Source organism: Streptomyces sp. NPDC002793, assembly GCF_040295485.1.
Lineage (GTDB): Bacteria > Actinomycetota > Actinomycetes > Streptomycetales > Streptomycetaceae > Streptomyces.
In genome coordinates this window covers 57672-115342 of the sequence record NZ_JBEOVL010000003.1, presented here as the reverse complement: position 1 = coordinate 115342, position 57671 = coordinate 57672, and the positions used below count along the sequence as shown (strand labels likewise).

Genomic DNA, 57671 nt, shown 5'->3' with positions numbered 1-57671 from the left:
GATGGACGTCTCCGGGATCGGAGGGGTCTGCCCGCGATCCTCGGCGGCGCGGTTGCGCCACCGCGCGAGACGGAAGACCGACGTCTTGTACACGTCCTTGATCGGCCCGTAGGCGCCGACGGAGTCCCCGTAGAGCGTCGAATAGCCCACCGCCAGCTCGGACTTGTTGCCCGGCGCCAGCACGATCCGGCCCTCCTGGTTGGAGACCGCCATCAGCATCGTGCCGCGCAGCCGGGACTGGAGGTTCTCCTCGGCCAGCCCGGTGAGCCCCAGCGAGCCCATGTACGCGTCGAACATCGGCTCGATCGGTACGGTGCGGAAGTTCAGCCCCGTGCGCCGGGCCAGCTCGGCCGCGTCGTCCCTGGAGTGGTCCGAGGAGTACTTCGACGGCATCGAGATGCCGTACACGTGCTCGGCCCCCAGCGCGTCGCAGGCGATCGCCGCGACGAGCGCCGAGTCGATGCCGCCGGAGAGCCCGATCAGGACACTCCCGAAACCGTTCTTCGCGGCGTACGCGCGCAGGCCCACGACCAGCGCCGAGTACAGCTCCTCGTCGTCGTCGAGCCGCTCCGCGTACCCACCGGCGTACTCCGGCTCGTAGGCGGGGAGCGGCGCCTCGCTCAGGACCACGTGGTCGATCCGCAGACCGTCGTCGACGACCCCGGACGGCGCCTCGGCCGCCCCGGCCGGCAGGTCCAGGTCGAGGATCACGCTGCCCTCGGCGAACTGGGGCGCACGGGCGATGACTTCGCCGTCCCGGTCGACGACGATCGAGTCCCCGTCGAAGACCAGCTCGTCCTGGCCGCCGATCATGGCCAGGTACGCCGTCGTACAGCCGGCCTCCCGGGCGCGCCGACGGACCAGCTCCAGTCGTGTGTCGTCCTTGTCGCGCTCGTACGGGGAGGCGTTGATCGACAGCAGCAGTCCGGCGCCCGCCGCGCGGGCGGCCGGGACGCGGCCGCCGTCCTGCCAGAGGTCCTCGCAGATCGCGAGCGCCACATCGACGCCGTGCACCCGTACGACGGGCATCGTGTCACCCGGCACGAAGTACCGGAACTCGTCGAAGACGCCGTAGTTGGGCAGGTGGTGCTTGGCGAAGGTCAGCGCGACCTGCCCCCGGTGCAGGACGGCTGCGGCGTTGCGCGGGGATCCCGCGGGCTGTCCGTAACGCGGTGCCGGGTGCTCCGAGCGGTCGAGATGGCCCACGACGACGGGCAGTTCCCCGAAGCCCTCGTCGGCGAGGCGGGCGGCTAGGGCGCGGAGCGCGGTCCGCGAGGCCTCCACGAAGGAGGAGCGCAGGGCCAGGTCCTCGACGGGGTACCCGGTCAGCACCATCTCGGGGAACGCCACCAGGTGGGCGCCCTGCTCCGCGGCGTGCCGCGTCCAGTGGACGATCGACTCGGAGTTGCCGGTCAGGTCACCGACGGTCGCGTCGATCTGATTGAGTGCGAGACGTAGTTGAGGCACCCGGCCAGTCTAATCGTCTGACTGACGCGATGTCCCGGAGTCTCCCCGCCCGGAAGCGGCGGACCGCCCCCGGACGGGGACGGAACGGCGGGCACCGGCCGTGGGCTCAGGCGCGTGCGTAGACCTTCTCCGCCCAGCCGGCGACCTGCGCGTCCGAGAGGTGCAGCGCCAGATCGGCCTCGCTGATCATGCCGATCAGCTTCTTGTCCTCGACGACCGGGAGCCTGCGGATGCGGTGGCCCTGCATCTCCTCCAGCACCGCGTCGACGTCCGCCGTCGACTCGATCCAGCGCGGGGTGCCGTCGCAGAGCTCGCCCGCCGTGACCCTCGACGGATCGTGGCCCGCCGCCACGCACTTGATCACGATGTCGCGGTCGGTGATGATCCCGACCATCCGGTCCTGCTCGCCGTCGGCGGAGACGGGGAGCGCCCCCACCTCGTGGTCCCGCATCATCTGAGCGGCGCGGTCGAGCGTTTCATGGGCGGGGATCCAGTGGGCCCCGGTGTGCATGATGTCCTTGGCCGTCGTCATGGGTTGCCTCCTGCGTGCCGATGGGCACTGCTGTACGGCCCCGAGTCCTTCCATCGTCGGGGGCCCGCCCGGCGCACGCGAACGCTGTCACCCGTTCGGGCGTACGCCGGGGCGGCCCGCCCTCAGGGACGGGGCGTGGCTCCCCGCGCCGCGAGCATGTCCGCCATCAGGTCCAGCTCGGCCTGCTGGGCCTCCACCATGCCCTGGGCCAGGCGCTTCTCCACGGGCACGGTGCACCGCTCGACGCATCCACGGGCCATCGCGACGCCGCCCTCGTGGTGGTCGGTCATCAGCCGCAGGAAGAGGATCTCGGCCTGTTCGCCGTCGGCCGCACGGAGTCGCTTCAGCTCGGTCCTGGTCGCCATGCCGGGCATGAAGGCCCCGTCACGGTCGGCGTCCTCCGTCGCGCCGTGCGTGTCGTGGCCGCTGGGGCCGCCGTGACCGCCGTGGCCGTCGTCGTCGTGACCGTCCTGGGAGTCCGACATCCATGCCATCGGCCCCTGCCCTTCGGGCGCCGTCTTCGGCAGCTCCCACAGGTCCAGCCAGCCGAGCAGCATGCCCCGCTGGTTGGCCTGCGTGTTGGCGATGTCGTAGGCGAGCCGCCGTACGCCCTCGTCCTCAGTCACGTCCCGCACGAGGAAGGACATCTCCACGGCCTGCTGGTGGTGGACGGCCATGTCCCGCGCGAAGCCGGCGTCCGCCGACCCGGCGGCAGGCGTACGGGGCCCGGGCGCGGCCCCGTCGTCCCGCGCGGCGGCGACCGTCGCCGCGCCGGCGAAAAGCAGGGCGAGGCCCACGGCGGTACCCGCCACCCACCGGGTGCGACGGGCCGACGCGGGGCTCACCCGTCGATCCCGCCGGTGCAGGGCGCACCCGGTTCGGGAGTCTGCGCGCCCTGGACGTACTTCGCGAAGAACCGTGCCACCCGCGGGTCGTCCGCGCCGTCCACGGTGACCTGCTTGCCCCAGGCGCTCAACATGATCGCCCCGGCCTGTCCCTCGTACGGGGACATCAGCGAGAACGGGGTGCTCCTGACCCGGGACGAGAGCGCGTCGACATCGGCGCCGGACGCCTTGCCGTTGTACGTCACCCAGACCGCGCCGTGCTCCAGGGAGTGCACGGCGTTGACGTCGGGGACGGCCTTTTCGTATACGACGCCGTCGCAGTTCAGCCAGGCCGGATTGTGGTTCCCGCCGACCGGGGGCCGCATCGGGTACGTCACGCCGGTCTCGACGTGCTCGCGGGTCAGCAGCTTCGCGTCCCACGTCTTCTCGCCCGCGATCGGCTCGGCGGCGAGCTTCCCCTCCTCCTGCTCGGTCTGCTTGGAGTCCTGCGCCTCGCTCTCCTGCGTCCGCTCCTTCGCCTCGGACTTCTCCAGGAGCATGTAGGTGCCGAATCCCAGCAGTCCGGCGACCACGACGGCGCTCAGTCCTATGGCGAGGACCTGGTTGCGGCGGCCGCGCGCACGGTCGGTGTCGCGCGTCCGGTCCATCTGGGTCCTGGGGTCGAAGCTCATGACGTCGGGTCCTTCTGCCAAGGGGTCGGGAGGGACGGGAGCGGAGCGGAAAACCGGGGTGCGGAGGGCCGTGGCCGAGCGGCTGCGGCCCTTGCACACCATGGGCGCCGATCGTAGTGGGTGGCCGCGTGCTCTCTCTCACACCGTGTGCGTAATCTGGGTGAAATCCCGGGTCGTGATACTGAGGTGTCCCCCCTACCCCGGGCGGTGGTGCACGGACCGTCTGAACTGCAAGGATGTGGCTATGGACAAGCAGCAGGAATTCGTCCTCAGGACCCTTGAGGAGCGCGACATCCGCTTCGTACGGCTGTGGTTCACCGATGTCCTCGGTTACCTCAAGTCCGTCGCCGTGGCCCCGGCCGAGCTCGAACAGGCCTTCGATGAAGGCATCGGCTTCGACGGCTCCGCGATCGAGGGCTTCGCCCGTGTGTACGAGTCGGACATGATCGCCAAGCCGGACCCCGCCACGTTCCAGATCCTCCCGTGGCGCGCGGAGGCCCCGGGGACGGCACGCATGTTCTGCGACATCCTGATGCCCGACGGCTCGCCGTCCTTCGCGGACCCGCGCTTCGTCCTCAAGCGCATCCTCGCGAAGACCTCCGACCTGGGCTTCACCTTCTACACCCACCCGGAGATCGAGTTCTTCCTGCTGAAGAACAAGCCGGTCGACGGCAGCCGCCCCACCCCGGCCGACAGCTCCGGCTACTTCGACCACACCCCGCAGAACGTCGGCATGGACTTCCGCCGCCAGGCGATCACCATGCTCGAATCGATGGGCATCTCCGTCGAGTTCAGCCACCACGAGGGCGCCCCCGGCCAGCAGGAGATCGACCTCCGCTACGCCGACGCGCTCTCCACGGCCGACAACATCATGACCTTCCGCCTGGTCATGAAGCAGGTCGCGCTGGAGCAGGGCGTGCAGGCCACCTTCATGCCGAAGCCGTTCTCGGAGTACCCGGGCTCGGGCATGCACACCCACCTCTCCCTCTTCGAGGGCGACCGCAACGCCTTCTACGAGTCGGGCGCCGAGTACCAGCTCTCCAAGGTGGGCCGCTCCTTCATCGCGGGCCTGCTCAAGCACGCCGCGGAGATCTCCGCCGTCACCAACCAGTGGGTCAACTCCTACAAGCGCATCTGGGGCGGCTCCAGCCGCTCCGCCGGCGCGGGCGGCGAGGCCCCCTCGTACATCTGCTGGGGCCACAACAACCGCTCCGCGCTGATCCGCGTCCCGATGTACAAGCCCGGCAAGACCGGCTCGGCCCGCGTCGAGGTCCGTTCCATCGACTCCGGCGCCAACCCCTACCTGACGTACGCGGTGCTGCTCGCCGCCGGCCTCAAGGGCATCGAGGAGGGCTACGAGCTCCCGGCCGGCGCCGACGACGACGTCTGGGCCCTCTCCGACTCGGAACGCCGCGCGATGGGCATCGAGCCGCTGCCGCAGAACCTGGGCGAGGCGATCTCGCTGATGGAGAAGAGCGAGCTGGTCGCCGAGACGCTGGGCGAGCACGTCTTCGACTTCTTCCTCCGCAACAAGAAGCAGGAGTGGGAGGAGTACCGCAGCGAGGTCACGGCCTTCGAGCTGAAGAACCTGCTGCCGGTGCTGTAGGCGCAGGTCGGTGGCTCACGCGGCCCCGAGTGGGCGGGGCGCCCGGTCCTGCGGAGGCGCCCCGCCCGTAGTCATGATCAGGTGTGGGCCGTCTCCGGGCCGTCAGGTCGGCGGCGGCGGCCCAGGTCGGCCTCGGGCGAGGTGACCAGCCGCAGCCGCGAGGTCTGCACGCTCCGTGTGACTTCCTCGGCAAGGCGCCCCGACTGCGCACCCAACCGCTTCAGGACACACCTCCGAAGTCCCGGAGGGAACACGTGCCCCCAGGGCTGCCCTCCCGTACCTCGTCCATTCACCGGTACCGCCCTATGTTCGGGAGATCGACCGGAAGGACGGGAAGGGCGTGCGCGAGCAACGGAGAGCCTCGAGGGCGCAGACGACGCGGACGGCGCCGCAGGCCGCCGCCAGGCGTGGGGCACCCCTCACCGGCGTGGCTGCGCTGCAGCAGCGCGCGGGGAACGCGGCGGCGACTCGCTGGGTACAGCGCCAGAGGGGGGCCCTGAACGAGCACTACGCCGCAAGGCCCACGGAGCACCCCGAGTGGGGGCCGTACCAGAAACTGACAAAGGCCGCGGGCATACCCCAAGGCGATGCGGAGGACGCCTGGCAACTCCTGCTCGGCGGGATCGACTCACAGGGCGCGCTGAACGATGAGGCCACGGCGAGAACGAGTGACCGCCAGGAGCAGCGCGAGATCCGTGCGACGAACACCTGGTACCAGGAGTTCGTCAAGCTCGTGACCAAGCATCTGGAGATCAGGACGCCGACCATGGCCCTGTGGGCCGGCGGCATCGAGGTCAACGACTACGCGCACGAGAAGGGCCACACACCGCTGGCGCAGACCCGGATCGGGAGTGTGCTCAACGTCCTGGAACTGCATCCGGACTGGAAGCTGACAGGGCCCATGTGGAGCATTCTGTCCAAGGCCTTCGTGTCCCTCGCCACCGGCCCCGTGCACATCTTCGTGCGGGCCTACGCTCCCGACTCCATCCTCATCAGGCTGGAAGTCCCGGAGCTCCAACTGGTCCAGCGGCTGAACCCGGACGTGCAACTGATCTGGCACCCCGTGTACACCGGTCCGGACGGGCGGACGATGGAGATCTCCGAAGACTGCGAACTCGTCGACAACGCGGAGTACGACGGGCGCGACAAGTGTGTGAGCACCCTCATCCGCTACCTCAGGTTCTTCCACGACAAGAGCAACGCCAAAGCCGCCCCCGCCCACAAAAGCATGGAGCAGCTGCTCGTCGCGAACGGCCACAAGGACGGCGTCTGAAACGGCAGCCCGCCGCGACGTCCTCGCCGGGCCGACGGGAGTCGCACCGCCGGCCCGAAGCCGTGCCGGGGTGGGGCAGGGGCTGGTGTGCGGAGCCGACGGAACCGGGTAACGTCGTCGTCATTCCAGGCGACGATTCACGAGTGAGAGCGTGATGGGCCGCTGTCGACGTCCTTCGATGTCGCCGCCCGTCCCCCGCCGGTGAATCCGTAGACCACTTCGCATCATTACCGGGAGAACCCGTGACCGTGAGCAAGAACATCAACAACCCCGTCGGCATGGGCGGCGGCCAGCGCAAGAGGCTGTCCCGCGCCGAACGGCAGAACAACGGCCCGCACCGCAACCTCGACCGTGAGAGCGCGGCCGGCCGGAAGGCGGAGCTGGTGCGCAAGATGCGCGAGAAGGCGGGCGCGGCCGAGGGCACCGGACAGACGGGCGACGACACCGCACAGAGCTGAGCACCGCCGCCGCGGGGCGGCACCGTACCGGGCAGGGCCCGGACCGTGACACGCGGTGCCGCCCGTAGCCGTCCTCAGTCGCGGCCGGCCGTCCGGGCGTCGTTCCTGGGCGCCCCGGGCACCGGCGCCTTCGCGGGGCGCACCTCCGGTGGGGTGGCGCGGCGGGGGCCGACGGCCGGGGTGAGGAAGACGGCGACGACGACGAAGGCCAGCACGAGGATCATGGCGGAGCGCAGCCCGTAGTGGTCGCCGAGGAAGCCGAGGCCAGGGGGGCCGACGAGGAAGGCGACGTAGCCGATCATCGCCACCAGGCTGACGCGAGCTGCCGAGTCGGGGCCGGAGTCGCCCGCCGCGGACAGGGCGACGGGGAAGCCGAGCGAGGCCCCCAGGCCCCAGAAGAGCACCGCGGCACCGGCGACCACGGGGGAGTCGGAGAAGATGACCAGGGTCAGGCCGACGGCCGCGGACAGCGCGCTGGCCCGGACGACCGGGGCGCGGCCGAAGCGGTCGATGAAGAAGCCGCCGCCGAAGCGGCCGATCGTCATCGCGGCGGCGAAGCCCGCGTAGACGGCCGAGCCCAGGGCCGCGTCCACGCCGTGGCCGTCGACCATGAGCAGCGGCAGCCAGTCGTTGGCGGCGCCCTCCGCCAGCGCCATGGCGAGGATGACGCCGCCGATCAGCAGCAGCCGCTTGTCCTTCCACACCGCTGCCCGGGCCGGAGCCGGGCCGCCGTCGGCCGACCTGGCGCCCCGGGTCCTGCCGACCCCGGCGGGGATGGCGCGGACGGCGTACACGAACATGGCGGCCGTGACGACGGCCACGGCGCCCAGGTGCCACTGCACCGGGAACTCGACGGCGGTGCACAGGATGCCGATCACCGCGCCCACGACCGTGCCGAGGCTGAAGAAGCCGTGCAGGGTGGGCATGACCGTCCGGCCGATGATCTGCTCGACCTCGGCGCCGTCGATGTTGACCGCGACCTCACCGCCGCCCATGCCGGTGCCGAAGAGGAACAGCCCGGCCGTGACGACGGGTGCCGAGGAGAGCAGGGTCCCGCAGCCGATGACCACGATGCTGACGACGACCAGCGTCGTCCCCACGCCCATGACCGGCCGGGTGCCGAACCGTGCCACCAGTGCCCCGGAGCCGAGGATCCCGAGCATGGAGCCGACGGAAAGGCCGAAGAGGACGAGCCCCATCTCGGCCGTGGAAGCGCCAAGTTGGTCCCTGATGTCGGGGGTCCGCGTCACCCAGGAGGAGACCGCCAAGCCGGGTATGAGGAAGAAGAGGAACAACGCCGTCCGGCGGCGACGGGTGGCCAGGTCCATCAGATACGTCTTTCACGAGAACGGTGCGCGAGCGCGAGTATGTACGAACGTACACTTCCGGGTGGGGCAGAGGAAGAGCCCCTTGGGCCGACGCTCAGTCGAAGCTCCGCGCCATCTCGTCGAGAACCTCGCCGATCACCTCGCCGGGACTCCGGGCCAGGTCCTCCTCGATCCACATGCGCATCGCGATCCGCAGGGCGGAGAGGAACGCGGCCGCCAGGACCGGCGGGCGGACCGGGCCGTTCCTGGGGCCGGGGTGCACGGCTATCGCGTCCGCCAGGTCCCGCTCCAGCGCCGCGTGGTCGGCGAGCTGACGGGCCAGGAGCGAGGGGTGGCTCAGCGCCAGCCTCGTGCGGACGGCCCACTCCCGTTCAGGCGGGGCCACCACGCGTTCCGGGAAACCCGCCACAGCGGCCCGCAGCGCCGTCCAGGCAGGCTCCTCGGCCGGCCGCTCCCGGACCGCCCGGACCAGCGAACCGATCAACTGCTCCTCACCGTGGAGGAGGGCGTCCTCCTTGTCGGTGAAGTAGTTGGAGAACGTTCTGCGGGAGATGCCGGCCGCGTCGGCCACCGCCTCCACCGTCACGTGGTCGAAGCCGTGCTCGACGGTCAGCCGCAACGTCGCTTCGTGTACGGCCTGCCGGGTGGCCGCCTTCTTGCGTTCCCGCAGTCCCACAGGGCTTTCCATGGTGGCATTGTCCAACGCGAGGAATAAACTTGCACGTTGGGCAAAATTCCACAAAACGTCGCCGCACGGTGCGCCGGCGTCTCCGGCCCGGTCGGGTAGTGTGACCCGTCCCGAGACCGGGACCGACCCAGGAGGTGAGACCCATTACCGCTTCAGCAGGCTGGGCGCTCACCCCTCGCCGTCGTGTGGCCGGCCAGGCCTGAGCGATCGCGGAGCGCCCATCGGTTCACCCGAAAGGCTCCGCACCGTGCAGGAATTCGCCCCACCGCTCACCTTCTCCGCGCTCGTCACCGCTCTTCGTGCCGCCGGCTGTGTCTTCGCCGAGGACGAGGCGGAACTCCTCCTCTCCTCGGCGTCCGACCCCACCGCGCTCGCCACCATGCTGGAACGCCGGGCAGCCGGCCTCCCGCTTGAACACGTGCTCGGCTGGGCCGAGTTCTGCGGGCTGCGGATCGCGGTCGGCCCCGGTGTGTTCGTGCCCCGGCGGCGTACGGAATTCCTCGTCGCGCAGGCGGCGGCCCTGGTGCCGCGGCAGGCGGCGTCCGCCCCGGCGGTCGTGATCGACCTCTGCTGCGGCTCCGGGGCGCTGGGTGCGGCGCTGGCCTCCTCGCTGGACGGCGTCGAACTCCACGCCGCCGACATCGAACCGGCCGCCGTGCGCTGCGCCCGGCGCAATGTGGGCGGACTCGGAACGGTCTACGAGGGCGACCTCTTCGCGCCCCTGCCCCGCTCCCTGCGCGGGCGGGTCGACGTCCTGCTCGCCAACGTGCCCTACGTACCGACCGAGGACGTCGAACTGCTGCCCGCCGAGGCGCGGGTCCACGAGCCGCGCGTCGCGCTCGACGGAGGAGGCGACGGCCTCGACGTGCTGCGGCGCGTCGTCGCCGAGGCGACCGACTGGCTGGCCCCGGGCGGCAGCCTGCTGATCGAGACGAGCGAACGGCAGGCCGCGCGCGCCGAGGAGACGGTGGGGAGCCGAGGGCTCGTCGCACGCGTCGTCGCCTGCGAGGAGTCGTACGCCACCGTCGTCATCGGGACCAGACCCCGGTAGCCGAGGGGAAGGCTGCCGGGTCACGCTCAGGCGAAGCGCCAGCGCGTCTGCCCGTACGGGTCGCCCTTCGCGAAGCCGAAGGCCGTGCGGGGGGTCACCGCGAAGACCTCGGCGCGGCCGCCCGCGCCGTTGGAGAACATCCCGTCCGTGACGCCGAAGTGCCACTCGGCGCCGTACTTCTCCTCCCAGGCCTCGGCCAGCGCGATCAGCCGCCGTTCGTCCGTCACCCGGGCGGCCCGGCCCTCGACCACCACGTCGAACCCCTCGCGCAGCGTGTTGACCCCCGTGGTCAGGACGACCTCCGGATGGGCGGCCAGATTGCGCGCCTTGCGTTCCGAGGGGCCCGTGCAGAAGTGCAGCGCGCCGTCCGACCAGAGGCCGATCAGCGGGGTGACGTGCGGGCGGCCGTCGGGGCGGACCGTGGACAGCCAGTACAGCTCGGCGCCCTCCAGCAGCGTGACCGCCTCCGCCCACGGGCGTGCGGCGGCTCCCTCGCTGCTGTAGTGCGGGTCCAGCGCGGTCTCGGGAAGGGCGGTGTTCTCGGGTGGCATGGCGGGCCTCCTGGGGCGGTGAAGCGGCGGGTGCGGTCATTTCGTCGATCGTGCCTCTGGAGTGGGGACTCCGCCGCCGCACCGGAATCATCGGTGCGGGGCTAGGCTCGGAGGGCGGATAGGCGCGATCGGGGATCGGCGGGCAGGAGATGCGGGATGACGACGGTGCCGGGACGCAGGAGCAGTACGTTCACACGCTTGCTGCGGCACGGTTTCACCGCCCCGTCCGCCGCCGAACGGCTGCTGGACCTGCCCGAGCTCTCCTCCGTGCGGGCCGATCCGGTCCTCTTCGAGGCCCTCGGGGCGACGGCCGACCCCGACCTGGCCCTGAACAGCCTCGTCCGGCTCGTCGAGGCCGAGGAGGCCGATGAGCGGCAGGTCCTGCTGGACACGCTCATCACGGCCAAGCCGCTGCGGGACCGGCTCCTGGGGGTCCTCGGCGCCTCCGAGGCGCTCGGAGACCACCTGGCCCGGCATCCGCGTGACTGGCAGGCGCTGGTCACGTACGAGGCAACCGATCTGCACCCCGGGGTCGCCGAGTTCGAGCGCATGCTCGGCGACGCCGTCGACCCGGACTCGCTGCGGGTCGCCTACCGCAGGTCACTGCTGTCGATAGCGGCCCGCGACGTCTGCGGGACGACCGACGTCGCCGAGGTGGCCGCCGAGCTCGCCGACCTCGCGACGGCGACGCTGCGGGCCGCGCTGGACATCGCCCGGGTCGCCGCGCCCTCCGACGCGGCACAGTGCCGGCTCGCGGTTGTCGCGATGGGCAAGTGCGGCGGACACGAGCTGAACTACGTGTCCGACGTCGACGTGATCTTCGTCGCCGAGCCCATCGAGGGCGCGGAGGAGAGCGGCGCACTGCAGGCGGCCACCCGGCTCGCCGCCCATCTGATGCGGATCTGCTCCGACACCACCGTCGAGGGCACCATCTGGCCCGTCGACGCCAACCTGCGTCCCGAGGGCCGCAACGGGCCCCTGGTACGGACCCTGTCCTCGCACCTCGCCTACTACCAGCGCTGGGCCAAGACCTGGGAGTTCCAGGCGCTCCTCAAGGCCCGGCCGGTCGCCGGTGACCCCGAGCTGGGCGCCGACTACGTCGCGGCCGTGTCACCGCTCGTCTGGCAGGCCGCCGACCGGGAGAACTTCGTCGGCGACGTACAGAAGATGCGCCGCCGCGTCGTCGACAACATCCCCGTCGACCGGGTCGACCGTGAGATCAAGCTCGGCCCCGGCGGGCTCCGGGACGTCGAATTCGCCGTACAGCTGCTCCAGCTCGTCCATGGCCGCAGTGACAGCACGCTGCACTCGGGTTCCACGCTGGAGGCCCTGCGGGCCCTCGCCGACGGCGGGTACGTCGGGCGGGCGGACGCCGCGCAGCTGGACGAGGCGTACCGCTTCCTGCGGGCCATGGAGCACCGCATCCAGCTCTACCGCCTGCGCCGCACCCACCTGGTCCCGGAGGACGAGGCCGACCTGCGCAGGCTGGGGCGCTCCCTGGGGCTGCGTACGGACCCGGTCGGTGAGCTCAACAGGGCGTGGCGGCGGCACGCGTCCGTCGTGCGGCGGCTGCACGAGAAGCTCTTCTACCGGCCGCTCCTGGACGCGGTCGCCCAGCTCGCGCCCGGCGAGAGCAGGCTCAGTGCCAGGGCCGCCGTCGTCCGGCTGGAGGCCCTCGGTTACGCCGATCCCACGGCGGCGCTGCGGCATCTGGAGGCCCTGTCGTCGGGGGTCTCCCGCAAGGCCGCCATCCAGCGCACGCTGCTGCCGGTGCTGCTCGGCTGGTTCGCCGACTCCGCGGATCCGGACGCGGGGCTGCTCGGTTTCCGCCAGGTGTCCGACGCGCTCGGCAAGACCCCCTGGTATCTGCGGCTCCTGCGCGACGAGGGCGCCGCGGCCGAGAACCTCGCCCGGGTGCTGTCCGCCGGCCGGCTCGCCCCCGACCTGCTGATGCGCGCCCCGGAGGCCGTCGCCATCCTCGGCGACCCGGAAGGGCTGAAGCCACGCGGCCGGGACCACCTGGAGCAGGAGGTGCTGGCCGCCGTCGGCCGCGCCCCGGGGGCCGAGGCGGCCGTCGCGGTGGCGCGCGGGGTACGGCGGCGGGAGCTGTTCCGCACGACGGCGGCCGACCTCATCGGCTCGTACGGCACCGAGGACAACCCGGCGGAGACGGACCCGGGCGCCCTCGTCGACCGGGTCGGCTCCGCCGTCACCGACCTGAACGCCGCCACGCTCTCCGGGGCGCTGCGCGCCGCCGTGCGCGAGCGGTGGGGCGACACCCTGCCGACCCGGTTCGCGGTCATCGGCATGGGCCGCTTCGGCGGCCACGAGCTGGGCTACGGCTCGGACGCCGACGTCCTGTTCGTGCACCGGCCCCGGGAGGGCGTCAGCGACGAGGAGGCCGCCAGGGCCGCGAACACGGTCGTCGCGGAGATGCGCCGGCTGCTGGAGCTGCCGACCGCCGACCCGCCCCTCCTCATCGACGCCGACCTGCGGCCGGAGGGGAAGACCGGGCCCCTGGCCCGCACCCTGAAGTCGTACGAGGCCTACTACCGGCGCTGGGGGCTGGTCTGGGAGAGCCAGGCGCTGCTGCGCGCCGATCCGATGGCGGGGGACGAGGAGCTGGGCCGCGCCTTCGTCGAGCTCGTCGACCCCCTGCGGTACCCGGTGGAAGGGCTGGGGGACGACGCCGTCCGGGAGATCCGGCGGCTCAAGGCACGGATGGAGTCCGAGCGCATGCCGCGCGGGGCCGACCCGACGCTCCACACCAAGCTGGGGCGCGGCGGGCTGAGCGATGTCGAGTGGACCGTGCAGCTGATCCAGATGCAGCACGGCTGGGCCGAACCGGGCCTGCGCACCTCGCGCACCCGGCAGGCGCTGGCGGCGGCGTGCGCGGCGGAGCTGATCCCGGCGGAGGAAGCGCGGACGCTGGACGAGGCGTGGGTGCTGGCCTCGCGGGTGCGTAACGCCGTGATGCTGGTGCGGGGGCGGCCGGGCGACACGTTCCCCTCGAACCCGCGTGAGCTGACGGCCGTGGGGCGCTACCTGGGCTACGAGCCGGGGCACGTCGGGGACATGCTGGAGGACTACCGGCGGATCACCCGGCGGGCCCGGGCGGTGGTGGAGGAGCGGTTCTACGGCTCCGTCGGCTGAGGCGGCCCGTCGGCCGGGGCAGCGCCGCCGGCCGGGGTCCGCGCCCCCGGTGGCCGGTGCGGGGCGCGGGCCGTCCCCGGAGACCGCACCTGTTGCGGCAGACGGTGCGGCAGCGAGCCGTACCAGGCGTAGGAGAGGGCGATGCCGAGCGCCAGGCAGGCCGCTCCGCCCACGGCGTCCAGCCAGAAGTGGTTCGCCGTCGCCACGATGACGACGAGCGTGGCCACCGGGTAGAGCGCGCCCAGGATCTTCGCCCAGGGGGCGGTCGCCAGCGCGCAAATGGTCAGACCGCACCACAGGGACCAGCCGATGTGCATCGACGGCATCGCCGCGTACTGGTTCGACATGTGCTTGAAGTTGCCCGAGGCCATCGAGCCCCACGTCTGGTGCAGCAGGACGGTGTCGATGAAGCCCCCGCCGTTCATCAGCCGGGGCGGCGCCAGCGGGAAGACGTAGTAACCGAGCAGGGCCACCGCCGTGGTGGCGAACAGGATCAGACGGGTGGCGGCGTAGCGGCCCGGATGGCTGCGGAACAGCCAGATCAGCACACCGATGGTCACGACGAAGTGCAGGGTCGCGTAGTAGTAGTTCATCGACACGATCAGCCATGTCACCGAATTGACGGCTTGGTTGACCGCCTCCTCGAAGGCGAGCCCCACGCTGTGTTCGAGGGACCAGATCCGGTTGGCGTTCCGCAGGGCCGCGGCCTTCTGCTCGGGCACGGCGTTGCGCACCAGCGAGTAGAGCCAGTAACTGACCGCGATCAGCAGGATCTCGAACCAGAGGCGCGGGCGGCGCGGCGAGCGCAGCGAGCGGAGTGAGACGTGGGCGCGCATGCGGGTCAGGGTGATCGCTTTCGTGGAACCGGACGCTTCTGTTCCGTCCGCGACGGGTGACGGGGTGGCCGCCGTGCGGTCTTCCTGTGTGGTCACAAGCGATTCACCCATAGGCGCAGAGTCTGCCAGATACGTCCCCTCCGCCCGATGATCCTCCGGTCGGGGGCCGACCGCACATCCAGTACTTTACCGACGGGTGCCGGCCGCCGGAGAGGGGCCCGGGCCGGAGGCCGTCGATCCGCGTACCACCAGTTCGGGCATGAACACGAACTCGCTGTGCGGAGCGGGCGTGCCGCCGATCTCCTCCAGCAGGGTGCGCACGGCGGCCTGGCCCATCGCCGTCACCGGCTGCCTGATCGTCGTCAGCGGAGGATCGGTGAACGCTATGAGGGGCGAGTCGTCGTACCCGACCACCGAGAGGTCGCGCGGCACCTCCTTCGACAGCCTGCGGGCCGCCCGGATCGCGCCGAGCGCCATCATGTCGCTCGCGCACACCACCGCGGTGCAGCCGCGCTCCATCAGCGCCGAGGCAGCCGCCTGGCCGCCCTCCAGCGTGTACAGGGAGTGCTGGATCAGCTCCTCCACCGCGTCGGCGGTGAGATCCAGCTGCTCCCGCATCGTGGCGTGGAAGCCCTCGATCTTGCGGAGCACCGGGACGAAGCGCTTGGGGCCGACCGCGAGTCCGATGCGCTGGTGCCCGAGCGCCACGAGGTGCGTCACCGCGAGCCGCATGGCCGCCCGGTCGTCGGGGGAGATGAACGGCGCCTGCACCTTGGGGGAGAAGCCGTTGACCAGCACGAAGGGGACGCCCTGGGCCCGCAGTTGTTCGTAGCGGCCCATGTCGGCGGAGGTGTCGGCGTGCAGCCCGGAGACGAAGATGATGCCCGAGACCCCACGGTCGACGAGCATTTCGGTGAGCTCGTCCTCGGTGGAGCCGCCAGGGGTCTGGGTCGCCAGCACCGGTGTGTAGCCCTGCCTGGTGAGCGCCTGGCCGATGACCTGCGCGAGCGCGGGGAAGATCGGGTTCTCCAGCTCGGGCGTGATCAGGCCTACCAGCCCGGCACTGCGCCGGCGCAGCCGGACGGGGCGTTCGTATCCGAGGACGTCGAGCGCCGCGAGGACGGATTCACGGGTGGCCGCCGCGACACCGGGCTTGCCGTTCAGTACTCGGCTGACCGTCGCTTCGCTGACCCCCGCCTGAGTTGCGATATCGGCAAGCCGTGCGGTCATGGCACTGGACTGTACCGGGCGCCTGTCGGATTGCCCACCATGCGCGGAATCCAGGCGCTCCACCTCGGCGGACGCCGCCCGACAGCGGTCGCTCGGCAATATCTTGCAAGTCCTTGCGGGCGTTCCATGGCGGTCCCGGTCTGATCGTCATACCGCCCTCAGGGCGCCTCTGGCCAGGCGTGGGCAGGGTGTGAGCGCTTCCGTCAAGAGGCTTGACGGCAACCTTGCGGACACGCCAATGTAACGATCAGCAGAGCTTGCAGAAATCTTCCGCAAACTCTTTCGGTCGTCTTTCATCCTTGTTACGTTCACGTCGACCCGGCGCCGCGACGGAGCGGTACGGCAGTTGAAGGAGTTCAGATGCGACGTGGCATAACGGCCACCGCCCTGGTCGCGACCCTGGCGCTCGCGGCGACCGCTTGCGGAAGCGACGACGGGACCGGCGGCGGCAAGAGCTCGGGTGAGCTCTCCGGCACGGTGACGTGGTGGGACACCTCGAACGTCGGCAGCGAGGACAAGGTCTTCAAGAAGATCGCCGAGGGCTTCGAGAAGAAGCACCCGAAGGTCGACGTCAAGTACGTCAACGTCCCCTTCGGCGAGGCGCAGAACAAGTTCAAGAACGCCGCCCAGGCCGGTTCCGGTGCCCCCGACGTCATCCGCTCCGAGGTGGCCTGGACCCCCGAGTTCGCGGACCTCGGCTACCTCGCCCCGCTGGACGGCACCACGGCGCTGAAGAACCAGGACGACTTCCTCAAGCAGGCGGCCGCGTCCACGAAGTACAAGGGCAAGACGTACGCCGTCCCGCAGGTCATCGACTCGATGGGCATCTTCTACAACAAGAAGATGTTCGCGGACGCCGGCGTCGAGCCGCCCGCGACGATCGCCGACCTGAAGACGGTCGCCGAGAAGATCAAGGACAAGACCGGCAAGACCGGTCTCTACCTGCGCGGCGACGACTCGTACTACTTCCTCTCCTTCCTCTACGGCGAGGGCGGCGACCTGGTCGACGCCGACGCGAAGACCGTCACCGTGGACAACGCCGCAGGCGTCAAGGCGTACGGCGTCGTGAAGGACCTCGTCGACTCCGGGGCGGCCAAGACCGACGCCACGGACGGCTGGGAGAACATGATGCAGTCGTTCAAGAACGGCGACGTCGCCATGATGATCAACGGTCCCTGGGCCGTGGCCGACACCCTCACCGGCAAGGAGTTCACCGACAAGGCGAACCTGGGCATCTCCACGGTGCCGGCCGGCTCCGCCGCTCAGGGCGCCCCGCAGGGCGGCCACAACCTCGGCGTCTACGCGGGCTCCGCGAACCTCGACGCCTCCTACGCCTTCGTCGACTACATGACCTCGGTCGAGTCCCAGGCGCAGACCGCCGGTGAGCTGAACCTGCTGCCGACCCGCACCTCCGCGTACTCCAAGAAGGAGGCGGTGGACAGCGAGATCGTCCAGTTCTTCAAGCCCGTCGTCGAGACCGCGGTCGAGCGTCCCTGGATCCCGGAGACCGGCAGCCTCTTCGCCCCGCTGAACATCGAGTACACCAAGGTCCTCACCGGCCAGACCACGCCGGAGAAGGCCGCCGAGGCGACCGGCGACTCCTACCGCAAGCTCCTCAAGGGCTGGAAGTAGCCCAGGAAGGCAGGCCGACTGATGGCTGTCCACACCAGCCAGTCGGTGGCGAAGGCCGCGGGCGACGACGTCGCCCGCGGCCGGAGCCGCGGCACTGGCAACCCCCCGCCACCGAGCAGACTCCGGCGCGCCCTGTCGGTCCACTGGTACGCCTGGACCATGGTCGCCCCGGTCGTGCTCGTGATCGGCGTGATCATCGGCTACCCGCTGGTCCGCGGTATCTGGCTGTCCCTGACCGACGCCAACGAGCGCAACGTCGCCCGGTCCATCGGCGTCAACGAGATGCCCGCCACCTACGAGTTCGTGGGCCTGGACAACTACGCCGACGCCCTGACCGGCACCCAGTTCCTCGGCACGCTGGGCTGGACGCTGGTGTGGACGGTCTCCTGTGTGACCATCACCTTCTGCCTGGGCATGGCCCTCGCCAACATCCTCAACCGCAGGATCGTCGGCCGCTCCGCCTACCGCATGGCCCTGATCCTGCCCTGGGCCATCCCCGGCTTCGTCTCGGTCTTCGCCTGGCGCTTCCTCTACAACGAGAAGTTCGGCCTGCTCAACAAGATCCTCGGCGGCGCCGGGATCGACGGCGTCCCGTGGCTGAACGACCCCACCTGGGCCAAGTTCTCCGTCATCGCCGTCAACGTCTGGCTCGGCGTGCCGTTCATGATGGTCGCCCTGCTCGGCGGGCTCCAGTCGATCCCCTCGGAGCAGTACGAGGCCGCGGAGATGGACGGCGCCACCGCCTGGCAGCGCTTCCGCCACGTCACGCTCCCCGGACTGCGCCCGGTGTCCACCACGGTGGTCCTGCTCTCCACCATCTGGACCTTCAACATGTTCCCGGTGATCTTCCTGCTGACCCGCGGCGGACCCGGTGAGGCCACCCAGATCCTGGTCACCCAGGCGTACAAATTCTCCTTCGAGATCAGCCCGCGCGACTTCGCGCAGTCCTCCACCTGGGGCGTACTGATCCTCGTACTCCTGATGCTCTTCGCCATGGTGTACCGGCGAGTGCTCCGCACGCAGGGAGACAACTGGTGACCACCGTCACGGCGGCCCCCGCCACCCCCGTCAAGCAGGACACCCGCAAGGTCCGCAAGCGCGGCGACCGTTCGCCGGCCGCCTCCGTGGCCCTGCACCTCACCCTGATCGTCATGTCGGTGATCGCGGTCTTCCCGGTGCTCTGGGTCCTGCTGACCTCGCTGAAGCCCGCGCAGTACGCGTCGACCACCGACTTCTTCAAAGAGACGACGTTCGAGAACTACACCAACCTGATCAAGGACACCGAGTTCCTGAGCTGGTTCGGCAACTCCGTGATCGTCGCGGGACTCTCCACCGTCATCGGCGTCTTCGTCTCCGCCACCACCGGCTACGCCGTCAGCCGCTTCCGTTTCCCCGGCAAGCGCGGGCTGATGTGGACCCTGCTGGTCACCCAGATGTTCCCGGTGGCCGTCCTCATCGTGCCGATCTACAACATCATGTCGACGATGGGCCTGCTCAACCAGCCGGCCGGGCTCGTCATCACCTACCTCACCATCTCGGTGCCCTTCTGCGCCTGGATGATGAAGGGCTTCTTCGACACGATCCCGCGCGAGATCGACGAGTCGGGACAGGTCGACGGACTCACCCCGTTCGGCACGTTCTGGCGGCTCATCCTGCCGCTCGCCAAGCCCGGCCTCGCCGTCACCGCCTTCTACTCCTTCATCACCGCCTGGGGCGAAGTGGCGTACGCCTCCGCGTTCATGGTCGGTGACGAGAACCTCACGCTCGCCGGCGGACTGCAGAAGTTCGTCAACCAGTACGGGGCCCAGTGGGGCCCGATGACCGCGGCGTCCGTGCTCATCGCCATCCCGGCCGCACTGGTCTTCCTCTTCGCGCAGAAGCACCTGGTCACCGGCATGTCCGCCGGAGCCGTCAAGGGCTGACAGTCCCGCACGACCGTACGACCGCACCCGTCACGGCGGCGCCGGATCCCCGACCAGGTCCCGGCGCCGCTCCCCACCCAGACACCCCAGGGACGACATGACCCAGCACCTCGCTGCCCCCTCCACCGGCACGTCCGACGACGCCCCGGGCCACCGCACCGGCTGGTGGCAGGACGCGGTGATCTACCAGGTGTACCCGCGCAGCTTCGCCGACGGAAACGGCGACGGCATGGGAGACCTCGCGGGCGTCACCGCGCGGCTCCCGTACCTCCGGGACCTCGGTGTGGACGCCGTCTGGCTCAGCCCCTTCTACGCCTCGCCGCAGGCCGACGCGGGATACGACGTCGCCGACTACCGGGCGATCGACCCGATGTTCGGCACACTCCTCGACGCCGACGCCCTGATCCGCGAGGCCCACGGCCTGGACCTGCGCATCATCGTCGACCTGGTGCCCAACCACTCCTCCGACCAGCACGAGTGGTTCAAGCGCGCCCTCGCCGAAGGCCCCGGCTCCGCCCTGCGCGACCGCTACCACTTCCGCCCCGGCAAGGGCACCGACGGTGCACTCCCGCCCAACGACTGGGAATCCATCTTCGGCGGCCCCGCCTGGACCCGGACCACGAACCCCGACGGCACCCCGGGCGACTGGTACCTGCACCTCTTCGCGCCGGAACAGCCCGACTTCAACTGGGAGCACCCGGCCGTCGCCGACGAGTTCCGCTCCATCCTGCGCTTCTGGCTCGACATGGGCGCCGACGGCTTCCGCGTCGACGTCGCACACGGCCTCGTGAAGGCGGAGGGCCTCCCGGACCTGGGATCGCACGACCAGCTGAAGCTCCTGGGCAACGATGTCATGCCGTTCTTCGACCAGGACGGTGTGCACGAGATCTACCGCAGCTGGCGCACCGTCCTCGACGAGTACCCCGGCGGCCGCGTCCTCGTGGCCGAGGCGTGGACCCCCACCGTCGAGCGCACCGCCAACTACGTGCGCCCCGACGAGATGCACCAGGCCTTCAACTTCCAGTACCTGTCGACCGCCTGGGACGCCGCCGAGCTGCGCGAGGTCATCGACTCCTCGCTCGACGCGATGCGTCCGGTGGGCGCCCCCACCACCTGGGTGCTCTCCAACCACGACGTCACCCGGCACACCACCCGGTTCGGCAACCCGCCGGGCCTGGGCACCCAGATCCGCACCCCCGGCGACCGTGAGCTCGGCCTGCGCCGGGCCCGCGCCGCGACCCTGCTGATGCTGGCCCTGCCCGGCTCCGCCTACGTCTACCAGGGCGAGGAGCTCGGCCTGCCCGACGTCACCGACCTGCCCGACGAGCTCCGCCAGGACCCGTCCTTCTTCCGCGCCGAGGGCCAGGACGGCTTCCGCGACGGCTGCCGCGTGCCGATCCCGTGGACCCGCGAGGGCACCTCCTACGGCTTCGGCGACGGCGGCAGCTGGCTGCCCCAGCCCGACACCTGGGGCGCGCTCTCCGTCGAGGCCCAGACCGGCACGGAGGGCTCCACCCTGGAGCTGTACCGCGCCGCGATCGCCGCCCGGCGCGAGCACCCCGGACTCGGTGCCGGCACGGACGTCACCTGGCTGGACACCCCCGAAGGCGTACTCGCGCTCGGCCGCCCCGGCTTCGTCTGCACCGTCAACACGACGGGCGCGCCGGTCCGGATCGACACCCCCGGCACCCTGCTGCTCGCCAGCGCCCCGGTGATCGTCGACGGCGACACCGTCGAGCTGCCCGCCGACACCACGGTGTGGTGGACGGTGTGACCGTCCCCGCACCCAGGACCGGACCGGCGCTGCGGCTCTCCGACATCGCCGGTCAGGCCGCGGTCAGCGAGGCCACCGTGAGCCGGGTCCTCAACGGGAAGCCGGGCGTCGCGGACACCACGCGTCAGCGGGTGCTCGCGGCGCTCGACATCCTCGGCTACGAACGCCCCGTACGACTGCGGCAGCGCAGCGCCGGACTGATCGGACTGGTCACCCCCGAGCTCACCAACCCGATCTTCCCGGCGTTCGCCCAGTCCGTGGAGCAGGTCCTCGCGGGACACGGCTACACCCCCGTGCTCTGCACCCAGCTGCCCGGCGGTGCCACGGAGGACGAGCTGGTCGAACAGCTCGTCGAGCGGGGCGTGGGCGGCATCGTGTTCCTGTCCGGCCTGCACGCCGACACCTCGGCCGACCCGGCCCGCTACGCGGCACTCACCGAACGTGGCGTGCCGTTCGTCCTGATCAACGGCTACAACGAGCGCATCAGCGCCCCGTTCGTCTCGCCCGACGACCAGGCCGCCGTCCGGATGGCCGTCAGTCACCTCGCCGAACTCGGCCACCGGCGCATCGGCCTGGCGATCGGGCCGCAGCGCTACGTACCGTCCCGCCGTAAGCGTGACGGCTTCGTCGACGCGGCCGTCACGCTGCTGGACATGGACCGCGAGGAGGCCGAACTCCTGGTCTGCTCCACCCTGTTCAGCGTCGAGGGCGGCCAGGTCGCCGCGGGCGCCCTGCTCGACGCGGGCTGCACCGGCATCGTCTGCGGCAGCGACCTGATGGCGCTCGGTGTGGTCCGGGCCGCCCGGGGGAGGGGCTACGACGTCCCGCGCGACGTCTCCGTCGTCGGCTTCGACGACTCCCAGCTGATCGCCTTCACCGACCCGCCGCTGACGACCGTACGCCAGCCGGTACAGGCGATGGCGGCGGCCGCGGTGGGCGCGCTGCTGGAGGAGATCGGCGGGAGCCCCGTGCAGCGCACGGAGTACGTGTTCCAGCCGGAGCTCGTGGTACGAGGCTCCACGGCGGCCGCACGCACCACCTGAACAGGCGCGAGAGGCGGGGCCGGGTCCGGGGGCGGACGCGGCCCCGCCCCGGTGTTCGCACCGGTCGCCCGGGGACCTCCTGAGGAAATCTTCCGGGAGGAACCCCCGGCGGCCGGTGACCCCGCCGTCCCGGTTCGCCGAGATCAGCTGAGGGACTCCTGCGTCGGAACGACGACTCCGTACAGGTCGGTGATGGTGGCGAGCGCGCTGTGGTGCACCTGGCGGGCGTCCAGCTCCGCGCCGGCGACCGGCAGTGCCCGGGTGGCACACGCGTCGGCCACGACGGTGGGGCGGTTGCCGCGCAGGAAGGCGCCCTGTGCGGTGAACGTCACGCACATGTGCGTCATGAACCCGGCGATGATCAGGTCGCTGTTGCCTGCGGCGTCCACGTGCTGGTCCAGGTCCGTGCCGACGAAGGAGTCCGGCGCCTTCTTCACCACGACGGGCTCTCCGTCGACCGGTGCGACAGCGGGGTGGATCCGGCCGATCTCGGCCCGGATGTCGTACGGGGTGCCTTCGCCGCCGTCGTTGATGACGTGGATGACCTTCGTGCCCTCCTGGCGGGCCCGAGCCAGCAACTGGGCTGCGGCGTCGAGGGCGGCCTGCCAGCCGTCCAGTTCCATCACGCCGGTCGTGTAGGTGTTCTGGTAGTCGACGAGGACCAGGGTCGATCCGGCGAGCTTCGCAGGGGTGTCGTCGAAGCCGTTGAGCTGGCGCAGAGTCGTTCTGGGCACGGGGGAACCGCCTGAGGGTCGTGTGTCATGGGGCACCCCACCGGTGCGGTGAGGCGCGATGGCCTGTGCTCACGACGTTAGGCGCCACCACGAATGTCGGCAATGTCGTCTAGCCTGCAGATACCGACATGGGCAGGACCGGCCGAGGGAGCCGCATGAGCACCGAGAACCGCAGACGGCTGATCGTCGTCGTCCTCTTCGCCGGCGTCGACCTGCTCGATGTCACCGGACCGCCGGAGGTGTTCTCCCTCGCACGCCGCGAATCGGACGGAGCGGCGGGCTACGAGGTCGTCCTCGCCGCCGAGACCATGGACCCGGTCACCACCGGCGCCGGGGTGCGGATCCTTCCGGACGTCACCTTCGACGGACTCTCCACACAGAGCATCGACACCCTGATCGTGCCCGGCGCCGTCGAGGTCGACCGTCAGCGCGGCGTGCAGACGCTCACCGACCCCCGCGTGGTGGCGCGGGTGAAGCAACTCGCCGAGCGGACCCGGAGAGTCACCTCCGTCTGTGTCGGCGCGCACATCCTCGCAGCCGCCGGACTCCTCGACGGCAGACGCGCCACCACGCACTGGTCGACCGCGCGCCAGCTCGCCGACGCCTACCCGGCGATCGAGGTCGACGCCGACCCGATCTTCATCCGCGAAGGCGACGTGTGGACCGGGGCGGGGATCAGCGCCTGCCTGGATCTGTCACTCGCTCTCGTCGCCGACGACCTCGGCGAAGCCGTCGCGTTGCGCGTCGCCCGGCAGCTCGTGATGTACCTGAAACGGCCCGGCGGGCAGAGCCAGTTCAGCGTTCCCCTGGAACAGGTGTCCACGACGCGGCGCATCGAAGACCTCCGCCACCACATCATGCGCAACATCGACGCACCACTGACCGTCGCGGATCTGGCGGCATACGCCCACATCGGTGACCGGCAGCTCACCCGCATCTTCAAGTCCGAACTCGGCATGACCCCGCACACCTACATCGAATCGGCCCGCGTCGAGGTGGCACGCGGCCGGCTCGAAACCACCGACGCGACCCTCGAACGCATCGCATCCCTCTGCGGATTCGGCACGGTCGACACCCTCGTCAGGGCCTTCCGCCGCCGACTCGACACGACCCCGACCGAATACCGGCGCCGGTTCCGTACCGGTCGGGGCTGAGCGCGCGACGCCTCGGCGCAGGGCAGGCTCTCAGGTGGCAGCAGCCGAGAGTGCCGCCGCGGTCTCCCGTGCGGACCTCTCGGACTGCGGGCACACCGGCAGGCTGGGCAATCCGGACGCCGCCCACGCGGGCGAGGGGCGCGAAGCCGGGCCGACGGGGACCGGAACGACAGCGCGCCCCGGCCCGTGCCCCGATCAGGACGCAGGCCGGGCCGGCGGAAGGCGATGACCGGGTTCAGACCCTGGTCATGGTCGACGCGTATCCGCCCCCGCCGGGGTAGACCCAGTCGCCGGTCATCGTCGCGTCGTCGTCGCTGAAGGTGCCCTCGAAGTAGGCCGGGCTCCCCTTCGACCCGGCCCAGATGACGAGCGTGTCACCGGTCAGTTCGTAGACGTAGTCGAAGGTGTTCCCCGTCGAGTCGTAGAACCGTGACACCACGTCCGCGCCGGCCGGCTCGCCGAACGGGCGCAGGTTCCCGATCAGCTCCAGGCCGCTGACCTGTTGTCCGAACTGGGTGAGCTCGACGTGCTGGCTCAGGAAGAACTGGCCGGGCATCCACTCGTAGCGCACGGTTCCCTCGGCTCCGCCGGTCACCGTCCAGGTGCCGACCAGGCGATCCAGGGCCTTCAGTTCGGCGCTCGGCTGGTTGGACTCAGGCATCTCGTACTCCCTCGGTGGGTTCGGGTTCTCGCGGATACCTCGAAGCCGACGGTTCGTTTTCGATACCAGTAGTGTGTGGCGTGCGTCACATCGAGGGGATGTCGAGATCGTGGACCCTGCCACGAGGTAGCCGGCAGAACCCGTCGAGGAGGAAGCCGTGACCGCCACCACCGTCGACACCGCCCGCCGCCCGCGTTCGTGCCGGCGGGCCTCGGCGCTCTCCCTGCGCCGTACGCGCCGGACCTGACCTACCATCGCCGAGCATCGTCGAACAAGGGGACCCCGTGAAGTACCTGCTGCTCGGATACACGCCTGCAGCCGCCTGGGACGCGGCGACCGCCGACGCGCCGACGGAGGAGGCGCTGGCCGCCTTCGCCGCGTACCAGAGGTTCGAGAAGGAACTGTTCGAGACCGGAGAGCTGGTCGGCACCGAAGGCCTGGCCCACCCGGCCCTCAGCACCACGGTGACCCGGGGCCCGGACGGCGTGACGGAGACCGACGGGCCGTTCGCCGAGCTCAAGGAGGTCCTGGCCAGCTTCGCCGTCATCGAGGTGACCGGCCGGGAACGGGCCGTGGAGATCGCCTCGCGGATCGTCGACGTACTGGGTGAGCCGATCGAGATCCGTCCGATCATGGGAGAGGACTTCGCCGCATGACCTACCGTCCGCCACGAGGCCCGGTGCGGGCAGCGTGCCACAGCGTCCCGTGAAGGACGGGCCGGTCGGGACCACGGACATCGAGCATCTGCTCCGCTCCGAAGCGCCGCAGGTGCTCGGCGCGTTGGTGCGGCGCTTCGGGCGCTTCGACATCGCCGAGGACGCGGTGCAGGAGGCGCTGCTGGCAGCGCACCGGGCGTGGTCGGCCGACGGGGTGCCGGAGAATCCCCGCAGCTGGCTGATCCGGATCGGCTACCGGCGGATGGTCGACCAGCTCCGCTCCGAACAGGCGCGGCGCCGACGTGAGCAGGAAGCGGGCATGGCCGAACTGGCCATGGAGGAACCGGCGCGCCGGGCAGGCCCTGCGGAGGAGGCCGATGACGGCCTCACCCTGCTGCTGCTCTGCTGCCACCCCGCGCTGAGCCCCGCCTCGCAGGTGGCGCTCACCCTGCGCGCGGTCGGCGGACTGACGACTGCTCAGATCGCCCACGCCTTCGGGCACACCGAAGCCACCCTGGGGACGCGCATCAGCAGGGCGAAACAGCAGTTGGCCCGCGCCGGTGCCCGTTTCACCGCGCCCACCGCCTCCGACCGGCAAGGCCGTGTGGCCGCGGTCATGCGGGTGCTCTATCTGATCTTCAACGAGGGCTACACGGCCTCCGCCGGTGAAGAGCTCGCCCGCGTCGACCTGACTGACGAGGCGATCAGGCTGACCCGGATGCTCGGCGACGCCGTTCCGGACGACGCCGAGGTGACCGGCCTGTTGGCGCTGATGCTGCTCACCGGGTCGCGGCATGCGGCCCGCAGCGATGACGACGGCGGGTTGGTGCCGCTGGGCGAGCAGGACCGCACGCGCTGGAATCGTGACCTGATCCGTGAGGGCACCCGGCTGATCGACGGCGTGTGGAGTCGGCGCACAACGGGCCCCTACCAACTGCAGGCGGCGATCGCGGCACTGCATGCGGCGGCTGCGACGCCGGAGCGGACGGACTGGCCGCAGATCGCGATGCTGTACCTGTGGCTCGAACGGCTCACCCCTACCGCGCCGGTGCGGTTGAGCCGGGTGGTCGCGGTCGCCCAGGCGTACGGACCGGTCCGCGGGGCGGCCTTGCTCGACGCCCTCAACAGGCGTCACGGACTGGACCGGGACCCTCTCACCCGCCGGCGGGAACGCGCGGTGCGTGCCCACCTGCTGCGGATGACCGGCGACGCCGCCGGGGCGACCGCGCTGTACCGCGAGGCGGCAGAGCTGACCGGCAACCAGGTCGAGCGCCGCTATCTGCTCGACGAAGCGGACCGCTCCACCTGACGAATCCGATGCCGGCCCCCGGCATCGGATCGGCTCGAACACACAGGAGAGGCCCCGAAGTCGGCCCGGGATCGGGCCGGCGGGGAAGCGACGTCGGGGCCTCTCCGTGGCGTGACCGGCCCGGCAGGCCGGGCGCGTGGGGTCCGGTGGACCGGACCCCCGGCCGGCCGGGCCGGAGTCGAGTTGAATTTAACAGCTCCGCAATATTTTGCGTAAGTCCTTGCAGGAATAAATCTGCGGGATTTCGTGGATGTGAGCGGGATGTGATCGCGTCATGTCCAGGGGGTTGACCGGGGCAGGTCAGACTCGTACGGTCTGCTGCACCCCAGGTTTTGCATTCTTGCTGCAAGAACCTTCAGAGCCCTTGACGGCACGGCGCGTTGCCAGGTCAGGTCGCTCCGCCATCCCCGCACTTTCCCCCACCGCAGGAGGAAAAACATGGCACGCAGGCCCCTGTCTGCCGCGCTCGCCCTCGCCACGGGCGCCGCTGTCCTCGCCGTCCCCGCCGGACTCGGCACCGCCGGGACCGCCCAGGCCGCACCCCCGGGTGAGAAGGACGTCACCGCGGTGATGTTCGAGTGGAAGTTCGCCTCGGTCGCCAAGGCCTGTACCGACAGCCTCGGTCCGGCCGGCTACGGCTTCGTCCAGGTCTCACCGCCCCAGGAGCACATCCAGGGCGCCCAGTGGTGGACGTCGTACCAGCCCGTCAGCTACAGGATCGCCGGCCGGCTCGGTGACCGCGCCGCCTTCGCGAACATGGTCGACACCTGCCACGGCGCCGGCGTCAAGGTCATCGCCGACTCGGTCATCAACCACATGTCGGCCGGATCGGGCACCGGCACGGGCGGGTCCTCGTACAGCAAGTACGACTACCCGGGCACCTACTCCGGCAGTGACATGGACGACTGCCGGACGCAGATCGGCAACAACTACGGTGACCGGGGCAACGTCCAGAACTGCGAACTGGTGGGCCTCGCCGACCTGGACACCGGTGAGGACTACGTACGCGGCCGGATAGCGGGCTACCTCAACGACCTGCTCTCCCTGGGCGTCGACGGCTTCCGCATCGACGCCGCCAAGCACATGCCGGCCGGTGACCTCACGAACATCAAGTCCCGGCTGACCGACCCGAACGCCTACTGGAAGCACGAGGCCATCCACGGCGCGGGCGAGGCGGTCTCGCCCACCGAGTACCTCGGCAGCGGTGACGTCCAGGAGTTCCGCTACGGCCGCGGCCTCAAGCAGGTCTTCAACAACGAGAACCTCGCCCACCTGAAGAACTTCGGCGAGGGCTGGGGCTTCATGCAGTCGGGCAAGTCGGCGGTCTTCGTCGACAACCACGACACCGAGCGCGGCGGCGACACCCTGAGCTACAAGGACGGCGCCAACTACACCCTGGCGAGCGTCTTCATGCTCGCCTACCCCTACGGCTCCCCGGACGTGCACTCCGGCTACGAGTTCAGCGACCACGACGCCGGCCCGCCCAACGGCGGTCAGGTCGACGCCTGCTACAGCGACGGCTGGAAGTGCCAGCACGCCTGGCGTGAGATCTCCTCGATGGTCGGCTTCCGCAACGCGGCCCGAGGCCAGGCCGTCTCCGACTGGTGGGACAACGGCGGCGACCAGATCGCCTTCGGCCGGGGCTCCAAGGCGTACGTCGCCATCAACCACGAGAGCTCCTCGCTGAGCCGTACGTTCCAGACCTCGCTGCCCGCCGGTGACTACTGCGACGTGCAGTCGGGCAAGGGCGTCACCGTCAACGGTTCGGGGCAGTTCACCGCCACCCTGGGCGCGAACACCGCCGTCGCGCTGCACGTCGGCGCCCGCACCTGCTCCGGCGGGGGAACCACACCCGACCCGGACCCGGGGACCGGCCGGTCCGGTGCCTCCTTCGGCGTCAACGCCACCACCCAGCTCGGCCAGAACATCTACGTCACCGGCGACCAGGCCGCCCTCGGCAGCTGGAACCCGGGCAGCGCCCTGAAGCTCGACCCGGCGACGTACCCCGTCTGGAAGCTCGATGTGGACATGCCCGCCGGAACCACGTTCGCGTACAAGTACCTCCGCAAGGACGCGAGCGGCAACGTCACCTGGGAGAGCGGCGCCAACCGCACCGCCACCGTGCCGTCCTCCGGCAAGGTCGCGATGACCACCGACGTCTGGCGCGGCTGACCCCACCGACCAGCGGGCCGGGGACGCGAGCGACGCGGCCCCGGCCCGCACCGCTGAACCCCACCCCTGAAAGCCGAGGAGTACCCGCCCGTGTCCCGAACCACCCTCCGGCGGGGAGCCGTCGCCGCACTGTGCGCGGCGCTGCTGCCCGTCGTACCGGCGGCCGCCGCGCCTGCCGCGCCCAGACCCCCAGCCCCGCCCTCGGACGCGGAACTCGCCGAGGAGCCGGCCAGGCACGACCTCACCCGGGAGCAGTTCTACTTCGTGCTGCCCGACCGGTTCGCCAACGGCGACACCTCCAACGACCGCGGCGGGCTGACCGGTTCGCGCCCGGAGACCGGCTACGACCCCACGGACAAGGGCTTCTACCAGGGCGGCGACCTCAAGGGGATCACCCAGCGGCTCGACTACATCAAGGACCTCGGCACCACCGCGATCTGGCTCGCCCCGATCTTCAAGAACCGGCCCGTCCAGGGCACCGGGGACAACGCCTCGGCCGGATACCACGGTTACTGGATCACCGACTTCACCCAGGTCGACCCCCACTTCGGGACCGACGCCGACCTCACGAAGCTGATCGACAAGGCCCACGGCAAGGGCATGAAGGTCTTCTTCGACGTCATCACCAACCACACCGCCGACACCGTCGACTACGCCGAGAAGAAGTACGGCTACAAGCCCAAGGGCGCCTTCCCGTACCTCGACGAGGACGGCCGCCCGTTCGACGACACCCGGGGCGTCGGGGAGGTGGACGCCGACTCCTTCCCGTACACCCCCGCCACCACCGGCAAGAAGGTCCCGGACTGGCTCAACGACCCGACGATGTACCACAACAGGGGTGACTCGACCTACGCCGGCGAGTCCACCGAGTACGGCGACTTCTCCGGCCTCGACGACCTGTGGACCGAGCGCCCCGAAGTCGTCTCCGGCATGGAGAAGATCTACCAGAAGTGGGTCCGCGACTTCGACATCGACGGCTTCCGCATCGACACCGTCAAGCACGTCGACCTCGACTTCTGGACCCGGTGGGCCACCGCCCTCGACGACTACGCGGCGAAGCGCGGCCGTGACGACTTCTTCATGTTCGGCGAGGTCTACTCCGCCGACACCGCGATCACCTCGCCGTACGTCACCCGGGGCCGGCTCGACTCCACGCTCGACTTCCCCTTCCAGGAGGCCGCCCGGCAGTACGCCTCCCAGGGCGCCCCGGCCTCGAAGCTCGCCGCCGTCTACGGCGACGACTACCGCTACACCACCGACAAGGCCAACGCCTACGAGCAGGTGACCTTCCTCGGCAACCACGACATGGGCCGCATCGGGACCTTCCTGAAGCAGGACAACCCGAAGGCCGACGACGCCGAACTCCTGGACCGCGCCCGCCTCGCCAACGAGCTGATGTTCCTCGGCCGCGGCAACCCGGTGGTCTACTACGGCGACGAGCAGGGCTACACCGGCGCGGGCGGCGACAAGGACGCCCGCCAGACGCTGTTCGCGTCGAGGACCGCCGACTACCTCGACGACGACCAGCTGGGCACCGACCGCACGCACGCCTCCGACGCGTACGACACGGAGCACCCGCTCTACCGCTCCATCGCCGCACTGTCGAAGCTCACCCGGGACCACCCGGCCCTGCGCGACGGTGTGCAGACCGAGCGCCACGCCGAAGGCTCCGTCCACGCCTTCTCACGCACGGACACCGAGCGCCCGTACGAATACGTCGTCGCCACCAACAACTCCACCGAGGCGAGGACCGTCGAGGTCGCCACCGAGTCGGCGGGCATGAGGTTCCGCACGCTGTACGGGGGTTCCGGGACCTTCCGCAGTGGCTCGGACAAGGCCGTCGGAGTCACCGTGCCCGCGCTGTCCAGCATCGTGCTCCGCGCCGACAAGCCGCTCGGCACCCCCGCCGCGAAGCCGTCGGTCACCCTGAAGGCCCCGGCCGCCGGAGCCACCGGCACCGTCGAGATCAGCGCCGACGTGGACGGCGGAGACCTGAACCGCGTCGTGTTCGCCGCACAGACCGGCAGCGGTGAGTGGGTCACCCTCGGCTCAGCCGACCACGCCCCGTACAAGGTCACCCAGCACGTGGACGACTCGGTGAAGGCCGGGACCCCGCTGCGCTACAAGGCCGTCGTCGTCGACCGCGCCGGACGCACCGCGAGCGCCCTCGCCTCCACCACCGCCGGCCAGGCCCCGCCCGACCCGAAGCCCGTCGCCGTCGAACGCGACCACGCCGTCGTCCACTACAGGCGCGCGGACGGCGACTACGAGGGCTGGCAGCTCAAGTCCGGTGACAGGACCGCCGACTTCATCGGCCGCGACGCCTACGGCGCCTTCGCCTGGATCGACCTCGACGAGGGCACGTCCGCCGTTCCGTACACCGTCGAGAAGAACGGCACCGCCGACGGCCCCGAACGCACCGTCGACCTCGCGAGGACCGGCCAGGTCTGGGTCGAACAGGGCAAGGACGAGCAGGCCACCGAGGCTCCCGAGGCCCCGGCGCAGGACACCTCGAAGGCCGTTCTGCACTACCACCGGGCCGACGGCGACCACGACGGCTGGGGCCTGCACACCTGGACGGGCGCCGCCGCCCCCACGGACTGGGCGAAGCCGCTGCGACCCGTGCGGACCGACTCCTACGGAGTCACCTTCGAGGTCCCGCTCACCGAGGGCGCCACCTCCCTCAGCTACATCCTCCACAAGGGCGACGAGAAGGACCTCCCCGGCGACCAGTCCCTCGACATCGCCTCGCACGGGCACGAGGTCTGGATGCTCGGCGGGAAGCCCGGCTACCTGCTGCCGCAGGCCGGCGGGGTGCCGGCACCCGACCTCACCAAGGCCGAGGCCCAGTGGATCGACGGGAACACCGTCGTCTGGAAGGTGAAGGCCACCGACGCCACCAGCCAGCAGCTCGTGTACGCGAGGAACGGCGGGATCTCCGTCGTCGACGGGGCGCTCTCCGACGAGGGACAGTGGCTCCGGCTCGGCGCGACGGAGCTCACCGCCGCGCAGAAGGAGAAGTACCCGCACCTCAAGGACTATCCGGCGTTCACCGTCGACACCCGGGACCGGGACAGGGTCCGTGAGTCCCTGCGCGGTCAGCTGCTCGCCACCCAGCGGGCCGCGAACGGCGCCCTGCTCGCCGCCACCGGTGTGCAGACCGCGGGCGTACTGGACGAGCTGTACGGGAAGGCCGCGAGCGGCGCCGCCCTCGGCCCCGTCTTCCGCAAGGGCAGCCCGACTCTCTCCGTCTGGGCGCCCACCGCCCGTACCGTCGCGCTCGAACTCGACGGGAGGACCGTCCCCATGCGACGCGACGACCGCACCGGCGTCTGGTCGGTCACCGGGAAGAAGAGCTGGAACGGCAAGCCCTACCGCTACGTCGTCGACGTCTGGGCGCCCACCGTCCAGAAGATGGTCACCAACAAGGTCACCGACCCCTACTCGACCGCTCTGACCGCCGACTCCGCCCGCAGCCTCGCCGTCGACCTCGACGACCCGAAGCTGGCCCCGCGCGGCTGGTCCGGCCTGAAGAAGCCTGCCGCGACCCCGATGCGCGACGCCCAGATCCAGGAGCTGCACGTCCGCGACTTCTCGATCACGGACAGCACGTCGAAGCACCCCGGCGAATACCTCGCCTTCACCGACACCCGGTCCGACGGGATGAAGCACCTCAAGGAGCTCGCGGACTCCGGCACCAGCCATGTGCACCTGCTGCCCGTCTTCGACATCGGGACGATCCCCGAGAAGAAGTCCGGGCAGCAGCAGCCCGCCTGCGACCTGTCCGCCTCCGCCCCGGACTCCGGGGAACAGCAGGCCTGCGTCACGAAGGCCGCCGCGAAGGACGCCTTCAACTGGGGCTACGACCCGCTGCACCACACCGTCCCCGAGGGCTCGTACGCCTCCGACCCCGACGGCACGAAGCGCACCGTCGAGTTCCGGCAGATGGTGCAGGCACTCAACGGCGCCGGGCTGCGGACCGTCATGGACGTCGTCTACAACCACACCGTCGCCTCCGGCCAGGACGACAAGTCCGTACTCGACCGGATCGTGCCCGGCTACTACCAGCGGCTCCTGGAGGACGGCACCGTCGCCACCTCGACCTGCTGCGCCAACACCGCGCCCGAGAACACCATGATGGGCAAGCTCGTCGTGGACTCGATCGTCACCTGGGCCAAGGAGTACAAGGTCGACGGCTTCCGCTTCGACCTGATGGGGCACCACCCCAAGGCCAACATCCTCGCGGTCCGCGAGGCCCTCGACGAGCTGACGGTCGCCGAGGACGGCGTCGACGGGAAGAAGATCATCCTGTACGGCGAGGGCTGGAACTTCGGTGAGATCGCCGACGACGCCCGCTTCGTCCAGGCCACCCAGAAGAACATGGCCGGCACCGGCATCGCCACCTTCTCCGACCGGGCCCGCGACGCCGTGCGCGGCGGCGGCCCCTTCGACGAGGACCCCGGTGTCCAGGGCTTCGCCTCCGGTCTCCACACCGACCCCAACACCTCCACCGCCAACGGCACCGAGGCCGAACAGAAGGCCCGGCTGCTCCACTACCAGGACCTGATCAAGGTCGGGCTCACCGGCAACCTCGCCGACTACACCTTCACCGACACCCAGGGCCGTACGGTCAAGGGCTCGGCCGTCGACTACAACGGGGCCCCCGCCGGATACGCGGCGGCACCCGGTGACGCCCTCGCCTACGCCGACGCCCACGACAACGAAACCCTCTACGACGCCCTCGCCTTCAAACTCCCGGCGGGCACCTCGGCCGACGACCGGGCCCGCATGCAGGTCGTGGCGATGGCGACCGCCGCCCTCTCGCAGGGACCGGCGCTCTCCCAGGCCGGCACCGACCTGCTGCGCTCCAAGTCGCTGGACCGCAACTCCTACGACAGCGGCGACTGGTTCAACGCGCTCCACTGGGACTGCCGCAAGGGCAACGGCTTCGGACGCGGGCTGCCGCCGGCCGCCGACAACCAGGACAAGTGGTCCTACGGAAAGCCGCTGCTGGGAGCCGCGCGGATCACTCCGGGCTGCGCTCAGATCACGGGCGCGTCCGCCGCGTACCAGGACCTGCTCACCATCCGCACCACCGAGGACGACTTCGGCCTCGCCACCACCGAGCAGGTGCAGGAGACTCTGTCCTTCCCGCTCTCCGGCAAGGAGGAGACCCCCGGTGTGATCACGATGCGGCTGGGAGAGCTGGTCGTCGTCATGAACGCCACTCCTGGTACGCGGAGCCAGGACGTCACCGAGCTGGCCGGGAAGGGGTACACCCTGCACCCCGTCCAGGCGGCGGGCAGGGACGAAACGGTCAAGAAGTCCTCCTACGAGGGGAGGACGGGCAGCTTCACCGTGCCGGGACGCACGGTCGCCGTGTTCTCCGCGCGCTGACGCCCACCGCACCGGCCGGCCCCGGCTCCCGCCCTCGTGGCGGAAGCCGGGGCCGGCCGTTCTCCGTGCTCACTTGTGCGGGCGCCGGGATCACGCGAAGCTCTATTCGTACACGTGCGTGCACGCTGTACACGTACACGGACCCGTACTCGCCATCTGGAGCGCTTGATGCCGCAGATCACCGTCGACTACTCAGCCGAGCTCGACGACAGCTTCGACCGCCGCGGCTTCGCGCTCGCCCTGCACCCGATCGTCGCCGAGACCGTGTCCACCAAGGTGCCGGCCTGCAAGACCAGGTTCCACCGGGCCGAGGACTTCGTCGCCGGTGACGCCGCCGACGGGGACGCCGTCGTGAACGTCTCGATCGCGATGCTCCCCGGCCGTACCCCCGAGATCAAGGCCCGGCTGACCGAAGCCGTACTGGACCTGCTGGCCGGGCACCTGAAGCCCGTCGACGGCCTCACCGTCCACGCCTCGGCCGAGGTCCGTGACCTGGACGCGTCCTACCGCAAGAGCTGAGGGGCCGGCAGTTCAGGGATCACCCGGCAGCCGCTGGGACGGGACGGCCGGTGCGGCGGGAGCCAGGACCATGAGCCTGGCGAGCAGTTCGCCGAGCGGGCCGTCCGCCGGCTCCTGTGCGAAGACCCGCAGCATGATGCCGGCCATCTCCTGGTCGTACGCGGCGCTCACCGACGCCAGGGCCGCGAAGTCGTGCACCAGCTGCAACTCCAGCTCGGCGCGCGGGACGCGCTTCCCGTCGAGCCAGAGCAGGGCCGTCGACTCGGCCAGCGCGACCCAGGACCGCACGACGAGCTCCAGCCGGGCGGGCGGGGTCCGGACACCGAGATGCGCGACGATCTGCTCGTACGCCGACTGCCGCACCCCGTCGACCAGGGCGTCGGCGCTGGACGGACCCCCCGCCGGGCCACCCCGCACCAGCGCGGCGAAGCCCGGACCGTGCTCCTCGACGAAGTCGAAGAACCGGTGCATCACCCGGATCAGCCGGGCCCCCAACGGCCCTTCGTGCGCCTCCAGGAAGCGGCCGGAGAGGTCGTCGGCGGCCCGCTTCAGCGCCGCCTCGTAAAGGCTGCGCTTCCCGGGGAAGTAGTGGTAGACGAGCGGGCGCGAGATGCCGGCCGCCGAGGCGATCTCGTCGACCGACACCTCGTCGGGTGAGCGGGTGCTGAACAACTCCAGCGCGACGCCGATCAATTGGGCCCTGCGCTCGTCGACACCCATCCTGCGTCGCACCCCGGTCGTCATGCGGAACAGCCTAACGGGGCAGGCCACGAGGTATTCTGCCGCCCGTCCGCCTGCCCGTCGCCGCCTCAGCGGAGGGCGCCCGCCCGGCTGCCGTCCGCCAGCCGCCCGTCGAGACGGGGGCGGTCGCCCTTACCGGCCGGCAGCGCCAGCAGCCGCCCGTCGGCCCGCCCCTCCACACCTCCGGTCGCGCGCACGGACGCGAACTGCCGGGAGCCCGCCGCCAGTACGTACCACCGGCCGTCGGGCGACTTCCACAGCACACCTGCCAGCACCCGGGGCGTGCGCGCCCCGCATGCCGGTGAGTCCTCGGCGCGTGCCGCCACCGTCCCCGCGGGCCTGTTCCCCGGCGGCTGCGCGGACGGCGCCTGGAACTGGGCGAGGACCCGGCTCCCGGTGCCCCGCCAGGTCTCCGCCCGGGTGCACAGCCACCGGGCCGCACCGCTCCCGTCGGGCAGCGGCTGTGTCGCATAGGCCCAGGAGTTCACCGACCGCACGCCGGTGGACCGCACAGACGGCAGCAGACACGCCGTCCGCGCCCAGCTCTCCCGTTCGTCCCGGCCCGACACATCGTGCGGAGCGGACGGTGGGCCTGAGGTGAGACGTACGGGAGTGAGCTCACCGAGATCCGTCATCAGGCGTGCCGCCGTGCCGTCCCGCAGCTCCAGGGCCTCCCAGGCACGGCAGTCCGCCCCGGCCCCCGGCCCCGTCAACGGGTCCGTCACGCCGTGGCCGTCACGGGGGAGCGGACGGGCCGCCGCCTGCGGTGCGAGCAGGTCCCGCAGGGCGGCCTCGCGCACCCAGGGCGCGGTCAGATAGCGGATCCGGCCGGCCCGGCGCTCCACGACCAGCGCGCTCGCCGCAGTCTCGTCCGCACCGTCCGCCCGGGCGAAGTCCAGCACGGCACCCCCGGACGGGTCCGGGTGACGCGGTTCGGCGTAGCGCACGACCCGCAGACCGTCGTGGAACAGCACCACGGAGGCCGCGCCGACCTCGCCCGCGTACAGCAGCTGCGGCGGTCCCATCGGCGGACCGTCGGGCGTCCCCGGCGTCGCCGACACGGCCACCGCCTCTCCCGGCCTCGCCCACGCGACGAGGGCGCGGCCCAGCAGGCGGGTGTCACCGCTGCGGTCACCGCGCGTGGGCCACACGCTGAAGTCCCTGCGCGTGGAGCCCCGCCAGCGCTCTTCCGGCACGCGGCCCAACGCGGCCGGATCCAGGGCCTGCTGAGTGGGGTGGTGTCGGGGGCGGAGGGGCGCGGAGGCAGGGGACGGACCGCCCAGTCCGTCGCCCGGCATCAGCAGCAGCGTCCCGCAGACCAGAGACGCGCCGACGCCGGCCAGGAGGGCGCGCCCGCGCCGTCGGCGGCGGACCGGGTCGGTCGGCCTGACCTGCAGGGAGCACGGGTCGAATTCCGGTGAGGCCAGCAGGGAACGCGGCTCGGTGAGCGCATCGGCCTCCAGCAGCGCCGCCCGCGGGTCGGTGACGCCTGCGGCGTCGAGCACCCGGCACACCTCGGCGTCGTCGAGCCCTTCGAGCCCGCGCAGCACGTGCGCGGCCCGGCAGGGCCCCGACACCCCGGCCAGGGCCTGCTCCAGGGCCAGCCCCTTGGCGCCGCAGGAGTGCGGAAAGAGGCGCAGCCCCCACACCTGCGGCACCAGCGGCGGGAACTGCGCCCGCCGTGGCCGCGCGAACCGGAACAGCGGAAGCCCGGCCTCCAGCGCGGAACGCAGCACCCGAAGCCGTACGTACGCGTAGGCCCGCCCCGGATCCGCTCTCTGCTCTCCGGCCAGGGCCCGCTGAACCAGCCCGTGGGCCGACAGCACCCGCCGGTTACGTCCGAGCGAGGGCGCCAGCACGAGGTAGGCGATCCGCACCAGCCGGGCGTAGTGCTCGGCGGGCGCGGCCTCCGCCCGCTTCCTGCCGGCCTGCTCCGCGTACGGGCGGCCGGCGGGCGACGGTACTGCTCGTAGTGGGGGCATGTTCAGCTGAACGAGCGAATGGTGCGATGGTCACTCCGGCGCGCACGCTCCGGCCGGGGTCGCGCGGCCCCGCCACGCGCGCCGGGGGCCGGGAAATGGTTCCGGGCCGAGGTCCGTGCCGGGAGCGGTCAGCCCCGGTCGAGGTAGGCGAGGACCGCGAGTACGCGGCGGTTGTCGTCGTCCGACACGGGCAGGCCGAGCTTGCCGAAGATGTTCGAGGTGTGCTTGGCCACCGCCCGCTCCGTGACCACCATCTGCGCGGCGATCGCCCCGTTGGACCGGCCCTGTGCCATCAGCTCCATGACCTCGCGCTCCCGCGGCGTCAGACGGGCCATCGGCTCGTCCGCCGAGCGCCGCGACAGCAGCTGCGAGATGACCTGCGGATCCATCGCCGTGCCTCCGGCGGCTACCCGGCGTACGGCGTCGACGAACTGGTCGGCGTCGAACACCCGGTCCTTCAGCAGGTAACCGATGCCGCCGTTGCCGTCGGCCAGGAGTTCCCGGGCGTACAGCTGCTCCACGTGCTGCGAGAGGACGAGCACCGGCAGCCCGGGGGTGTTCCTGCGGGCGGTCAGGGCGCACTGCAGGCCCTCGTCCGTGTGGGACGGCGGCAGCCGGACGTCCACGACGGCGACGTCCGGCTTCAACTCCGCCAAGGCACTGGCCAGTTCGGGCCCGGTCTCGACTGCTGCGGCGATCTCGAAGTCGTAGGCTTCGAGCATGCGCACGAGGCCGTCGCGGAGCAGGAAGAGATCTTCGGCTAGGACAACGCGCAAGGGATCTCCATGGTCACCATGGTGGGGCCGCCCGCAGGGCTGCTGACGGCCAGTACGCCGTCGAATGTACCCAGCCGGCGTTCGATTCCGCTCAGTCCCGATCCGGCCCCGACCGCCGCACCGCCCTTGCCGTTGTCCGTGACGGAGATCCGCAGCATGCCCTCCGCGTGGTGCATGTCCACCCAGAGGCGATCGGCTCCCGCGTGCTTCACCGTGTTCGTCAGGGCCTCGCTGACGGCGAAGTACGCCGCCGACTCGACCGGGGCGTCGGCGCGGCCGGCGAGGTCGACGGTCACCTCCGACGCGACCGGCATCCGCAGCGCCAGGGCCTTCACCGCGTCCCCGAGGCCGCGTTCGGCGAGCACCGGCGGGTGGATGCCCCGCACGAGGTCGCGCAGCTCGGTGAGGGCCTCCGCGGAGGACGCACGGGCCGTCGCCAGAAGTTTCTTCGCCTGCGCCGGATCCTTCTCGATCAGCGCCTCGACGGTGCCGAGGTTCATGCCCATCGCGACCAGCCGGGCCTGCGCACCGTCGTGCAGGTCCCGCTCGATGCGCCGCAGTTCGGACGCCGCCGTGTCCACGGCCTCGTGACGGGTCTCGGTGAGCCGGTCGATGCGCTGCGCCAGCTCCTCCTGGGTGGGTGAGAGTGCCGACCGGGCGAGCAGGAAGTGCAGCCGCAGGAGGGGCCGGCCCGCCCACACCCCGGCGGCGAAGACCGCCACGCCGAGCGCCGCGGCGGCCAGAGCCGTCGTCTGGCTGCTGACCGGTACGAATCCGTACCAGTACGTGCTGTCCTCGAACACCCGCCACAGCCCCGCCGCAAGGACGAGACCCTCCACCGGGTAGACCATCAGTGCGAAGGCCAGGACCAGCAGCACGTACCCCGCCGTCATGTCGAGCAGCAGCCACCGCAGGTCCCGCCAGGTCGCCGGGTCCTTCAGCAGCAGGGTGGTGCGCTCCACCTGCCCGGTGAAACCGCTGCGCACGTCCTTGGGGAACGGCCGGTAGCGGGCCGGGATGCGGACGTCCGACCAGCTCGCCGCGAGCAGCCGGCGCCGGTCGGCGTGGCCGCGTACCGCCCGCACGACCCAGGGCGTGGTGACCAGCCCGACGCCCAGCAGGACGAGGACGATCGAGAGGACCGACAGCACGAAGAGGGTGGTCGAGCCCACGATGCTCGCGAAGGAGAGGACGAAGGCCCGCCCACCGGCCAGCAGCGCGCTCCGTATCCGGCTCGTTGCCGCATGCATGATGACGTCTCCCCTCGCCGGGCCCCACATCGGCACCCGCTCGGCACCCAGTCTCGCCTGTGGGCAGGGGCCTCCGTCAGCCGTTCCGCCACCGGACCGGTGGTGTACCTGGCACCACCCCGGAACGGGGGAGACCCCGGGGTACGACTCCCGGGGCCTCCCGTACGCGTGCTGTGATCAGGGCGCGTACTTGTAGCCCACGCGCCGCACGGTCTGGATCGAGCGGCGGTGCTCCGCGCCCAGTTTCCGCCGCAGCCGGGCCACATGGACGTCGACGGTGCGGCCGTCGCCCACGTGCCCGTAACCCCAGACCGTCGTCACCAGCTGATCGCGGGTGTGCACCCGGTGCGGGTGCGCGACGAGGTGTGCCAGCAGTTCGAACTCGAGGTAGGTGAGGTCGAGGACGACACCGTTCACGGCGGCCGTGCGCCGTGAGGAGTCGATCCGCACGGGCCCACCCGCCGGGGCGTCGCCCACCGGCTCCGGCACGAGGTCCTGGTTCCGGTCGGAGGCGGAGGCACCGGCCGGGACGGGCCGCTGGTCGGCGGGCACGAGCACCAGGTAGCCGACCATCGGCGGCCGGCCCGGCAGCACCGGCAGTGTGTGCGGGGGCGCGGGCAGCCAGGTGGCACCCGGCGGGAGGAAGTCGGCCACGCCGGCCAGGTCGACGACCTCGTCACGGTCGACGGCACGCAGCCGGGGGCGGTTCGGGGGGAGGGAAGCAGCGGAGACGGTACGGGTGTTCGCCATGAGGGTCAGCTCTTTCGCGCGAGGAGTCGTCGAGAGTCATCGAGGACGTACGTCGTGCGCGCGGGCCGAAGGCCGGGATGAGGCGGCTTTAGAGGGCCTGCGCGTTCCACGCGCGGCAACACACCCGGTCGAAGTCATGGTGCTGACGAGAGGGCCAGAACGGTTCGAGGTCGCTGCGACCCGACGCGGTGTGCTGGAGGCTGGCCATGTACCCATTGAAGCAGAGATCGGGGTCGTGCAGGAGGGGCCTCTCACCTGTCGGTACGGAGGGCACGTCGAAGGGGCGCCCGCGAGCGGACGCCCCTTCGTACCTGGTGCCGTTGACGGGTCAGACCTGGCCGGCCTTCTCCAGCGCGGTGCAGCAGGTGTCGACGATCAGCCGCGTGACGACGTACGGGTCGACGTTGGCGTTCGGACGGCGGTCCTCGATGTAACCCTTGCGGTCCTGCTCGACCTGCCACGGGATGCGGACCGAGGCACCGCGGTCGGAGACGCCGTAGCTGTACTCGTTCCACGGGGCGGTCTCGTGCAGACCGGTCAGACGGTCGTCGATGCCCGCGCCGTAGTTCTTGACGTGGTCCATCGGCTTCGAGCCCTCACCGAGCGACTCGGCCGCGGTGATGATCGCCTCGTAGCCCTCGCGCATCGCCTTCGTGGAGAAGTTGGTGTGCGCGCCGGCGCCGTTCCAGTCGCCCTTGACCGGCTTCGGGTCCAGGGTCGCGGAGACGTTGAAGTCCTCGGCGGTGCGGTACAGCAGCCAGCGTGCGATCCACAGGTGGTCGGAGACCTCCAGCGGGGAGACCGGTCCGACCTGGAACTCCCACTGGCCGGGCATGACCTCGGCGTTGATGCCGGAGATCGCCAGGCCCGCCTTCAGGCAGTTGTCGAGGTGCTTCTCGACGATGTCGCGGCCGAAGATCTCGTCCGCGCCCACACCGCAGTAGTAGCCTCCCTGCGCGGCGGGGAAGCCGCCCTCGGGGAAGCCGAGCGGACGGTGACCGTCGAAGAAGGTGTACTCCTGCTCGATGCCGAAGATCGGCTCCTGGTCCGCGAACTGCTCGGCGACCGGACGCAGCGTGGCGCGGGTGTTGGACTCGTGCGGAGTCATGTCGATGTGGAAGACCTCGCACAGCACGAGGATGTCGTCACCGCCGCGGATCGGGTCCGGACACGCGAAGACCGGCTTCAGCACCCGGTCGGAGGCGTGACCCTCGGCCTGGTTGGTGCTCGAACCGTCGAATCCCCAGATCGGCAGATCCGCCACGCCCTGCGTGGGGACACCTGTCATGATCTTCGTCTTGGAGCGAAGCTTCGCGGTCGGCTCGGTGCCGTCTATCCAGATGTACTCAGCCTTGAACGTCACGGACGCCATCCTTTGCGGGTGCTGCGGTCTATGGTGCGCAGCTTGGCAAGATGCGATTTCCCGGCCGTTGCCCGAATGTGAACCCCGTGTTACCGGGGTTTCCCGGCGGTGTCGGACAGCCGACCCACGCCGCCGGGAGGCGTCTCGGCCTGCGGCGGACTGGATACGGTCCGCCGCGGGAGGGGCCCGGGCCGTCCGCGACCGGATGTCCGCCGCGCCGGCGCCTCCGGTCCGGGCAGACTGGCCGCATGACCTCACACGCTGCTCCCGCCGCGCCGCTGCGCGTCGGCCTCGTCGGGGCGGGCCCCTGGGCGCGCCTGACACACGCCCCCGCCCTCGCCGCCCACCCCGGTGCCGTACTGAGCGGCGTGTGGGGCCGCCGCCCCGAAGCGGCGGACGAGCTCGCCGCCGCCCACGACGTCCCGGCGCACACGGGCGAGGCCGGTATCGACGCGCTGCTGGCCACGAGCGATGCCGTGGCGTTCGCCGTGCCGCCGGACGTGCAGGCCCCGCTCGCCGCGCGGGCCGCCGACGCCGGGTGCCACCTCCTGCTGGACAAGCCGGTCGCCACCACCGTGGCGGGCGCGCGCGAGGTCGCCGACGCGGCCGAGCGGGCCGGGGTCGCCTCCGTGGTCTTCTGCACGCTGCGGTTCGCCGAGGGCACGTCCGCGTGGATCGCCGAACAGGCCGCGGCGGGCGGGTGGTTCACGGCCCGCGCCCTGTGGATCGGCGCGCTGTTCGCCCCGGGGCGCGCGCAGCGAGTTCGCCTCCTCGCCCTGGCGGCGGGAGAAGGGCGGCCTGTGGGACGTGGGACCGCACGCGCTGTCGGTCCTGATCCCCGTCCTGGGCGACGTCACGGACGTGGTCGCGGCCCGGGGCCCCGGCGATGCCACGCACCTGCTGCTGCGCCACACCTCCGGTGCGTCGAGCACGGTGACGCTCGCGCTGGACGCGCCCAGGGGCGCGACCGGTACCGAGGTCGAATTCCGGGGCGAGCGGGGAGTGTCCACGCTGCCCGGGGGAGGCGGCGACGCCCTCGGCGCGTTCCGGGCGGCCGTGGACGCGCTGGCCGACGCGGCGCGCACGGGGGTCGCGCACCCCTGCGACGTACGGTTCGGGCTGCGGCTCACCGAAATCCTCGCCCGGGCGGAGGCGTCGCCGGGGCGGCCCTGATCAGCCGCCCTGCCGAGGACCTCCACGCCGCGCCGACGCGTCCCGGACCGCCTCGTCCGTCCGGGCCACCACGGCGCTGCCGTCGTCGGCGGTGATGATCGGGCGCTGGATCAGCTTCGGGTGCCCGGCCAGGGCCGTGATCCAGCGCTCGCGCGAACCGGCGTCCTTCGCCCATTCCTCGATCCCGAGCTCCACGGCCTCCGCCTCCTGGGTCCGGGTGATGTCCCACGGCTCCAGCCCGAGTCGTCCGAGCACGGCCCGGATCTCCTCGGGCGACGGCACGTCCTCCAGGTAGCGGCGGACGGTGTAGTCCGCGCCCTCCGCGTCGAGCAGACTCACCGCGCTGCGGCACTTGGAACAGGCGGGATTGATCCAGATCTCCATGGGGCCGACGATACGGGAGTGACCCGCGAAATAGCGTCTGATCAGGGGCGATTGTCAGTGGTGGGCAGTAAAATAGAGGGAGTAAGTGAGGGTTCCACCACCGTGCCAGGAGGTTGCCGATGGCCGTCGCCACAGCCACGACCGAGCCGCTCAACAAGCCCCTGCGGAAGAAGCGTCTGCCCGCGGGCCGACCCCGCGAGTGGTACGTCTCGCACAACCGCCGCCTGAAGGCCATGCGCCTGACGATCGCCCTGCTCGACGCCGGCGTGTACCAGCCGTCGAGTGCCCACAACGCCCGGATCCGGGCCGAGGCGGGCCGCCTCGCCATCCACCGGCCGTCCGACACCACCTGCCGCATGGTCCGGACCCTGATCCGCTACGGCCGCTGACCCGTCCGCCTGTGCCCCCGGGAGACCGGGGGCACAGGTGTGCTTTCAGGCCGCCCGCGTCCGGAAGTGCGACGTGTCACAGACAACGCGACGGCCGCTGTGGGAACTTCAACTCTGTTACTCGTCAGTTGAGTTACCGACGTGCGAGTGGAGAGGGTGGAATGAGCACTCTGCAAGCCATCACGCTCGACCAGGTGGTCGACACGGACCACTACCCCCTGACGGACCCCGAAAGCGCCGAAGCCCGCGCCGTGGTGGCACGGGCGAGACGCGAACTGGCCGAAGCGGGCTGCACCGTACTGCCGGACTTCATCCGGCCCTCCCACCAGGAGGTCCTGCGACAGGAGTGCGCCGCCCTGGCCCCTCAGGCGTACTTCGACGTCGAGACGGTCAACGTCTACAACACCGATGTGGACGCGGAACTGCCCGAACACCATCCCGGCCGGCGCACCTTCGAACGCGGCAACGCGTTCGTCGCCCGCGACCGCATCCCCGGGGACTCCCTCATCAGCGGGCTCTACGCCCACGAGGCCTTCCAGCACCTCGTCGCCGACTGCTTCGGACTGCCAAGGCTGTACGAGCTCGCCGACCCCCTCTCCGGGCTGGTGCTCAACGTCGTACGGCCGGGCATGGAACACCCCTGGCACTTCGACACCAACGAGTACACGGTCAGCATGCTGACCCAGGACGCGCAGGAGGGCGGCGCCTTCGAGTACTGCCCGAACATCAGGTCCGCCACGGACGAGCGCTTCGACGACGTCCGCGACGTCCTGGACGGCCGAGGCGCACGGAAACCGGAACGCCTGCCCCTGCGCCCGGGCGACCTGCAGCTGTTCAAGGGCCGCTACTCCCTGCACCGGGTCAGCCCCGTCCGGGGCGACCGCGCACGCCACAGCGCGATCTTCGCCTACAGCGAGCGCCCCGGCGTCATCGGGAGCGTGGCCCGCACCCGGCAGCTCTTCGGCCGGGTACGGCCCGAACACCTGGCCGTGGAGGGCCGGGCCGCACGGGCCGACCACCTGCTGGACTGAGACGAAGGCGAACGGTTCCAGGCACTGCCACGCGCCCCCACCGAGGAGAAGCCCTTGCGTCTCGACGCGTCCGGAAAAGTATCGCTGGACCACATCTACACCGCGCCCGACCCCCGCACCTACTTCCAGGCACTGCGCCCGCTCGGCTACCGCGTCCCCCAACTCGCCAAGCCCTGGTTCGAGAAGACCGTCAAGGAGTACCGGGAGGCGGAGCGGGTGGCCGAGCCCCGGGTGCTGGACATCGGCTGCTCGTACGGGGTCAACGCCGCCCTGCTCAAGCACGACCTCACGATGGACGAGCTGTACGACCGCTACGACGGCAGCGGCCCCGGCTCCCGCGCCGCCCTGCTGGAACGGGACCGGGACCTCACCCGCTCCCGACGCCCCGCGCACCCCCTGCGCTTCACCGGACTCGACGCCTCCGCCGAGGCCCTGGCCTACGCCCACGAAGCGGGCTTCCTCGACGACACCGTCAACGCCGACCTGGAGGCGGACGACCCCACCCCCGCCCAGCGGGACCGCCTCGCCGGGACGGACCTCGTGATCTCGACGGGCTGCATCGGCTACGTCACCGAGCGCACCCTCACCCGCGTCGTCCGCGCGCAGGACGGCCGCCTCCCCTGGATGGCGCACTTCGTGCTCCGGATGTTCCCCTTCGGCCCCGTCGAGGACGCCCTGGACGGGCTGGGCTACCGGACGGTCCGGATCGACGAGGTGTTCAGACAGCGGCGGTTCGCGGGCCCGGAGGAACGACGGGGCGTGCTCGCCGGCCTGGCCGCCGCCGATGTGGACGCGAGCGGTCTGGAGGAGGACGGCTGGCTCTACGCTCAGCTCTACCTCTCCAGGCCGCGGCACCGGTAGACCGACCCCATCCCCTTTCCCCACTCACCGAGAAGAGAGCCGCATTGAACGTCGTCAGTCAGGAAGCAGCAGCGGGCGCGACCTTCGCCCGCGAAGGCACCCTTCCGCGCGTGCCGCTGCCCACGCTCGAAGCGAGCTGTGAGAGGTTCCTCGCCTGGTGCGCCCCCCTGCTGACCGCCGAGGAGCGGGCCGCGACGGAGGCCGAGGTCACCGCCTTCCTGCGGCCCGGCGGCCCCGGCCGGGCCCTGCACGCGGCACTGGAGGAGTACGACGCGACGGAGGGCGTCCACAGCTGGCTCGACACCTTCTGGCCGTACCGCTACCTCGGCCGCCGGGACCGCATCGCGCTCAACGCCAACTTCTTCTTCCTCTTCCAGGACACCGGCCAGGGGCAGCTCGACCGGGCGGCCGGGCTCGTCGCCGGGGCGCTGCACCACAAGCGGCGGCTCGACGAAGGACGGATCGAGCCGGTGGAGCAGCGCGGGGTGCCCCAGTCGATGGTGCAGAACGCGTACCTCTTCTCCACGACCCGCATCCCCGGGGTGCCGCTGGACAGCGTGCGCGCGCCGTACAGCGAGCAGGAGCCCGGACCGTCGACGGCACGGCACATCATGGTGTTCTTCCGGGGCACGATGTTCCGCCTGGACGTGCTCGGCCCCGACGGCGTCCCGCACGCCCTCGACGAGATCGAGGCCGGGCTGCGCGCCGTCACCGAGGCCGACGTCCACACGGCCGAGGAGGACCGCGTCGGCCACCTCACCACCATGGCGCGCGCGGAATGGGCGGACGTCCGGCAGGCGCTCCTCGACGGCGGCCCGGGCAACGCCCGCACACTGGACGACATCGAGACCGCCCTCTTCTGCGTGTGCCTGGAGGACTTCGCGCCAGGCGACACCCAGACCGCCTGCGACGAACTGCTGTACGGGGACCGGGGCAACCGCTGGTTCGACAAGGCCGTCTCCTTCGTCGTCTACGCGGACGGCCGGGCCGGCATCAACGTCGAGCACTGCGAGCTGGACGGGACGACCATCCTCAGCTTCACCGACGCCCTGCTCGGCACCCCGCCGGACGAGCACTCCCGTCGGTCCGGAGCACGCTCCCAGGGCGAGCCGGTGCCGCAGCCCCTGACCTTCGCACTCGACGAGGCCCTGCGGTCCCGGGTCCGCTCCGCGGCCGCGGAGTTCGCGGCGTACGGGCACGACACGGCCACCCGCACCGTGACGTTCGGTGACTTCGGCAGCGGGGCCGCCAAGGCGCTCGGGGTGTCCCCGGACGCCTTCGTCCAGACCGCCTACCAGCTGGCCCACCAGCGGGCCAAGGGCCACCTGGGAGCGACGTACGAGTCGATCGCCACCCGCCAGTACCGCCACGGCCGCACCGAGGCGATGCGCGTCGTCACCCCCGAGATGCCCGCGTTCGTCGCGGCGATGGACGACCCCACGGCCGACCGCGACACCCGCCGCGCCGCGTTCCGGGCCGCCGCCGGGGCCCATGTGGCACGGGCGAAGGAGTGCCAGGCGGGCGAGGCCCCGGAGCAGCACCTCTGGGAACTGGAACTGATCCAGCGCCGCCGGGGCGACGAGCTCGGCGTGCACGAACAGCCCGCCCTGTACCGCTCCCCGGGCTGGCTCACCATGCGGGACGACTACCTGAGCACGAGCTCGGCACCGTCCGAGAACATCCAGTACTTCGGCTTCGGCTCCACGAGCAGCCGCTGCATCGGCATCGCCTACGTCCTGCTGCCTGACCGCTTCAACCTCTACCTGAGCACCCCACGCACGGTCGCCGACCAGATGCACGCCTTCGCGGACCACCTCCGTGAGGCGGTGGCGGAGCTGCGCGACCTGCTGACGGACTGACCCGGGGCGCCGGGGGAGGGGCGGCCCCGGCGGCAGCCGCGCCGATACAGATCGTCAACTGATCGGTTCTCACGGGGCTGGTCGCCGTGCCGGACCTGCGACAGGGTTCCAGGGAGGCGGAAGTGCGGCATCCCCGCACTCCGCCCCCGCTGCCGCGCCGAGTGTCCAGGCGCACCCCTGAGAGAAGGAAGCACCCCCATGCGCGCCCTTGTGGTCGATCACGGCGAGGCCGGACCCGTCAGGTTCGCCGACGTCGACGAGCCCGTGCCCGCCGGCGACCAGGCGTTGGTCGGCATCCGGCACATCGGGCTCAACTTCGGAGAGCTGAACTACGTGCGGCAGTGGCAGGCCGGCGCCGTGCACGGTCACGACGCGGCGGGCGTCGTGCTGCGCGCCGCGTCCGACGGCTCGGGACCGTCCGAAGGCACGCGCGTCGCACTGGGCATGACTCCCCACGCGTGGGCCGAGCGGGTCGCGGTCGGCTCCGCCTCGCTCGGCACCGTCCCCGACGGTGTGGACCTGGCCGACGGTGCCGCGCTGGGGATCGCCGGAGTCACCGCACTGCGGGTGCTGCGCACGCGTTCCCTGCTGGCGCGTGACGTCCTGGTCACCGGCGCCAGCGGGGGCGTGGGGCACTTCGCCGTCCAGCTGGCGGCGCTGGCCGGCGCCCGGGTGACGGCACTCGTGGGTTCACCGGACCGGGCCGCCGGACTCCGCGAACTCGGGGCCGACACCGTCCTGACCGACCTGGCCGGGACGGAGGACCGGTTCGACCTCGTCCTGGACACGGTCGGCGGGCCGCTGACGGCCCAGGCGTGGAGTGTCCTCGCCGAGGGCGGCACCATCCACCTCGTCGGTTACTCCTCCGGGCAGGACACCACCTTCCCGTCCGGGGCCCTGTTCGGCTTCGGTGAACCCCGCACCGTCACCACCTACGGCGACATGACGGCCACCAGCGGGGATCTGACGGACCTGCTGGGCCTCGTGGCCGCCGGGAGGCTCTCGGCACCGGTCGGACTGCGAGGCGACTGGCAGGACGTGGGCGACGCCGTCCAGGCACTGTTCGCGCGGAAGGTGCACGGAAAGATCGTCCTTGATGTGACCTGACACCTGTCGACGAGAATGGAACGATGGACGTACTCGCCGAGGCCTTGCGCCTCTCGGGGGCGCGAGGGGCGCTCGGGGTCCTGCTGAAGGCCGGAGGAAGCTGGGGCCTGTGGCTGGACTCCTATCCGGGAGCGACACTGCACGTGGTGTCCCGGGGCACGATGTGGCTGCGTGTCCCGGGCGGGCAAGCCCTGGAGGTGCGGGCAGGAGACGCCGTCCTGGTGCCGCCGGGCACCGACCACGGGATAGCCGGCGGGCCCAGCACGACGATGGGTGGCTGTGACCGGACGGCGACGGCCCGGGCCCTCAGCGACGGCAGCCCCCTGCACCTGGGCTCGACGCCGACGCGGACGGAAGTGCTCGTCCTGCACTATGAGCAGGACCCGGAGGTGAGTACACCGGTGTTCACCTCCCTCGCCCGGCCGATGCACGTCACGAGCCGGGAGAACACACAGCTCAGAAGGACCGTCGAGCTTCTCACGGCGGAGCTCGCACAGCCGCAGATCGGCACCACCGCGGCCGTCAACAGCATCGTCGACCTCCTGCTCATCCAGTTCGTACGCGTCTGGCTGGCCCGCCACCCCGAGCCGCAGCCCGGCTCATGGCTCGGCGCGATGCGTGACCCGGTCGTGCGCGACGCCCTGGTATCGGTCCACGCCCGACCGGAACACCCCTGGACCACCGAGTCCCTGGCGGCCGCGACGGCGGTCTCCCGGACGACGCTGTCCAGGCACTTCCGGTCCGCCCTCGGACAGACGCCCGGCGCGTACGTGACGCAGTGGCGCATGGACCTGGCGTCCGTCCGGCTCCGCGACACCGACGAGCCGGTCGAGTCGATCTCCGGCGCGGTCGGCTACGCCTCTCCGCACGCCTTCAGCCGTGCCTTCCGGCGTGCCCGGGGCATGCCCCCGGGCGAGTACCGCTCCCGGCTTCGCGAGTGACCGCGGGCCGGCGGTCACCGGCAGCCCGTGAACGCGAGGCGCCGGCGCCGGACAGGGAGGAACGGCGGCGGGGAGCTTCGGCGTGGCATCCCCGCCGCCGTCACCGGCCCGGTTCGTCGCGGCCGGTCCCGTCGTCACCGCCTCCCGCGGTGACGACGGAGTCGAGAACGGTGCTCAGCCGGGCATGACCCATTTCTGGTTGACGGCGGAGAGGCAGGTCCACAGGTGGAGTCTGGTTCCGTCGGCGGAGGAGACGTCGGCGGCGTCGAGGCATTTGCCGGACTGGGGGTTCCTGAGGGTGCCGTCGGTCTGGGGGACCCATTTCTGGGCGGCGGTGTCGTTGCAGCCGTAGAGCTGGACCTTGGTTCCGTCGGCTGTGCCTCCGCCGCTGATGTCCATGCATTTGCCGAGTGCGCGCAGCGACTGGTCCGGGGCGACGGTCCATGTCTGTGCCGGTGACCGGTTGCACGTCCAGAGCTGGATCTGTGTGCCGTCGGCGTTGGCCCCGTTCGCGACGTCGACGCACTTGCCGCCGATCCCCGTGATGGCACCCTGTGCGGGGCCGGTGGCGCCTCCGAGTTCCTTGACGCGGATGTTACGGAAGGACACCTCGTCGCCGTCGCCGTGGTTCTGCAGGCCGATGTGGCCCTGCTGGAGACTGCGGGCGGGGACCGTGTTGGTGAAGTCGTTGATCTGGACCCCGTTGAGGTACACCCGCAGGCGTTCGCCCTCGACCCGGATCTCGTAGGTGTTCCACTCACCGGGGGGATTCAGGGCCCGGTCGCGGGCAGCGAGGTCGGCGGACCTGTAGCCGTAGACGGATCCCGTGGTGCGGTCCGCCGCGTCCGTGGCGTCGATCTGGATCTCGTAGCCGTTGTCGACGGCCGACCAGGGGTCGTCGGAGGCCGGGAAGCCCACGAAGACACCGGAGTTGTCGTCACCGGTCTGACGCCAGTCCAGCTTCAGCGAGTAGGACGTGTACTCCTCGGCCTGGTACCAGAGCAGACCGAGCCCGCCCTGCGAGGTGAGGGTGGAGTCGGCGTTCGCGAAGGAGCCCGGTCCCGCCTGTTTCCATCCGGTGGTTCCCGAGGTACCGAACAGCGTGGTGTAGCCGGTCTCCGGGCGGCAGTCGGCTTCGGTCATGCCGGCGGACCAGCGGATGCCGCCGAGCAGGTGGCGTCGGAACGCCGGGTCGGCGTAGGACTCCTCGGTGTGGCCGCCACCGGTGTAGAACGCCCGGCCGCCCCGGTAGTCCTTGCACCAGGCGATGGGATGGTCGCCGCCCATGGAGCCGCCGCTGTAGCTGGACTCGTCGAGCGAGGCCAGGACGTGGGCGCTGGTGCGCGGATTGGTCCGGTAGTCGTACCACTCGTCGGTCCGCTGCCAGGTCGGGCCGAGGTGGGCGGTGGCGTCGTGGGCGCGGTCCTCCACCTTCACGGTGGCCGGCTGGATCGCCGGGTGCGACTGGAACAGGGCACCGGCCAGGCCCGCGTACCAGCTCCAGTCGTACTCGGTGTCGGCCGCCGCGTGGATGCCCGTGTAGCCGCCACCCGCTTCGATGTAGCCCTCGAAGGCGGTCTGCTGCGCGGCGTTCAGGACATCGCCGGTGGTGGAGAGGAAGACGACGCTCTCGTAGCCGGCCAGACCGGTCGGGGTGAAGGCGGTGGCGTCCTCCGTGGCGGTGACGGTGAAGTTGTTGGCGGCGCCCAACTCGCGCAGGGCGGCGACGCCTTCATCGATGGACGAGTGGCGGAAACCGGCGGTCTTCGAGAAGACCAGTACGTCGTAGGCGGGGTCGGCGACCGCTGCCGCCGGGCGGGCGGACGGTGCGGGACCGGTCTCGGCGGCTGAGGAGACGGCCGTGGGCAGGGCGGCGGCACCGAGCAGGGCACAGACCGCCCAGACCGCGCGAGGTACGAGTCGTCCGCTCATGGCATGACCCATTTCTGGTTGACGGCGGAGAGGCAGGTCCACAGGTGGAGTCTGGTTCCGTCGGCGGAGGAGACGTCGGCGGCGTCGAGGCATTTGCCGGACTGGGGGTTCCTGAGGGTGCCGTCGGTCTGGGGGACCCATTTCTGCGCGGCGGTGTCGTTGCAGCCGTAGAGCTGGACCTTGGTTCCGTCGGCGGTGCCTCCGCCGCTGATGTCCATGCATTTGCCGAGTGCGCGCAGCGACTGGTCCGGGGCGACGGTCCATGTCTGCGCCGGTGACCGGTTGCACGTCCAGAGCTGGATCTGTGTGCCGTCGGCGTTCGCCCCGTTCGCGACGTCGACGCACTTGCCGCCGATCCCCGTGATCGGGCCGCTGCGTGCGGGCGTTCCCGAGGTGGTGAAGGTGAAGTCGTCGACGTCGAAAAGGGGTCCGCTGCCGCCCTTGAAACCGAGGTACAGGGTGGTGGTCCCGGCGGGGCGGTCGGTGAGGTCCGCCGACACGTTCCGGAAGGTCTCCCAGCCTCCGGTGGCGGGGACGGCCGCGGAACCGAGCAGGGTGCCGGTGGGGGACCCCGCACGTACCTCCAGGGTTCCGCCGCCGCCTCCTGAGGAGACCCTCGCGGTCAGTGAGGTGGCGTTGGCGAGGATGTACGGCGTGAAGGAGATCCAGTCGCCGTTCTCGATGTTCCCGACCGTCTTCCCGCCGTTCGCCGCCGCCTTGTCGATGACGGTCACGCCCGCGGAGTCGCCGTAGTGCTCGGCCTGGCGCTTGCTGCCCTGGCTGATGTTCTGGTCATGGGTCGTCAGGGCGGGTTGACCGTTGGCCCCCTTGTCGGTGTACTCCGCGTCCCAGACGCCGAAGATGTTCGCGTTGGGATCGTGTTCACCGTCGGCGATGGTCCGCACGGTGCCGGAACAGCCCGTCGCGGATGTCTGGGGGTGGCCGTGGCTGTCGTGGCCGATGATGAAGGTGACCTTGACCTTGGAGCAGTCGACCGCGCCGTCCTCGGGGTCGGTGACGGTCACCTTGAAGGGCACGGCGGCCCCCGGGTCGATGATGCTGCCGTCGGCCGGGAGTTCCAGGTCGACCGTCGGCGCGGTGTTGCCGACGGTGACGACGACCGAGGCGGTCGCTGTGTTACCCGTCCCGTCGGACAGGGTCAGTTCCGCGGTGTAGCGGCCGTTGGCGGCGTAGGTGTGCGAGGGGTTCGCCGCCGTCGAGGTGGCCCCGTCGCCGAACTTCCAGGCGTGGCTCAGGGGGTCGCCGTCGGGATCGGAACTCCCGGCCGAGGAGAACCGGACCGTGAGCGGGGCCGCCCCCGACGTCCGGTCCGCCGCCGCCTTGGCAAGGGGCGAGCGTCCTCCGGTGACGTTCTCGATGCGGTACAGCGCACTGTTGGCGTCACCGTTGAAGTAGCCGGTGCCGTAGTCGAGCACATAGAGCGCGCCGTCCGGACCGAAGGCCGAATCCATGACCTGGGTGCCCTGCCAGGGGAAGGCGTTGATCGACTGGACGCCTCCGTCCGAGCCCTGCTCGATGCGCTTGATCCACCTGCGGCCGAACTCGCCGGCGAAGAAGTCGCCGTCGAAGCTCTCGGGGAACTTGACCGCGGAGGTGGACGCCGCGTCGTAACGGTAGACGGGGCCGGCCATGGGTGATTCCGAGCCGTTGCCGAATTCGGGCACCGAGCCGCCGTCGTACGGGATCCAGGCAGGCTGGGCCGGGGGCAGGTCGGTCAGGCCGGTGTTGTTCGGTGAGGTGTTCCTGGGGGCGGAGCAGGAGAAGGCGGCTCCGGGCGTCGAGGTGGCGAAGTCGTGGTCGACGTAGGCGTTGTTCTTGCCGGTGCAGTAGGGCCAGCCGAAGTTGCCGGCCTTGGTGATCCGGTTGAACTCGACCTGCCCCGCGGGTCCCCGGGACGCGTTCGCGGTACCCGCGTCGGGGCCGTAGTCACCGACGTACACGATGCCGGTGGGCTTGTCGACGCTCATCCGGAAGGGGTTGCGGAAGCCCATGGCGTAGATCTCGGGCCTGGTCCTCGCGGTGCCGGGGGCGAAGAGGTTGCCCGACGGGACGGTGTAGCCGCCGTCGGCACCGACCTTGACGCGGAGCACTTTGCCGCGCAGGTCGTTGGTGTTGCCCGACGAACGCTGGGCGTCGTACGCGGGATTGCGGTCGGGCCGCTCGTCGAGGGGGGAGTAGCCGTCGGAGGCGAACGGGTTGCTGTCGTCCCCGGTGGAGAGGTACAGGTTGCCCTGGGCGTCGAAGTCGATGTCGCCGCCCACGTGGCAGCAGAGGCCACGGCTCGCGGGGACGTCGATGACCTTCTTCTCGGTGGCGGTGTCCAGGGTGCCGTCCGTCCTGAGGACGAACCGGGAGAGCCGGTTGACGCCGTCGAACGGTGCGAAGTCGGCCGCCGAACCGTTCGCGGGGGCGTCTCCCGCGGGGGTCGAGAGCTTCGGGGCGTAGTAGAGGTAGACGAAGCGGTTGGTGGTGAAGCCTGGATCCACCGCGACGCCCTGGAGGCCTTCCTCGTCGTGCGAGTAGACGTCCAGTTCTCCGGCGACCTCGGTGGTGCCCGCGGCATCCGTGAGGCGAAGGGTGCCGTCCCGGGACGTATGCAGAACGGACCTGTCGGGCAGCACGGCGAGCGTCATCGGCTCACCGGTCTCGGCCACCCCTTTGGCGAGGGTGACCTGCTGGAATGCGTCGGCGGCCGGTGCCGCTTCCGCCGGTCTCTGGTGAGCGGTGAGGGCGCCCGCGGCGACGAGCAGGGTGCAGACGAGCGCCGAGAGGGGCCGGGTGGGTCTCCTGTGCACGCGAATCCTCCGTGGGGTGACGGGGCCGGGATGTGGAGCACAGGCGCGCGCCGCCGCGCCGGGAGACGGGTGCCCGCGAGGGGGAGGGGAGGACAGCCCGTCCGTGTTGTCCGGTACAGGTCAGGAAGGTAATGGCTTTTGCGGCCGCCAGATAGCCCTTTGACGTACCGGAACACAGCTTTCTCCAGCAGCGGGACAAAGCGGCTGGCCGGAGGAGTCCGGGCCGGCCAGGAAACCCGAACGGCGAGGGCCGCCACCCGTTCACACGGGGTGGCGGCCCTCGCCGGCTCTCGGTCCTCAGTCAGGGAGTGATCCGAGGGGTCACACGCGGTGCACCAGGTCTAGAGGTCGAAGTAGAGCTCGAACTCGTGCGGGTGCGGGCGCAGCTGGATCGGGGCGATCTCGTGGGTGCGCTTGTAGTCGATCCACGTCTCGATCAGGTCCGGCGTGAAGACGCCGCCGGCCTGGAGGTACTCGTGGTCCTGCTCCAGCGCGTCGAGGACGGCCGGGAGCGAGGTCGGGACCTGCTGGACGCTCGCGTGCTCCTCGGGGGCCAGCTCGTAGAGGTCCTTGTCGATCGGCTCCGGCGGCTCGATCTTGTTCTTGACGCCGTCCAGGCCGGCCATCAGCAGGGCCGAGAACGCCAGGTACGGGTTCGAGGACGGGTCGGGGGCGCGGAACTCGACGCGCTTGGCCTTCGGGTTGGAGCCCGTGATCGGGATACGCATCGCGGCCGAGCGGTTGCGCTGCGAGTACACCATGTTGACCGGGGCTTCGAAGCCGGGGACCAGGCGGTGGTAGGAGTTGACCGTCGGGTTGGTGAAGGCCAGCAGCGACGGGGCGTGCTTCAGGATGCCGCCGATGTAGTAGCGCGCCATGTCCGAGAGGCCGGCGTAACCCTGCTCGTCGTAGAAGAGCGGCGTGCCGCCCTGCCACAGCGACTGGTGCACGTGCATGCCCGAGCCGTTGTCACCGAAGATCGGCTTCGGCATGAAGGTCGCGGTCTTGCCGTTGCGCCAGGCGACGTTCTTCACGATGTACTTGAAGAGCATCAGGTCGTCGGCCGCGGCGAGCAGCGTGTTGAACTTGTAGTTGATCTCGGCCTGGCCGGCGGTGCCGACCTCGTGGTGCTGGCGCTCGACCTGGAGGCCGTTCTTGTCCAGCTCCAGGGAGATCTCGGCACGCAGGTCGGCGAAGTGGTCGACCGGCGGGGTGGGGAAGTAGCCGCCCTTGTAGCGGACCTTGTAACCCCGGTTGTTCTCGGTCGCACCGGTGTTCCAGGCGCCGGCCTCGGAGTCGATGTGGTAGAAGCTCTCGTTCGCCGACGTCTGGAAGCGGACGTTGTCGAAGACGTAGAACTCCGCCTCGGGGCCGAAGTACGCGGTGTCGGCGACACCGGTCGACGCCAGGTACGCCTCGGCCTTCTTGGCCACGTTCCGCGGGTCACGGCTGTACTGCTCGCCGGTGATCGGGTCGTGGATGAAGAAGTTGACGTTCACCGTCTTGTCGCGGCGGAACGGGTCGACCCGGGCCGTGGACAGGTCCGCGCGGAGCGCCATGTCGGACTCGTGGATGGCCTGGAAGCCGCGGATCGAGGATCCGTCGAAAGCCAGTTCCTCGGCCGGGTCGAAGGTCGCTGCGGGAATCGTGAAGTGCTGCATCACACCCGGCAGGTCGCAGAACCGGACGTCGATGAACTTGACGTCGTTGTCGGCGATGTACTTCTGGACTTCGTCGGCGTTCTGGAACATCCAACTCCTCCTACTCCCGACCCGGGAAAGGGCGGGGTTGCAGCTCGTCTGTGTGGCCAGTGCGGTGGCACACGCTGGACCCGACCTTAGGCAGACGGGATTTCTCCGGCGTGACCCAATTGTTTCGCTCAAGTTAACCAGCCCGGTTGTGAGCGGCACCTCGGCGACGTGTTCCGGTGCCCCGCGACCGGGTGCGAACCGGGGCGCAGTACCGTGGACGGGTGGACAACAGGCAAGCAATCGGATCGTGGCTCTCGGGGCCGCGCGCGGCGGCCGAGGAGATGGGCGCCGACTTCGGTTACCGGGGCGAGCGCCTCGGTCTGCCCCAGGAAGGCCCGGGGTCCCTGGCTCCGCTCGGCCGGCGCTTCGGGGCCCTCTTCGTCGACTGGGCCCTGTGCATGCTGATCGCATACGGGCTGATCGCTCGCGGTGACCAGCAGGCGACCGGGAACTGGGCGCTCGGCGTCTTCCTCGTCATGAGCCTGCTGACGGTCGGAACCATCGGCTCCACCCCGGGCAAACGGATTCTGGGCCTGCGGGTCATCGGGGAGGGCGGAGAGCGGCTCGGTGTCGTGCGGGTCGTCGTCCGGAGCGTGCTGCTCCTCCTGGTGATCCCCGCCATCGTCTGGGACCGCGACGGCCGCGGACTCCACGACCGGCTGGCCCGCGCGGTCCAGGTCCGCATCTGAGACGTACGAGGAGCGGGACCGAGAAGAGCGGCCCCCCGGACGACGTGCTCATCCGGGGGGCCGCTCTCTTCGCACGTGTTCGGTCAGCGCATCTTTCCGCCGCGCGGCATCCGCATGCCCTTCGGCATCGGCCCCTTCGGCAGCGGCATGTTGCTCATCAGGTCACCCATCGCCCGGAGCCGGTCGTTGGCCGCCGTCACCTGCGGGCCGGTCAGGACCCGGGGGAGCTTCAGCATCGTGGTGCGCACCTTCTTCAGCGGCACCTGACCCTCGCCGTCGCCGACGATGATGTCGTGCACCGGTACGTCGACGACGATGCGGGCCATCCGCTTCTTCTCGGCCGCCAGCAGGCTCTTCACCCGGTTCGGGTTGCCCTCCGCCACCAGGACGATGCCCGCCTTGCCGACCGCCCGGTGGACGACGTCCTGGCTGCGGTTCATCGCCACGGCCGGGGTCGTGGTCCAACCGCGTCCCACCCGGTCGAGCACCGCGGCCGCCGCGCCCGGCTGGCCCTCCATCTGTCCGAAGGCCGCGCGCTCGGCGCGCCGCCCGAAGATGATCGCCATCGCGAGGAAGGCCAGGACGAAGCCCAGAATGCCCGCGTAGATGGGGTGACCGATCAGGAAACCGATGGCGAGGAGGACACCGAAGGTGACGATTCCCACACCCGCGACGACGAGACCCACCTTCGGGTCCGACCGCCTGGTCATCTTGTAGGTCAGGGCGATCTGCTTGAGCCGCCCCGCGTTCTCGGCGCTGTCCGCGCCGTCAGTGTTTGCCTTCCTCGCCATGTACCGAAGTTTACGTGGCGAGGAGGTGACCTAGGAACGGTGGTCGGCCACAGCCTTCAGCACGTGCTCCGCTTCGACCCGGTCCTGTGCCCTGCGGCGGTCCTCCAGGACCGCCGTCCAGGCGTTGCGGCGGGCGGTGCGCTGGCCGCCGCTCATGAGCAGCGACTCGACCGCGCGGAGCGCGGTGGTCACGGTCGGGATGGCGCTGGCTCGTACCGGTGCGGCGTGCATCGTGAGTGTTCCCCCTCGGAGCGGATGCGCGCGCGTCCGGCGCGCACTGGGTAGCGGGAAGCAATGACGGCGGCGGCTGCGGGAGCCACCGCGTATGTACCTAGGGTCACTGCTCGGTGTTACCAGTGCATGACCGGTCGGTCAAACACCAATGAAACTCTGATTCCGGCGCCCCGCACGCCGACGCGGCCC

Annotated in this window: 46 protein-coding genes and 1 pseudogene (1 of these 47 only partly in view); 24 read left to right on the top strand and 23 right to left on the bottom strand. The window is 70.9% G+C overall.

Annotated elements, in window-relative coordinates; all coding sequences use genetic code 11:
• From ABT001_RS03765 to ABT001_RS03750, 4 genes are all read right to left on the bottom strand, one after another.
• Positions 1–1467, bottom strand: partial view of an NAD+ synthase gene (locus ABT001_RS03765; RefSeq protein ID WP_351271841.1) — the 5' portion only. The gene continues 288 nt to the left of window position 1, outside the view; 1467 of the gene's 1755 nt are visible here — the first part of the coding sequence; it begins with the start codon at positions 1465–1467; the stop codon falls past the left edge of the window.
• A 106-nt stretch (positions 1468–1573) separates the two neighbouring features.
• Positions 1574–1999 carry a CBS domain-containing protein gene (locus tag ABT001_RS03760; RefSeq protein WP_351271838.1) on the bottom strand — a complete coding sequence of 142 codons (426 nt, stop codon included), beginning with the start codon at positions 1997–1999 and terminating at the stop codon, positions 1574–1576.
• A gap of 122 nt (positions 2000–2121) precedes the next feature.
• Positions 2122–2844, bottom strand: a complete 723-nt coding sequence (locus ABT001_RS03755; protein ID WP_351271835.1) for a DUF305 domain-containing protein — start codon at positions 2842–2844, stop codon at positions 2122–2124.
• Positions 2841–3515, bottom strand: coding sequence for a thioredoxin-like domain-containing protein (locus tag ABT001_RS03750; protein ID WP_351271832.1), 675 nt, complete (start codon positions 3513–3515; stop codon positions 2841–2843). Before ABT001_RS03750 ends, ABT001_RS03755 begins: the two co-directional genes overlap by 4 nt.
• Positions 3516–3759: 244 nt before the next feature.
• Between ABT001_RS03750 and glnA2 the strand changes: the two genes are divergently transcribed.
• The 3 genes from glnA2 (at position 3760) to ABT001_RS03735 (ending at position 6852) form a co-directional block, all read left to right on the top strand.
• Positions 3760–5121 carry a gamma-glutamylpolyamine synthetase GlnA2 gene (glnA2, locus tag ABT001_RS03745; protein WP_351271829.1) on the top strand — a complete coding sequence of 454 codons (1362 nt, stop codon included), beginning with the start codon at positions 3760–3762 and terminating at the stop codon, positions 5119–5121.
• Between the two features lie 427 nt (positions 5122–5548).
• Entirely contained in the window at positions 5549–6394 is an 846-nt protein-coding gene (locus ABT001_RS03740; RefSeq protein ID WP_351271826.1) for a hypothetical protein, read from the top strand.
• A gap of 242 nt (positions 6395–6636) precedes the next feature.
• Positions 6637–6852, top strand: a complete 216-nt coding sequence (locus ABT001_RS03735; RefSeq protein WP_351271823.1) for a DUF6243 family protein — start codon at positions 6637–6639, stop codon at positions 6850–6852.
• Between the two features lie 74 nt (positions 6853–6926).
• On the opposite strand, the gene ABT001_RS03730 is transcribed toward ABT001_RS03735, so the two are convergent.
• On the bottom strand, positions 6927–8180 hold the full coding sequence (locus tag ABT001_RS03730) for an MFS transporter (protein ID WP_351271820.1): 1254 nt from the start codon (positions 8178–8180) through the stop codon (positions 6927–6929).
• A gap of 94 nt (positions 8181–8274) precedes the next feature.
• On the bottom strand, positions 8275–8868 hold the full coding sequence (locus ABT001_RS03725) for an acyl-CoA-like ligand-binding transcription factor (protein WP_351271817.1): 594 nt from the start codon (positions 8866–8868) through the stop codon (positions 8275–8277).
• A gap of 247 nt (positions 8869–9115) precedes the next feature.
• Between ABT001_RS03725 and ABT001_RS03720 the strand changes: the two genes are divergently transcribed.
• Positions 9116–9919: a putative protein N(5)-glutamine methyltransferase gene (locus ABT001_RS03720; RefSeq protein ID WP_351271814.1), complete on the top strand. Its 804-nt coding sequence runs from the start codon at positions 9116–9118 to the stop codon at positions 9917–9919.
• Between the two features lie 26 nt (positions 9920–9945).
• Here the strand turns inward: ABT001_RS03720 and ABT001_RS03715 are convergent, their stop codons facing one another.
• Positions 9946–10470, bottom strand: coding sequence for a pyridoxamine 5'-phosphate oxidase family protein (locus ABT001_RS03715; protein WP_351271811.1), 525 nt, complete (start codon positions 10468–10470; stop codon positions 9946–9948).
• Positions 10471–10626: 156 nt separating this feature from the next.
• Between ABT001_RS03715 and ABT001_RS03710 the strand changes: the two genes are divergently transcribed.
• Entirely contained in the window at positions 10627–13623 is a 2997-nt protein-coding gene (locus ABT001_RS03710; RefSeq protein WP_351271808.1) for a bifunctional [glutamine synthetase] adenylyltransferase/[glutamine synthetase]-adenylyl-L-tyrosine phosphorylase, read from the top strand.
• Here the strand turns inward: ABT001_RS03710 and ABT001_RS03705 are convergent.
• Positions 13605–14555: a phosphatase PAP2 family protein gene (locus ABT001_RS03705; protein WP_502967414.1), complete on the bottom strand. Its 951-nt coding sequence runs from the start codon at positions 14553–14555 to the stop codon at positions 13605–13607. The two genes, ABT001_RS03710 and ABT001_RS03705, sit on opposite strands and share 19 nt — an antisense overlap.
• Positions 14556–14645: 90 nt before the next feature.
• Positions 14646–15689: a LacI family DNA-binding transcriptional regulator gene (locus ABT001_RS03700; protein ID WP_351271802.1), complete on the bottom strand. Its 1044-nt coding sequence runs from the start codon at positions 15687–15689 to the stop codon at positions 14646–14648.
• Positions 15690–16049: 360 nt separating this feature from the next.
• Between ABT001_RS03700 and ABT001_RS03695 the strand changes: the two genes are divergently transcribed.
• The 5 genes from ABT001_RS03695 to ABT001_RS03675 all read left to right on the top strand — a co-directional run bounded on the left by ABT001_RS03695 (position 16050) and on the right by ABT001_RS03675 (position 22060).
• Entirely contained in the window at positions 16050–17321 is a 1272-nt protein-coding gene (locus tag ABT001_RS03695) for an extracellular solute-binding protein (protein WP_351271799.1), read from the top strand.
• Between the two features lie 21 nt (positions 17322–17342).
• Positions 17343–18359, top strand: a complete 1017-nt coding sequence (locus ABT001_RS03690) for a carbohydrate ABC transporter permease (RefSeq protein WP_351271796.1) — start codon at positions 17343–17345, stop codon at positions 18357–18359.
• Complete coding sequence (locus ABT001_RS03685; protein WP_502967419.1) at positions 18353–19243, top strand: sugar ABC transporter permease; 891 nt, start codon at positions 18353–18355, stop codon at positions 19241–19243. Before ABT001_RS03690 ends, ABT001_RS03685 begins: the two co-directional genes overlap by 7 nt.
• A 97-nt stretch (positions 19244–19340) precedes the next feature.
• On the top strand, positions 19341–21017 hold the full coding sequence (locus ABT001_RS03680; protein ID WP_351271790.1) for a glycoside hydrolase family 13 protein: 1677 nt from the start codon (positions 19341–19343) through the stop codon (positions 21015–21017).
• Positions 21002–22060, top strand: a complete 1059-nt coding sequence (locus ABT001_RS03675; protein WP_351271787.1) for a LacI family DNA-binding transcriptional regulator — start codon at positions 21002–21004, stop codon at positions 22058–22060. Before ABT001_RS03680 ends, ABT001_RS03675 begins: the two co-directional genes overlap by 16 nt.
• 143 nt (positions 22061–22203) lie before the next feature.
• Here ABT001_RS03675 and ABT001_RS03670 read toward each other — a convergent pair whose 3' ends face one another.
• Positions 22204–22794 (bottom strand): isochorismatase family protein, encoded by a 591-nt coding sequence (locus ABT001_RS03670; RefSeq protein ID WP_351271784.1) that lies wholly within the window; start codon positions 22792–22794, stop codon positions 22204–22206.
• A 155-nt stretch (positions 22795–22949) separates the two neighbouring features.
• Here ABT001_RS03670 and ABT001_RS03665 point away from each other — a divergent pair, with 155 nt between their 5' ends.
• Entirely contained in the window at positions 22950–23948 is a 999-nt protein-coding gene (locus tag ABT001_RS03665; RefSeq protein ID WP_351271781.1) for a GlxA family transcriptional regulator, read from the top strand.
• A 235-nt stretch (positions 23949–24183) separates the two neighbouring features.
• Here the strand turns inward: ABT001_RS03665 and ABT001_RS03660 are convergent, their stop codons facing one another.
• Positions 24184–24609 (bottom strand): hypothetical protein, encoded by a 426-nt coding sequence (locus tag ABT001_RS03660; RefSeq protein WP_351271778.1) that lies wholly within the window; start codon positions 24607–24609, stop codon positions 24184–24186.
• 284 nt (positions 24610–24893) lie between these two features.
• Here ABT001_RS03660 and ABT001_RS03655 point away from each other — a divergent pair, with 284 nt between their 5' ends.
• The 5 genes from ABT001_RS03655 to ABT001_RS03635 all read left to right on the top strand — a co-directional run bounded on the left by ABT001_RS03655 (position 24894) and on the right by ABT001_RS03635 (position 34662).
• Complete coding sequence (locus tag ABT001_RS03655; RefSeq protein WP_351271775.1) at positions 24894–25265, top strand: YciI family protein; 372 nt, start codon at positions 24894–24896, stop codon at positions 25263–25265.
• Positions 25266–25299: 34 nt separating this feature from the next.
• Entirely contained in the window at positions 25300–26574 is a 1275-nt protein-coding gene (locus ABT001_RS03650; protein WP_351271773.1) for an RNA polymerase sigma factor, read from the top strand.
• A gap of 438 nt (positions 26575–27012) precedes the next feature.
• Positions 27013–28746: a carbohydrate-binding module family 20 domain-containing protein gene (locus ABT001_RS03645; protein ID WP_351271770.1), complete on the top strand. Its 1734-nt coding sequence runs from the start codon at positions 27013–27015 to the stop codon at positions 28744–28746.
• A gap of 90 nt (positions 28747–28836) precedes the next feature.
• Positions 28837–34143: a pullulanase-type alpha-1,6-glucosidase gene (pulA, locus tag ABT001_RS03640; protein ID WP_351271768.1), complete on the top strand. Its 5307-nt coding sequence runs from the start codon at positions 28837–28839 to the stop codon at positions 34141–34143.
• Positions 34144–34311: 168 nt separating this feature from the next.
• On the top strand, positions 34312–34662 hold the full coding sequence (locus ABT001_RS03635) for a 5-carboxymethyl-2-hydroxymuconate Delta-isomerase (RefSeq protein ID WP_351271765.1): 351 nt from the start codon (positions 34312–34314) through the stop codon (positions 34660–34662).
• 12 nt (positions 34663–34674) lie between these two features.
• Here the strand turns inward: ABT001_RS03635 and ABT001_RS03630 are convergent, their stop codons facing one another.
• The 6 genes from ABT001_RS03630 to glnII form a co-directional block, all read right to left on the bottom strand.
• Positions 34675–35406: a TetR/AcrR family transcriptional regulator gene (locus tag ABT001_RS03630; RefSeq protein ID WP_351271762.1), complete on the bottom strand. Its 732-nt coding sequence runs from the start codon at positions 35404–35406 to the stop codon at positions 34675–34677.
• 65 nt (positions 35407–35471) lie between these two features.
• The gene (locus tag ABT001_RS03625; protein WP_351271759.1) at positions 35472–37385 is read right to left on the bottom strand and encodes a hypothetical protein; all 1914 of its coding nucleotides are present in this window, start codon (positions 37383–37385) and stop codon (positions 35472–35474) included.
• A gap of 128 nt (positions 37386–37513) precedes the next feature.
• Entirely contained in the window at positions 37514–38161 is a 648-nt protein-coding gene (locus tag ABT001_RS03620; RefSeq protein ID WP_351271756.1) for a LuxR C-terminal-related transcriptional regulator, read from the bottom strand.
• Positions 38146–39411 carry a sensor histidine kinase gene (locus tag ABT001_RS03615; protein ID WP_351271753.1) on the bottom strand — a complete coding sequence of 422 codons (1266 nt, stop codon included), beginning with the start codon at positions 39409–39411 and terminating at the stop codon, positions 38146–38148. Before ABT001_RS03615 ends, ABT001_RS03620 begins: the two co-directional genes overlap by 16 nt.
• 177 nt (positions 39412–39588) lie before the next feature.
• Complete coding sequence (locus ABT001_RS03610) at positions 39589–40161, bottom strand: winged helix-turn-helix domain-containing protein (protein ID WP_351271751.1); 573 nt, start codon at positions 40159–40161, stop codon at positions 39589–39591.
• Between the two features lie 328 nt (positions 40162–40489).
• Positions 40490–41524, bottom strand: coding sequence for a glutamine synthetase (gene glnII / locus ABT001_RS03605; RefSeq protein ID WP_351271748.1), 1035 nt, complete (start codon positions 41522–41524; stop codon positions 40490–40492).
• Positions 41525–41772: 248 nt separating this feature from the next.
• On the opposite strand from glnII, the pseudogene ABT001_RS03600 reads away from it, so the two are divergent.
• Positions 41773–42697 (top strand): annotated as a pseudogene (locus ABT001_RS03600) (Gfo/Idh/MocA family protein).
• Here the strand turns inward: ABT001_RS03600 and ABT001_RS03595 are convergent.
• Entirely contained in the window at positions 42698–43081 is a 384-nt protein-coding gene (locus ABT001_RS03595) for an arsenate reductase family protein (RefSeq protein WP_351271745.1), read from the bottom strand. It abuts the pseudogene before it with no gap.
• 119 nt (positions 43082–43200) lie between these two features.
• Between ABT001_RS03595 and ABT001_RS03590 the strand changes: the two genes are divergently transcribed.
• From ABT001_RS03590 to ABT001_RS03565, 6 genes are all read left to right on the top strand, one after another.
• Complete coding sequence (locus ABT001_RS03590; protein ID WP_351271742.1) at positions 43201–43470, top strand: hypothetical protein; 270 nt, start codon at positions 43201–43203, stop codon at positions 43468–43470.
• A 161-nt stretch (positions 43471–43631) separates the two neighbouring features.
• Positions 43632–44501: a HalD/BesD family halogenase gene (locus ABT001_RS03585; protein ID WP_351271740.1), complete on the top strand. Its 870-nt coding sequence runs from the start codon at positions 43632–43634 to the stop codon at positions 44499–44501.
• A 54-nt stretch (positions 44502–44555) separates the two neighbouring features.
• The gene (locus tag ABT001_RS03580) at positions 44556–45362 is read left to right on the top strand and encodes a class I SAM-dependent methyltransferase (protein WP_351271737.1); all 807 of its coding nucleotides are present in this window, start codon (positions 44556–44558) and stop codon (positions 45360–45362) included.
• A gap of 44 nt (positions 45363–45406) precedes the next feature.
• Positions 45407–47221 (top strand): choline/carnitine O-acyltransferase, encoded by a 1815-nt coding sequence (locus tag ABT001_RS03575; protein WP_351271735.1) that lies wholly within the window; start codon positions 45407–45409, stop codon positions 47219–47221.
• 198 nt (positions 47222–47419) lie between these two features.
• The gene (locus tag ABT001_RS03570) at positions 47420–48328 is read left to right on the top strand and encodes a zinc-binding dehydrogenase (protein WP_351271733.1); all 909 of its coding nucleotides are present in this window, start codon (positions 47420–47422) and stop codon (positions 48326–48328) included.
• 23 nt (positions 48329–48351) lie between these two features.
• Complete coding sequence (locus tag ABT001_RS03565) at positions 48352–49269, top strand: AraC family transcriptional regulator (protein ID WP_351271730.1); 918 nt, start codon at positions 48352–48354, stop codon at positions 49267–49269.
• 174 nt (positions 49270–49443) lie between these two features.
• Here ABT001_RS03565 and ABT001_RS03560 read toward each other — a convergent pair whose 3' ends face one another.
• The 3 genes from ABT001_RS03560 to glnA form a co-directional block, all read right to left on the bottom strand.
• Positions 49444–51201 (bottom strand): ThuA domain-containing protein, encoded by a 1758-nt coding sequence (locus ABT001_RS03560; protein ID WP_351271727.1) that lies wholly within the window; start codon positions 51199–51201, stop codon positions 49444–49446.
• Positions 51198–54017: a PQQ-dependent sugar dehydrogenase gene (locus tag ABT001_RS03555; protein WP_351271724.1), complete on the bottom strand. Its 2820-nt coding sequence runs from the start codon at positions 54015–54017 to the stop codon at positions 51198–51200. Before ABT001_RS03555 ends, ABT001_RS03560 begins: the two co-directional genes overlap by 4 nt.
• A gap of 341 nt (positions 54018–54358) precedes the next feature.
• Entirely contained in the window at positions 54359–55768 is a 1410-nt protein-coding gene (gene glnA, locus ABT001_RS03550; RefSeq protein ID WP_351271721.1) for a type I glutamate--ammonia ligase, read from the bottom strand.
• Positions 55769–55989: 221 nt separating this feature from the next.
• Between glnA and ABT001_RS03545 the strand changes: the two genes are divergently transcribed.
• Positions 55990–56457 carry an RDD family protein gene (locus tag ABT001_RS03545; protein ID WP_351271718.1) on the top strand — a complete coding sequence of 156 codons (468 nt, stop codon included), beginning with the start codon at positions 55990–55992 and terminating at the stop codon, positions 56455–56457.
• 83 nt (positions 56458–56540) lie between these two features.
• Here the strand turns inward: ABT001_RS03545 and ABT001_RS03540 are convergent, their stop codons facing one another.
• Together ABT001_RS03540 and ABT001_RS03535 are read right to left on the bottom strand one after the other, a co-directional pair.
• The gene (locus tag ABT001_RS03540) at positions 56541–57248 is read right to left on the bottom strand and encodes a DUF4191 domain-containing protein (protein ID WP_351271716.1); all 708 of its coding nucleotides are present in this window, start codon (positions 57246–57248) and stop codon (positions 56541–56543) included.
• A gap of 30 nt (positions 57249–57278) precedes the next feature.
• The gene (locus tag ABT001_RS03535; protein WP_351271713.1) at positions 57279–57479 is read right to left on the bottom strand and encodes an SCO2195 family GlnR-regulated protein; all 201 of its coding nucleotides are present in this window, start codon (positions 57477–57479) and stop codon (positions 57279–57281) included.
• Positions 57480–57671: the final 192 nt, after the last annotated feature.

Excerpts from the sequence above, each read along its gene's own strand:
- ABT001_RS03760 (WP_351271838.1), bottom strand. The coding sequence starts at position 1,999 with ATGACGACGGCCAAGGACATCATGCACACCGGGGCCCACTGGATCCCC.
- ABT001_RS03750 (WP_351271832.1), bottom strand. The coding sequence starts at position 3,515 with ATGAGCTTCGACCCCAGGACCCAGATGGACCGGACGCGCGACACCGAC.
- glnA2 (WP_351271829.1), top strand. The coding sequence starts at position 3,760 with ATGGACAAGCAGCAGGAATTCGTCCTCAGGACCCTTGAGGAGCGCGAC.
- ABT001_RS03730 (WP_351271820.1), bottom strand. The coding sequence starts at position 8,180 with ATGGACCTGGCCACCCGTCGCCGCCGGACGGCGTTGTTCCTCTTCTTC.
- ABT001_RS03725 (WP_351271817.1), bottom strand. The coding sequence starts at position 8,868 with ATGGAAAGCCCTGTGGGACTGCGGGAACGCAAGAAGGCGGCCACCCGG.
- ABT001_RS03715 (WP_351271811.1), bottom strand. The coding sequence starts at position 10,470 with ATGCCACCCGAGAACACCGCCCTTCCCGAGACCGCGCTGGACCCGCAC.
- ABT001_RS03710 (WP_351271808.1), top strand. The coding sequence starts at position 10,627 with ATGACGACGGTGCCGGGACGCAGGAGCAGTACGTTCACACGCTTGCTG.
- ABT001_RS03700 (WP_351271802.1), bottom strand. The coding sequence starts at position 15,689 with ATGACCGCACGGCTTGCCGATATCGCAACTCAGGCGGGGGTCAGCGAA.
- ABT001_RS03695 (WP_351271799.1), top strand. The coding sequence starts at position 16,050 with ATGCGACGTGGCATAACGGCCACCGCCCTGGTCGCGACCCTGGCGCTC.
- ABT001_RS03690 (WP_351271796.1), top strand. The coding sequence starts at position 17,343 with ATGGCTGTCCACACCAGCCAGTCGGTGGCGAAGGCCGCGGGCGACGAC.
- ABT001_RS03680 (WP_351271790.1), top strand. The coding sequence starts at position 19,341 with ATGACCCAGCACCTCGCTGCCCCCTCCACCGGCACGTCCGACGACGCC.
- ABT001_RS03665 (WP_351271781.1), top strand. The coding sequence starts at position 22,950 with ATGAGCACCGAGAACCGCAGACGGCTGATCGTCGTCGTCCTCTTCGCC.
- ABT001_RS03660 (WP_351271778.1), bottom strand. The coding sequence starts at position 24,609 with ATGCCTGAGTCCAACCAGCCGAGCGCCGAACTGAAGGCCCTGGATCGC.
- ABT001_RS03645 (WP_351271770.1), top strand. The coding sequence starts at position 27,013 with ATGGCACGCAGGCCCCTGTCTGCCGCGCTCGCCCTCGCCACGGGCGCC.
- ABT001_RS03635 (WP_351271765.1), top strand. The coding sequence starts at position 34,312 with ATGCCGCAGATCACCGTCGACTACTCAGCCGAGCTCGACGACAGCTTC.
- ABT001_RS03630 (WP_351271762.1), bottom strand. The coding sequence starts at position 35,406 with ATGACGACCGGGGTGCGACGCAGGATGGGTGTCGACGAGCGCAGGGCC.
- ABT001_RS03625 (WP_351271759.1), bottom strand. The coding sequence starts at position 37,385 with ATGCCCCCACTACGAGCAGTACCGTCGCCCGCCGGCCGCCCGTACGCG.
- ABT001_RS03615 (WP_351271753.1), bottom strand. The coding sequence starts at position 39,411 with ATGCATGCGGCAACGAGCCGGATACGGAGCGCGCTGCTGGCCGGTGGG.
- ABT001_RS03610 (WP_351271751.1), bottom strand. The coding sequence starts at position 40,161 with ATGGCGAACACCCGTACCGTCTCCGCTGCTTCCCTCCCCCCGAACCGC.
- ABT001_RS03595 (WP_351271745.1), bottom strand. The coding sequence starts at position 43,081 with ATGGAGATCTGGATCAATCCCGCCTGTTCCAAGTGCCGCAGCGCGGTG.
- ABT001_RS03590 (WP_351271742.1), top strand. The coding sequence starts at position 43,201 with ATGGCCGTCGCCACAGCCACGACCGAGCCGCTCAACAAGCCCCTGCGG.
- ABT001_RS03585 (WP_351271740.1), top strand. The coding sequence starts at position 43,632 with ATGAGCACTCTGCAAGCCATCACGCTCGACCAGGTGGTCGACACGGAC.
- ABT001_RS03570 (WP_351271733.1), top strand. The coding sequence starts at position 47,420 with ATGCGCGCCCTTGTGGTCGATCACGGCGAGGCCGGACCCGTCAGGTTC.
- ABT001_RS03565 (WP_351271730.1), top strand. The coding sequence starts at position 48,352 with ATGGACGTACTCGCCGAGGCCTTGCGCCTCTCGGGGGCGCGAGGGGCG.
- ABT001_RS03560 (WP_351271727.1), bottom strand. The coding sequence starts at position 51,201 with ATGAGCGGACGACTCGTACCTCGCGCGGTCTGGGCGGTCTGTGCCCTG.
- glnA (WP_351271721.1), bottom strand. The coding sequence starts at position 55,768 with ATGTTCCAGAACGCCGACGAAGTCCAGAAGTACATCGCCGACAACGAC.
- ABT001_RS03540 (WP_351271716.1), bottom strand. The coding sequence starts at position 57,248 with ATGGCGAGGAAGGCAAACACTGACGGCGCGGACAGCGCCGAGAACGCG.
- ABT001_RS03535 (WP_351271713.1), bottom strand. The coding sequence starts at position 57,479 with ATGCACGCCGCACCGGTACGAGCCAGCGCCATCCCGACCGTGACCACC.